Raw genomic sequence first — 57671 nt, 5'->3', positions numbered from 1 at the left:
AATTGCTGATAATGGAAGTAGGCAAATTACCCAATCTCAAGTTTTGCCGTCTTTAACTTTTATCCTACTTGAAGAAGCTTTACGAAGGGGTCGTGAAACGGGTCGCAGTCAGTTGTATGCTTGGCTAATCAACCAAATTCAGTCTCTATCGTAGTTAGCAAGAGTAGCAAGAGGTACAATAAAACGGTTGTACTCTGTGGCGGACTGTGATCGAGCGTTATACGTTGCCTGAAATGGGCAATCTGTGGACTGATACCTATAAACTGAAGACGTGGCTCCAGGTTGAAATTGCAGTCTGTGAAGCCCAAGCTGAACTGGGTTATATTCCAACTCAGGCGGTGGAGGAAATTAAGGCTAAGGCTGATTTTGACCCGAAGCGGGTACTGGAAATTGAGGCTGAAGTCCGCCACGATATGATCGCATTCTTGACAAATGTCAATGAATATGTAGGGGATGCGGGACGCTACATTCACCTGGGATTAACCAGTTCCGATGTGCTGGATACGGCATTGGCGCTGCAAATGGTAGCGAGTTTGGATGTGCTGCTGCAACGAACCGAGGATTTGATTGCAGCAATTCGCCAGCAGGCGCAGCAGCATAAAAATACGGTGATGATTGGACGTTCTCACGGCATTCATGCGGAACCGATTACGTTTGGCTTTAAGCTGGCGGGATGGTTGGCGGAAGTAATGCGATCGCGCGATCGCCTCCTCCGGCTTCGCAAAGAAGTTGCAGTTGGGAAGATTTCCGGTGCGGTGGGAACTTATGCCAATATTGAGCCGAGAGTAGAAGCGATCGCTTGTCAGAAACTCGGACTCGAACCCGATACCGCATCAACTCAGGTAATTTCACGCGATCGCCACGCCGACTTTGTGCAAACCTTAGCGTTAGTGGCTGCAACAATTGAACGCTTCGCTGTCGAAATTCGCAACCTGCAACGCACAGACGTTCTGGAAGTTGAAGAATTCTTCTCCAAAGGACAAAAAGGCTCCTCAGCAATGCCTCACAAACGCAACCCAATTCGCTCAGAACGCCTGACCGGAATGGCGCGAGTTGTCCGGGGTCATGCTGTCGCCGCTTTGGAAAATGTTGCACTCTGGCACGAACGGGATATTTCTCACAGTTCCGTTGAACGGATGATTTTGCCAGATTCCTGCACCATAACTCACTTCATGTTAGTGGAAATCACCGACTTGGTGAAAAACCTGTTGGTTTATCCCGAAAACATGGAGCGAAATATGAATGTTTACGGCGGCGTTGTCTTCAGTCAACGGGTGATGCTAACTCTGGTAGAAAAAGGCATCACTCGCGAGGACGCTTATACAATTGTGCAGTCTTGCGCTCATCAAGCTTGGAATAAACCGGAAGGTAATTTTCACGATTTGATTGCTAACGATAGTCGCGTTACACAGCATCTTTCGGCTGAAGAAGTTGAGGCGTGTTTTGCTCCGCAGCACCATTTACAGCATTTAGAGGAGATTTATCAACGTTTAGAGATTTAATAAACCGCGTTGGCGGAGCCTGCGCGTTAGCGCTTAGGCGCGTTGGCGTAGCCTGCACGTTAGCGCTTAGGACACGAAGTAAGAAACAGAAGAAGAAAACCCTTCTCTTTCTTCCTTCGCGCTATGCAGCGTATTCGTGGTTCATTCCTGTTCTACTTTGTACCCCAACTCTAATAGATGTAGTCGAGATTGCCTCCATTTCGGCTGCACTTTGACAAACAACTCCAAATAAACTTTACCAGCAATTAATTTTTGGATTTGTTGACGAGCATCGCTGCCAATGGCTTTGAGCATAGTACCTCCTTTGCCAATCAAAATCCCCTTTTGGGAGGGACGTTCAACGTAGATAGTGGCGAGAAGGCGGGTAATGGTAGGTTCTTCTTCTACTCTGTCAATTGTGACTGCTACTGAGTGGGGAACTTCTTCGCGAGTTAAGAGCAAAATTTGTTCGCGGATCAGTTCCCCCATGATGAAGCGTTCTGGCTGATCGGTGACTAAATCTGGAGGATAGTAATAAGGGCCAGTTTCTAAGCGATCGCATAATACTTGCTGCAACCCCTCCATTCCCTCGCCAGTCAGCGCCGAAAATTTCACAATCTGCCAGTTGTGAGGTTCCGCCAGTTTAGTGTAACTATCATCCAACCATTCAGAATCGCTCTGTTGTTGGTCAATTTTGTTCAATCCCAGGATAACAGGCGTTTCGGTTCGCTCTAGAAGATCGACAATGTAGCGATCGCCTCCTCCAGCTTCTTGGGAACCATCCACCACAAACAGCACCACATCAACTGAATTTATCGCAATTTGGGCATTTTTCACCAACACTTCCCCTAATTGGTGATGCGGTTTGTGAATCCCTGGCGTATCTACAAAGATTATCTGCGCTTCCGGTGTTGTCAGAATTCCCCGCAGTCGATTTCGCGTCGTCTGCGCCACTGGCGAGGTTATAGCAATTTTTTGTCCCACCAACTGATTCATCAGTGTCGATTTACCGACGTTGGGACGTCCGATAATGCCAATAAATCCTGACTTAAACCCGTCTGGTGCTTGGGGAATGCTAAATCCGGCAACCTCGCCTAGAATTTCACCCTGATTGGTATCGAATGTCGTTTCTGTCGTCGTGCCATCTTCCATGATGCGTGCGTTTCTTGAGAACACCTACATCACTGATAATACATATTCTCCTTCGTTAACCGCATGATTCGTCGAGACATCAAACACTAAACCAGCTTTTTCAGCACAGATATCAATCACTATCGGGAACTCGTCTTGTTTGTTAAAATTTATAACCTGGTAAAGTTTATCTCCAGCCTTTACTGAAGTACCCAGCGCAACTCTTGCTTGAATCATGCCCCCTACTGGAGCATAGTATTTGATAATCCTACTTTTGGACACAAAAGTTATTTTCTCAGATGCAGTTTCAGACAACGGAAAGCCGGAAATTGCTAATATACCTTTTTGTGCCAAGTAATTTTTGATTCCTCGAACTCCTTTCGTTACCGACTCTGGATTCATTTGCATTCCCGAACCCAGTTCCAGCGTCCAAGAGTCTATATCAAATCTGATTTTGTTTCCCAGCTTTTCCAGCTGATCTTCCAGCGCTAACCACGGCTTGATAAATGCTTCATCAAAAGCATCTCCATCATATTCATCAAGTAAAATTCCATAATCTAGAATAAAATATTTAGCACTTTCTTCTCTACGCCAGAAGCCATACAAATAATCTATAGCTTGATTAGAGGAACTGTGGATATCAATTACATAATCTGCATCGATACATAAAGATTGTAGTTGATAGCGGTATCGTTCATTAAATGGTACTCCACTGGGAGAGTTTATTTTTTCTAAAAGCTTGTCAAAACTTGTTTTAATACGTTTAAAATATTCCTTCCGTATAGCATCAATCCCAAGATGGATGTGAGATTTGGCAAATTCTTCTAAATCATCACATTCTTTTTCAAAGTCCCAAAAGATGCGATTCCAATCTTTGCCATCGCTAGGATTGTACCGACCAGTAGAAAAATAATGAGTCCGCTGATTGGTGCTGATTGGGTTGCAGACGGGAACTAACCAAATTTCACCGTGCAACTGAGTGCTATCTATTGTTAGTAAATACTCAATTAGTTGCTGAATAACGGCATTTCCAACAATTTCCGCACCGTGCAGATTAGCTTGTAAGTATGCCTTTTTACCAGGGTTAGCACCGATGAATTTATAAACTTGAATCGATAAGCGATCGCCTGAAGCAAGTTGCTGAATTGGAATTGTAAAAATTGTCGGATTCATGGAGAAAATATCTTACACTAATATGCCTTGGCGAATAGAAATCGCGGCTACACAGAGGAAATTTGCTTGACAAAGATTTTAATGCTACAAACGCTTATTTAAGCCTTGGCGAATGAACGCGGCTACACAGACGAAACCTGCCTACGCAGGTTTTAATGCTAAAATCTGCGTAGGCGTAGCGTGCGCGTAAGCACATAGACAAACTTTGTTTGTATAGCCGCGATTACGAACATTGCTAGGTAATTTACAAACAAATCATGTACCGGGTAAGGTACGCAAACGTTCATCTAAATGAATGCGATCGCTTAAAGCATGAAGTAATGGCCCATGAGCGCCAAACTCTACTATACTGACCGAACCCACCGGACATCCCAAGCGAAAGCGAAAGCGTCCCACATCAATTCCTAGCAAGCTACATAGCATAATCCGGATAGTAGCTTTGTGTGCAACAATCAAAACATTGCCGTTGCTAAATTGCTGCTTGATTTCTTCAATCACTTGTAACGAACGGTGAGCGATCGCTACCGCTAATTCTCCTTCAGTCGGTGGATACCAAGCCGGATCGGCAGTCCAGCGAATATAATCATCGTGATACTCGCGGTCAACTGTTGCTACAGTTTTTCCTTCCCACTTGCCATAGTTAATCTCTTTCAAACCGTCCCGCAATTGCATCTGCATCCCCACAGCTTCACACAGCGGTTTTGCAGTTGCTACGGTACGCCGCATCGGACTACAAAAAATAGCACTCCAGGGTAGGGAACAATAAGCAGCAGCAAAAGCTTTTGCCATCTCTACACCATCTGGTGTCAAATCTGGATCTATGGAACCGCAGAAAACATTATCTCGGCTGCGGTCTGTCTGTCCGTGGCGGAGGAAATAAAGCTTTAGACTCAAGGTAGTTTTCTCCGATTATCTGAGTTAAGGATACAACCACCTTTGGGATAATGATGTTTTTACGCGCACCCTTATCTAGCCTCAAAGAGTTTAGCGTCAACTATCAGAATCATAGGGAAACGGCTTACTTGTATCAAAAAGATCAGCTAATTCGTCCTCAGTCATGCCAGTTTGAGCCAGTATCCGATTTATTGACTCACTGCTACTTGCTTTATATTCCACCTTTTTGGTTGCGATCGCGCAGTAGTCACATTCTAGGCTAGTCTTCACCGAGGTGAGTTGAGATCGCTCGTCCCAATACAATTAGATTTTCTCTATAGATTATGTTAGTTCTAACGCTTCTTTATGCAATCACTAATAAACTGCTTAGCTATTTCTTGGTCTATCAAGGCCACATACTAAATGAATAGTTATTGTGTGTGCAGGAAAAAGTGTAAAATTCTCATTAACTTCTAGTATATCCGAAAGTCCTTCCTCTTGTAAAACACTCTGGTTGCCTCTGACTAGCTTATTAATTTTTTCATTATTTTGATTAGCATCATGTGAACCCAAATCCCAATGTTCCTTCCCATGTTGATTAGGAAAAAAGTGCTGTAGTATGAACCAAGAAAATGGTGTTGAACCCTGAAAAAGTTTACGATGAACATCCTTGAGATTAGATGGAGACTTATCAAGTAGAGAAACGAATACGCCAGCCGCTACAGTAGGTTTTTCTGATATCAAATCATCTCGTAGTTGCAATCCAAGGGCATAATCAAAAATATCTTTGGCTAATGCTAATGTTCGTTGATAGGATAACAATTCTCGTACTTGCTTATCAAGAGTCAAAGGTCGCGGACAATAGAGCAAATAGCGAATAAATTCACATTTCGCCCAATCATTCAGTGTTTTCATACGTTCATGCTGTGCTGAATTGCGAGAGGAAAAGAGAGACTTCTCATCATATTTTTTATCCCGTCCGTGTGGAAATAACCTTTTAGCCTGTAAAAGCCACGAGCGAGAGAACGAAAGATTAGGAACAAATTGATTCTCATAGGTAATAATTAAACCAATATCTGATTGAGTAACGCGGTGTTCAACTGACTTTGAATATTGATGCGTTTCTATAGTTGTAGATAAGTAAAGAGGTTCATCTATTTGTAACAAATCAGACATAAGAGATGACAATGGATAATCAATTTTTTCTTCCTCTTGAGTATCCTTATCAAGGAGATCGCAAAATAGACTTGTTAAAGCTTCTTCTGACCAAGGTCGCTTTCGCATTAATTTTCTTGAAATTGTCTCATCAATAGAATCAAAATGGCGAAGCAACAATTGAACAGCACGTAAAGAGATCATTATTTTCCACTCTGCCTCTTATTTAAGTTTTAAGCCTTTTCAAAGAGTGCTTCAACTAAACACTAGCTCACTGCACAAATGGACTGTGATAAATTTTTTCAAAAACTTTAAATTGCACTTGTATTACTCTTTTTTCATGACATTTGTACACCAAAAATAATATTTACTCAAGAATAAATTAACTTGACAACTATTCACCACTTCAAAAATGCGGCATCACTTCCCTGTTCTTGCCTAATTTTTGCATCCTTCTCAAACCAAGTGATAATTTGCTCAGGTGTTAAATCTTCAATAGCAACGCCGTACTCCTCGGCGATGTGCTTCAACACTCTTAAGGATGAAATTGTTAATCTTGTCAAAAACTTTTCATGGGTTTGAAGCAGTGCTGCGTCTACTTTAACCGCTTCTTCATATGTCAAAAATTGTTCTGATGGTTGCTGTGATTGAGTCATAAGTATTATTAGTTACTGTTCCTTAATTAAATAACCGCACCGATGTTCTCCATTAACAATCCAGTGCGTTCGTTCTACTTTACAATTTTGCAGGGCAGCGGCAAACATTTCTAATTCGTGACCGCAAACGCTGGGGAAAGATGAGGCGACGTGGGAAATCGCGCAGTTATGTTCTGTCAGGATAAATTGACAATCGCTTTCCGGTACGGGATACCACTCTGCCATATAACCTTCAGCTTTGCGGAGTTCGACCAATTTGGCAACGCGATCGCGCAAATTTCCCTTACCCAGTCTGACTCGATATTCCATCGCCTTGCGTTCCCAGTGCTTTCGCAACACGGTACTTGCTTGCTCATAACCGAGCGTTTCTGTCAAGGTGTCTAGAAAATCAACCGCAAACTCTCCGTAACGACTGGGAAAGCGATCGCGTCCCTCTTGACTCAGCTCATAAACGTGCTGTGGTCGTCCCATCCCCACTTGCACCTGTTGATGTATAATCAACCCTTCCGTCTCCAAATCCTTGAGATGGCGGCGGATCGCCTGTGGGCTGATTTCCAAAGCATCCGCTAACTCCTGCGCTGAGGCTTGACCTGTTTTGAGCAAATGTTGCAAGATGTCCTGCTTAGTGGAAGGCTGCTTAGCGATCGCCATCGTCATTGTCAGAAAATCTCCTTAGGACTTTGACAACATCCTAGTTGCTAAAGTACCCTAAAATAGAAATAAAGCAACACAGATGTTGTTTTACTATTGTAAATGCAGTTTGACTGGGCGATCTACTCTGGACGCCCATGCCCCCCGCCTGCCAGCCACCAGAGTTTGTCCACAACACGAGAGAACACTTAATCAATGACTGCTAGCGTTAAAACCTTAGTCAATCAGCCCTATAAATACGGCTTTGTCACAGACATTGAAACAGATAGCATTCCTCGCGGACTTAGTGAGGACGTTGTTCGCCTGATCTCCGCCAAGAAAGAAGAACCGGAGTTCATGCTAGAGTTTCGCCTCAAAGCCTATCGGCAATGGCTGAAAATGACAGAGCCAACTTGGCCTCATGTCAAGTATCCGGCTATTGACTACCAGGACATCATCTACTACTCCGCGCCGAAGCAAAAGCCCAAAAAGCTAGGTAGCCTCGATGAAGTCGATCCAACTTTGTTAGAAGCCTACGAGAAGCTAGGGATTTCGCTTTCAGAGCAAAAGCGGTTGTCTAACGTTGCCGTAGATGCCATCTTTGATAGCGTTTCAGTTGCCACAACATTTAAAGAGAAGCTAGCCAAAGACGGCGTGATCTTCTGTTCCATCTCCGAAGCTTTGCGGGAACACCCAGAACTGGTGCAGAAGTACCTCGGCAGCGTTGTGCCAGTAGCCGATAATTACTTCGCCGCCCTCAACTCAGCCGTATTCAGCGATGGTTCCTTCGTCTACATCCCCAAAGGCACCAAATGCCCGATGGAACTCTCCACCTACTTCCGCATCAACAGCGGAGATACGGGGCAGTTTGAGCGCACGCTGATTATTGCCGAAGAAGGCAGCTCTGTGTCATATCTGGAAGGCTGCACAGCACCGATGTTTGACACCAACCAGCTGCACGCGGCTGTGGTGGAACTGGTTGCCCTCGACAACGCTGAAATTAAATACTCCACGGTACAGAACTGGTACCCCGGAGACGAAAACGGCAAAGGTGGTATTTACAACTTTGTCACCAAGCGCGGGCTGTGTCAGGGAGTCAATTCTAAGATTTCTTGGACACAGGTAGAAACGGGTTCCGCGATTACCTGGAAATACCCAAGCTGTGTGTTAGTTGGCGATAATTCCGTGGGTGAATTTTACTCCGTTGCGCTGACGAATCATATGCAGCAAGCCGACACCGGAACCAAGATGGTGCATATCGGCAAAAATACTCGCAGCACGATTATTTCCAAGGGAATTTCGGCGGGTAAGTCCGCAAATAGCTATCGCGGTTTGGTGAAAATTGGCCCCAAGGCAAAGGGTGCGAGAAATTATTCTCAGTGCGACTCGATGCTGATTGGCGATAATGCCCAAGCGAATACTTTCCCCTATATTCAGGTGCAAAATAACACCGGAAAAGTGGAGCATGAAGCTTCTACCTCGAAAATTGGGGAAGAACAGCTATTCTTTTTCTCGCAGCGGGGCATTTCCGCAGAAGATGCTATTTCGATGATGATTAGCGGCTTCTGTAAGGATGTGTTTAATCAGCTACCGATGGAATTTGCTGTAGAAGCTGATAGGTTGTTGAGCATGAAGTTAGAAGGTAGTGTGGGATAAATGAAACTACAGATAAACACAGATAAACGCCGATAAATTATCCGTGTTTATCTGTGTTTATCTACGGTTGATTTTTTTACTCAAAAAGGTAAGGCGGGCATTGCCTACCCTTAGGCTGAAATAGAATAAAAAACCGCGAAGACGCTAAGGGCATAGAGGAAGAAGAGAGGAAACATGATTATTGAAAATAGTGAGGTGATCCTATCAGTTCGGGATCTCACGGCAAATGTTGATGAAACTCCGATTCTTAAGGGTTTGAATCTGGAAGTAAAGGCGGGAGAAATCCATGCCATTATGGGGCCAAATGGTTCTGGCAAAAGCACCTTTTCTAAGGTTTTGGCTGGACATCCGGCGTATGAAGTGACTGGCGGCGAGGTAATTTTCCGGGGGCAAAATCTTCTGGAAATGGAAGCAGAAGAACGTGCTAGGGCTGGGATATTTTTGGCGTTTCAATATCCTTTGGAAATTCCTGGTGTTAGTAATGTAGATTTTCTCAGAGTTGCCTATAATTCCCGTCGCAAGGCTGAGGGATTAGAGGAATTGGATGCTTTTGATTTTGATGAATTGGTGCATGAAAAGCTGGATGTGGTAAAGATGAATCCTGCTTTCCTTAGCCGCAGCGTGAATGAAGGGTTTTCAGGTGGCGAGAAGAAGCGGAACGAGATTCTGCAAATGGCACTGCTAGAACCGAAGTTAGCAATTTTGGATGAAACGGATTCAGGGCTAGATATTGACGCGCTGAAGATTGTGGCGGATGGTGTGAATCAGCTGGCAAATGCAGAGAATGCGATGCTGGTGATTACTCACTATCAGCGGCTACTGAATTACATCGTGCCAGATTTCGTTCACGTCATGGAAGCCGGACGAATTATTACCAGTGGTGGTAAAGAATTGGCGTTGGAATTGGAATCTCGCGGTTATGAGTGGGTAAGGGAAGAAGAAGCAGCTGAGGTGGGTGCAAAATGACAATTCAAGTAACTTCTATTCCCAATCCAGAAGAAGTTGGGTTAAAGTCTGCTGCGACTAATCGAGATGCCAAGCTGGTTGAGTTGTTAAACTTGTCTCGCAGTCAAGAACTACAGGTACTCGATCCAGAGATGGTTGGCTGGTTGCAAGAACTACGCGATCGCGCTGCTTCCTGGCTACCTCATCTCAAGTTTCCCACCACCCGCGATGAAGAGTGGCGTGTCACAGACATTTCGCCTCTATTAAAGTTGTCTTTCCAAGCTGCGAAATCTGCGGATGTACCCCAGTCAGCAATTGAAGGGTTAACTTTAGCAGAAGCAGCCGAAAGCCGTCTAGTTTTCGTTAATGGTGTTTATGCACCTGCGCTGTCATCTGTTGCCAATTTGCCAGATGGGATATTTGCCGGGAATTTAGCCCAACTGCCAATCACTTATCGCACTCGCATCGATAATTATTTCGCCCAACAAAAGGGGTTTGATGAGGTATTTACTGCCCTGAATACGGCAGGATTAACAGATGCTGCTGTAGTGTGGGTAGCGAAGAATGTGGTAGTTGAAACACCGATTCATTTGCTGTTTCTATCTACTTTTAGCGATCACCCTACCCTCTCTCAGCCACGCTGTTTAGTAGTCGCGGAACCAAACTCTCAAGTAACTCTGATAGAAGATTATCTGCCCGTAGGCGACTGGTGTGCGGATAAAACTCATCCGTACTTAATCAATACGGTTACAGAAATTTGGGTAGAAGACAATGCTGAAGTTCGCCACAACCGGATTCAACGAGATAGTGGCGCAGCGTTTCATATTGGCAAGAGTGCGATCGCGCAATCCCGCAACAGCCGCTACACTTGCAATTCAGTGAGTTTGGGTGGCAAAATATCCCGCCACAACTTAGAAATTTATCAGTTGGGCGAACAAACTGAAACTACCCTCAATGGTTTAACTATGATTTCTGGGGAACAGATTGGCGATACTCACAGCGCGATTATTCTCAACCATCCTCACAGCATAACTCGTCAATTACAAAAGTGTATTGTGGCTGATAAAGCTCATTCCGTATTTAACGGGAAAGTCTTTGTTGCCAAAGCAGCACAATTGACGGATGCTGGACAATTAAATCGTAACTTGCTGTTGTCACCAAAAGCGAGAGTCGATACTAAACCCCAACTGGAAATCATTGCCGATAACGTGAAATGTACTCACGGTGCAACAGTAAGTCAGTTGGATGATGAGGAAGTTTTTTACCTGCAAAGTCGCGGTTTAGACAAAGCGAGTGCTAACAACTTGTTAGTTGACGCTTTTGCTATTGAAATAATCAACCAGATTCCCATCGCTTCTTTGCAAACAAGCCTCTCTCAATGTGTTGCTTGTAGAACAGTCGAATAGTGTGGAATAGGTAAGAGGTAATGGGTAATGGAATTTTGAAGAAATAACTTTTACCAGTTACCAATTACCAATCATAAATTACCAACTACCAATTACCAATGACTCTCACCAAAGACAGAACACTAGCCGATAAAGTCCGTGCAGATTTCCCAATTCTGCACCAAGAAGTCAATGGCAAACCCCTAGTTTATCTAGACAACGCCGCCACATCCCAAAAACCTCTGGCGGTGCTAAACGCCATTCGGGATTACTATGAGCAGTACAATTCAAACGTACACCGGGGCGTTCACACCCTCAGCGCCAAAGCCACAGATGCCTACGAAGGTGCTAGAGACAAAGTTGCTGCTTTTGTAAATGCTGCTTCGCGCCAAGAAATTGTTTACACTCGGAACGCCAGCGAAGCGATTAACTTAATCGCTTACAGTTGGGGAATGAACAATTTGCAGCGAGAGGATGAAATCATCCTCTCTGTAATGGAACACCATAGCAATCTAATTCCTTGGCAGTTCGTGGCGCAAAGAACAGGCGCGGTGCTGAAGTTTGTAGAACTAACACCAGACGGAATTTTTGATTTAGAACAATTCAAATCTCTGATTTCCGACAAAACCAAACTGGTTAGCACAGTTCACGTTTCTAACACTTTGGGATGTATAAATCCAGTGGAAGAAATTATTGAAATTGCTCACCAATACGGTGCCAAAGTCTTAATTGACGCTTGCCAAAGCGCACCACATATGGTTCTTGACGTGCAAGCGATGGATTGCGATTGGCTAGTCGCCTCCGGTCACAAGATGTGCGCCCCGACTGGGATTGGCTTCCTCTATGGCAAACTAAACTTACTGCGTTCCATGCCTCCCTTCTTAGGGGGTGGCGAGATGATTGCCGATGTGTTCCTCGACCATGCTACTTATGCAGATTTACCGCATAAGTTTGAAGCCGGAACGCCATCAATTGGGGAAGCGATCGCGCTCGGTGCTGCTGTAGATTATCTTAGCGGTATTGGTATGCACAATATCCATACCTATGAAGCCGAATTAACAGCTTATCTCTTCCAACAGTTGCAGCAAATTCCAGAAATTAAAACTTATGGGCCACAACCCACCAGCACCGGAGAAGGTAGAGCCGCACTCGCTGCGTTCACGGCTGGAGATGTCCACCCTCACGACTTATCCACCATCTTAGATCAAGCTGGCATCGCCATCCGCGCCGGACACCACTGCACCCAACCCTTACACCGTTACTTAAAAGTGCAATCTACTGCACGGGCGAGTTTGTATTTCTACAACACCCGCGAAGAGATTGATCTTTTCATCGCATCTTTGAAAGAAGCTGTCGAATTTTTTGGCAGTATCTTCGGCTAAGTCAACTTAAGCCCTGGCGAATGTAATTCGCGGCTACACAAACTAAGTCCGCCTGCGCGGACTTACAAAAACTCAAAGTTTTGAAACCTGCGTAGGCAGGTTTTGTCTGTGTAGCTGCGGTTTCAACCGCCCCTTCAAGTGTAATGCTAGAAAATGGAGTATTTCAAAGTATGATTATCACCTCAACTCCAGCAGAACAAAGAACCGTGCTACCCAACATTAGCTGGGAAACTTTAGAAGCCTTGCTGAGAGAAACAGGTGAAGATAGAGGCTGGCGGTTTGCTTATGACGGAAGCACTCTAGAACTTATGACCCCGCTTTTTGAACATGAAAACCCCAAAAGTAATTTTGGTAATTTAATCATCTTCTTAGCTTTAGAACTAGACATTGAAATAAAAAGTGCTGGTTCTACTACTTTAAAGAGAAAAATAGCAAATCGAGGTATAGAACCAGATAATTGTTACTATATCCAAAACGAACTAGCAGTCAGAGGTAAGCAAAAACTCGATTTAGAAACCGATCCGCCGCCAGATTTAGCAATTGAAATCGATATTACCAGCAGTTCTGTTAACAAGTTTGAGATTTACTCAGCGCTGGGTGTCACTGAACTCTGGAGATATGACGGACGAGATTTAAAATTCTATCAGCTAACAGAAGGGAAATATAGTGAGTGCGAATTCAGTATTGCCTTTCCCATAGTATCGGTAACTAAAATTAGCGAATTCATTGAGCAGAGTAAAACCATTGGAGAAATTGCGCTGTTAAAATCATTTCGCTCTTGGGTGAGAGATAAAATAGTAATCATGGAAACGAGTCATTCAAATGGCATACAGTGACTTTACTTTAGACAGGGTGAAGAAAACCTTTGACTTAAGCATTTCCGACAAAATTGATATATTCTCCTCTGTCCCAGAGTTAGAATGCCCCCCATTTTTAGCAGAAACACTTCGAGAAAATGTACCTTTAGCCCTTGCAAGTAATACGGAAAAATCTCGTTCAGAAATGATTATCGCACCGATTTTAATTTCGGTGAGGAAACATTTGAATGCTCAAATTAGTTTATTTTCCGGCATCGATTTTACAGTCGATGCACAAAAGGGATTAAACGGAAGTTGCGATTTTATTATTAGTCGTTCGCCAGAACTATTAATCCTGACTGCGCCAGTGGTGACAATTGTAGAAGCTAAAAAAGAAAATATTAATGCGGGATTAGGTCAATGCGTAGCAGAAATGGTTGCAGCTAAATTGTTTAATGAACGTGAGGGAAATAACATTCAAACAATTTATGGAACTGTCACCACTGGAACTAATTGGAAATTCCTAAAGCTTGTTGGGCAAGTAATCGAGATTGATTTAATTGAATACTATATTAGTAATATTGGTAAAATCTTGGGAATTTTATCTAGCATATTTGTTAAGTAAGTAGCTTAACGTGCTATATATTATTTGCCAAGTTAATTAATAGGTAGGGTAGGAAATACTCACTCTACTGACTGATCTAGATTTAGTAATCGCTAGAATCCCTTTGTTAAATTTAGTAGAGTTTTCCTACAAATAACTCTATCTCTTGTAACGCTTTTGTGTAATTAGTAATAGGGAGTTTAACATCACTTCCATCTGGCATTGTATATTTAGACTGGTTCGGAAGCCTAGACATAGGTATTCCTAGAGACGACGATACTTTACCAGATGTGTGAAAATCTTTTATGTCTGAAACATAATAGTTTTCCCATTCAGTAAGAGAAGTGGGCTTATTATCACAACGTGCAAATAATGAAGGAAATAGTTCAAATTGCTCATAGCAGAAATCAATTAGCTCTGTTCTTATGGAATCAAATGCTGTCGCAACTCCATCTTTAATGGTATAGTTATTAAAAACAAACTCATAAATAACTGGCAATTTGAGATTAAATGAATCTACTTGTTTATTAAAAGTAATGACATCATCAGCGTACCTCTTTAAAGCAGCTGAAGGATATTTACCAAAAAGCAACATGAAAAGAGCTTTTATCCCTTCAAGTGAACTAAAATCCGCCATCATTGGAATTACGACTTTATCTGAAGATACTAAAGCCATTTGTGTATATATAGAAAAACTAGGGTTGCAATCTATAAAAACAACCATGTCTTTATATTTCTCTTTATTAAATTCATACTCACACAATCTTTTGATTGCCGTCATATATTCCAACCATGCTTTTGTATTGGCGGGATTTATGACAGCGTAGTTTAATGCTAATGAAAAAGACTCTAAAAAAGAGTCTCCCGCTATCAAATATAAATTAGTTGAAATATTAGGATTAAAAGGAGCAATTGAAACTTTATAAGAAGTATTAGGTGTTCTGAAATTTGAGTTCCCCTTTAGAAGCCAATCTATGAATCCGACGATATTTCTTCGAGTTTTTAAAGATTGTAATTTTTGATTTGTTTCATATCCCAGTTTTCCTCCACCAAGCAAAAATTGAGATATATTTGCTTGAGGGCACATATCAATAACTAACACTTGTGTGTTTGGGTGCTTCTCGGCATAAAGCGTTGCCGCATTAGAACAAAGCGTAGTTTTACCAACACCACCTTTATTATTGTAAAAAGCATAGATATTAATGCTCATAAGTGAATTTTTCAAATGCAGATAAATAGGATAAAATAAATTATACCAAAAAGTTTCATCTATGGCATAGGCGATCGCCCTCCCAACTCACCACAACATAAGTTAAGCGCCATCGCATTCTCCACCACAACACCAGCAAGAGCGATCGCATTCCCCAACCACAACATAAGTTAAGTGCGATCGCACTAATCCCGTCCTCGTCCGAGTTCTTCAATCAAATCACGAATAGCATTTTGATTATTTTGAGCCACAATCGCCGCCGCCTCAGCAGCTTGAGCCGCACGCTGTGAAGCCAAGACAGCTTCCCTAGCAGTTTGGCTAAGTTCTGTAATTGCTCTGGCTTGTTCAGCCAAAACATTGACAAACTGCTGAATGGTCTGCTGTTGACGTTCAGCTGTCTGAGCTTGACGTTCAGCTGTCTGAGCTTGTTGCTCAATGACTGTTACCAGTCGTTCTAAGCGAATTTCAATCCGGTCTAGTTGGACGGTCATAGTGTTTTTTGTAGCTACTTTGACTGTAGCACCCAAAGGCTTGTGTCAAAAGTAGTTCTAGCGCTTTAGGATAGCGGCGCGGATGCACTAGAGCCGTAGCGTTGGAACTATGCTCCCTAACCTTGCAAAAACAGCAGATTGGGCTTGAGTAGCTGCGACAACAGTCATCAGCAAGCTTAGATTCTGACTAGCGAGTGATTACAATTAGCCCCTCAACTTGACAAAATCGCTACAGATGGCTAGCAGGTTTGGTGTTGCGAAAGGTAAGGGCATGATTAAATCTTGGATGGTGATTGGAGGCGTAACTTTTTTAGTGGCTGGCTTGAGCAACTTAATTACGCCAAATGATGTTAAGTGGTTCAAACGCCTGCAAAGACCGAGATGGTTAACTTTTGAAGCGGCTATTCCTTTGATTTGGATAGTAGTTTTTATTTGTGGTGCTTGGTCAGCTTATGTTGTCTGGGAACGCACCAAAAATTGGTGGCTGATGGGCTTCTATGTGTTACTAGAATTAGTTACAGTTGCCTACAACCCGCTGATGTTGAGGCTCCGCAGTCTCAAAGTCGGCACCATCGTAGGCGGAATTGGTTTCATATTAAGTTTGATTTTGGCACTGACTGTATTACCAATCTCGGCTGTTGCATCTGTGTTGTTAATTCCCTATTTACTCTGGAGTCCAATAGGGACTTACACTACTTGGGTATTGGCTCGCCTTAATCCTGGTGATGCTTAGAAACTTTTACAACGCCTCCTGACTTCTTCTTGACAAAGTGAGATGAATTGTCTCGGCGCAGCCATTTAAAACTAGGTGAACTAAGTGGTTCCATTGGTTCCTTGACTGCCTCTTGCAAGATTTTTGAGTATTGCTGGGCAATAATCTCAGGGGTAAAGTTTGACTCCAGATATTGACGCCCAGCCTGTCCCATCCGAGTCTGCAATTGCGGGGAAGTTGCTAAACAACGAATAAATTTAGCTAGACCACTAGCATCCCCATTGTTGAAGGCAGCACCACAATTAGCTTCAGTCATCAACTGGCGGAGATAGGAGTGTTGTTCGCTAATTACAGCAATGGGACGCCCAGCTGCTAAAGCAGCGTAGAACTTACTGGGTACTACTAATCCTTCCATGCCTGGGCTAATGCTAACTAAGGATAAGTCGCAAGCTGTGAGGGAGTAGGGTAAATTCTGCTTGCTTTGGTATGGCAAGAAGCGACAATTGCTTAAGCCGAGAGTGCTGATTTTATTGATGCAAGTTTGGCGCTTGGCACCGTTGCCAATGAAAACAAACTGAATGGGTTCATTTTCCAGCAGGCTGGCTGCTTCTAAAATTGTCTCCATGTCGTGACAGCGCCCCATGTTACCGGAGTAGAGGACGGTGAAAGTGTCAACTAGATTAAATTCTTGGGCGAACCAATTATCTTGCTTGGCAATGGGTACAATCCAGCCTGGATCTGCCCAGTTATGAATTACGGAAATCTTATTAGTAACTTCTGGGCATTTGGCGACTACTCGCTCTTTCATTGAAGGGCTGAGGACGATAATTCTTTTAGCATTTTTCCAAACACAACAGTTGAGAAAATTCCAAAATCGAACTAATAGGTTTTGGGCAGGAACGACATTGAGTTCGACAGCAACATCGGGATATAGGTCGTAGAGGAGACAAACGTAGGGTAAACCAAAGCATAAGTTAGCTAAATAGCCGAGAATTGGCAAGAAAGGGGGGGCTGTGGTGAGGAGCAAAATATCGCCGCGACTGCCAGTTTTTATCAGGTGGAGTCCGGATCGCAGGCAGAATAAGAGTCCATTGACGGCTTTGCCGCGAATTCGCTGGGGCCATATCTGAGCAGTGCGCGATCGCTTAACTAAAAGTCGCTCCGATCGCTCAATTGGTGGTGCCGTTTGCTTTCGGAAGGCGTACCCCGGCTGTCCGGTAAAGATTTGCACTGGCAAACCTAAGGAACCCAAGTTAACTGCTAACTCTTCAATCAGCTGCCCTGTCGCTGCGTAGTCTGGCGGATAATATTGGGTAATGATAGACAGTCTTACGGGCAGGTTAGAAGGAATTAGCGCTTCTGGCTTCAAAGACCGGGTTTCTGGTAAACCGCCCCTACTAATATGCTGTTTTGGAATCTTCCCGTTGCTCATGCAGCCTCGCTGACTTCATAGGGATAATGTGTAATTTATGTTACTACCGTGTAGAGTTTAGCGATAAATTCGGTAGCTGGACAAACAGGTGAACCCACTCATAACAAGGAATTTTCTAATTTTTGAAATTTACCAACCGTGTAGGGACTAAAAAAACTACAGATTTGCCTATAATTATCCGGATCACATCCAGAAGAATCTGGTAAAGACTGATTAGAGACTTCCTGGGTGAGCAGTGTCGCCCATCTAAGGGAGTAACTTCGTCACTTTTTTACAGCTGATCCCTAAAATATAATCGCAGCAATCTAGTCATGGATTTTATCCTGATAGGCTAGCACAGTCCTGTATCTAGAATTCAGGAGCCACAAGGGAGCCACAATTGGGGAATTGGGCTGACATTAGGCACTCCTGACTCCTGAATTCTTTACTCGGCATTTTTAAGCTATGGGTTCCGATGGAGATTTTCAGCCGTTGCTGCCACAAAGTACAGGGAACCACAGGAGCGCCATAAAACCGCCCTACGGCGGCGGCCTTCCCCGTTCTACTGGGTTTAACGAGGCTGACGAAGATAAACTGGATCTTCGTCAGCTATTGGCTGTTGTCAGGCGTCGGGCGATCGTGATTACGGGGGTAGCGATCGCTGTAACTTCTGGAGCTGTATCTTGGGTGTTAAGCCGCGCTCCCAAGTACGAAGGCAGGTTTCAGCTGTTAGTAGGCTCTGTCACTGGTGAAGATAAGTTTGATGAATTCAACCAAAGTCTAGGTAAAAATGCCAGCATTCAAACTCCCAGCATAGATTACGCTACTCAAATTCAGGTTTTATGGAGTCCCCAAGTAATTTCTCCAATCGTTGAGAAAATCAAAGAGCGATATCCAGAGATTGATTACAGTACGCTGGTGCAAAAACTGGCGATTAATCGGCTGTCTGAAACCAAAATCTTAGAAGTTAGCTACCAGGATTCAGACCCTCAAAAAATTCAATTTATTCTAGAAAAAGTTGCTGATGGCTATGTTGACTACAGTCTCTCTCAGCAGCAAAATAGCCTGCAACAAGGCATTAAATTTGTTGAAAAGCAGTTAGAAAAACAATATGAGCGAGTAGACAAACTTCAGGAAAAACTCCAGGAGTTTCGCCAAAAATACAACCTCATCGATCCGGAAACTCAGGGACAACTGCTAACTAATCGCGTTAGCGGCATTGTGCAGCAGCGACAGGAAACCCAAAGCAGACTCGGCGAAACGCGATCGCTTTACTCAACTTTGCAAAAACAATTAGGGTTAGAACCGAATCAGGCGTTGGCGATGGCGGCGCTTTCGGAAGCACCCCGCTATCAGCAGTTACTCAATCAACTTTCTGAGGTAGAAAGTAAAATTGCTGCTGAGTCAGCGCGGTTCACGCAAGAAAGCCCTAACATTCAGAAACTGCTAGAACAACGGGAAAATTTGCTGCCTTTGTTACGACAAGAAGCGGTAGGGGTATTGGGAAGCAATTCTTCTGGTGTGGTTTTAGATGCCGAGAGTGCATCCCCAAATTCGATTCGCCTGTCTCTAACTAAGGAGATGGTGGAGGCGGCTAATCAGATTCGAGTGTTGGAAAGGCGTCAGCAAGCGATCGCTCTTGCCGAAAATCAGATGAGTCAACAGCTAAAACAACTAGCTGTCACTGCTCGTTATTACACAGATTTACAGCGAGAGCTACAGGTCGCAACAGAAAGCTTGAACCGCTTTCTCGGTGTCCGGGAAACCCTACAGATTGAGGCGGCGCGAAAAAATCTCCCTTGGCAAAAGCTTTCTGAACCTAAACAGCCTCAAGAGCCGATTTCACCTAATGCGCCACGCAGTATTTTGCTAGGTGCGGTTGCGGGGTTACTAGCAGGAATGGGAGCGGCGTTGTTAATCGAAAAGTTGGACAACGTGTTTCACTCTCCCGATGAGTTGAAAGATAGCACTGGATTACCGATTTTGGGACTAATTCCTTTCAATAAACAACTCGCTAATAGTCAGGAGTCAGTTGTTAGTAGTCAGTCGTCAGTCGTGAAGGGACAAGCACACTACAATGCTTCTGCGTTTTTGGAAGCGTTTCGCTCTCTTCATGCGAATATTTATTTTCTCAGTCCGGATAAGCCACTGCGATCGCTTGTTATTAGTTCCTCGGTTCCGTCAGAAGGAAAATCAACTCTTTCAACCCACCTGGCGCAAGCCGCAGCTGCTATGGGTCAGCGAGTTTTACTGGTGGATGCGGATCTCAGGTTACCGCAAGTTCATAAATTGACGGATTTGCCTAATGTGTGGGGACTCAGCCATGTCATTTCCACAGACATGAATGTGGATGATATTATCCAGCGATCGCCCTTAGAAGACAATCTCTTTGTGTTAACTGCTGGTCAAATTCCTCCAGACCCCACCAGGCTACTTTCATCCAAAAAAATGCAGAATTTAATCCAGCGTTTTGAAGAAGCTTTTGACCTGGTTATTTACGACACACCACCACTTTTAGGACTTGCAGACACCAAACTTTTATCTCCTCATACAGATGGTATTGTCCTGGTTGTGGGATTGGGCCGCACAGACCGAGCGGTGCTAAGGCAAGTTTTAGATGGATTAAAAACTTCTCATGCTCCTGTCTTGGGTTTGGTGGCGAATGGAGTTAAAGGGTATACCACTAGCTCCTATGATTACTATCACCGTTACTACACTAAAGTTCCTGGGAAACAGCAGCCTGTGAACAATAGCTGATACTAATTCATTGTGTTTATTTTTGGTTTTCAGTCTCTGACTGGGAATGTTTTTTTGTTAGCTTCGCTAACATATACCCTTTGAAATTTCTATCCTATGGGGGAGGCTCTGCCTCCCAAACAGCGTTCCTAGTTTTAGGCTGAGAACCAGGATATACTAATTTTCCCGTTCCATCTGTAGGTTGGGTGAGGTTCCAAGGGCCCAACCTACACAAGTTTTGGACTTTTAACTCTAACTAATTCCATTTTTTACAATTTATTGCTGAAACGGTATGATATAGGCGCACTCTACCTGCATTGGGGCGGTACTTCGCCCACTATCAAGACCTGTAGGCTTTTAAAATATGAACTTAGTAATTTTCATACTTACTAGCTTTATTGTCATTTCCATACCTTTTGGATTATGGATTTTCAAACGATTATCCAATTGGAAATTGCTAGATAGATGTGTTGCGGCTTTTACTCCAATATTATTCACCATACTTGGGGGCTTAATTCTCAACTCCATACTGTCACAGCCTTTTTGGGATTGGAATGCTAGCCGTCTCACCCCAAGCTTTGCAATAATTCACGGATACAAATTATATTATGAAGCCGACAATGGCCCTGTACTAAGTACGGTATATAATCCTTTAACAGCCTTTGCCTACTTACCTGCTACCCTAGCAAATTCTCCAACTTGGGCAGTTATTTCAGCAGTATTTATTAGTAGTTGTTTTTTCTTCTTGCCTATACTTTGGCTACACCTGGGCGAAAATATTAAAAATCCTAAAAGTTTAGTTTACTCGCTTTCCTGTTTTATTATTTTTTGTTTCTTTACCTTCGCGTTGCCATCCTTGAGTTACTCAGCTTTCACAGTCCATGCAGATGCGCCTGCACTAGGTCTTAGCGCTGCGGCTTGTGCCGTTCTCTACTATCGCCAGCCCAAAAATAGTAATCTAAGTTTGCTGCTATCTTCTCTATTGGCAGTTTTAGCAGTTGGCACAAAACAGACTGTTGTCCCGCTTCCATTTGCCTTGGCAACTTATATTTTGCTTGTTGATGGTCGCCATAATTTCAAACGTTATGTTATTTATCTAGGTGTTTTTGGGGCATTGTTAGCAACAATATTCTTGGTTATTTTTCAACCAGAGCCTTTATTATTTAATATAATTACAATCCCTAAGAAATATCCTTGGAAAGAAAATATTATAGTTGCTATATCAAGATCAGGGTTTGGACTAATAAAGGAGTGGATATTACCGGGAGCTGTAATATTATTTTTAGCTTACAAACAAAAATTATTTCAAATAAACAATTTTAGTGATATTAAACGTTACTTAAATGATAATCGCTGGTCAATGTTACTGATTGTCAGCTTATATATGATGCCGCTTTCGGTGCTAAATAGAGCAAAGTTGGGGGGAGATGTTAATGCTTATAGCCTTATAACTTACTTTCTCTGTGCTGCTAGTAGTTTGATGTTACTCAAGTCGGTTGTAAATGCAGATACTAAAAAGTTGCAACAATTTTCAAAATTATTAGTTGCAGCACTATGCGTAGCATTTATTTTCACTAAATCTTTCAATATTAAAAATCTTGATTATCAATTTAGTAATTTATTAAATAATCCTCAAGAAGTAGCATATAATTATTCAAAAAAACACCCAGGAGAAGGTTATTTTCCCTGGAACCCATTATCAACTCTGATGGCAGAGGGCAAGCTTTATCATTTCGCGTTTGGATTATTGGATAGAGAACGAGCTGGATTTAAAGTAAACGAGGAACATTTTCGGCGTTATATTCCTGCTCAAATTAAGTTAATAGCTTTTCCAAAAACCGCACAGGATAAAGATACGTTGAAGTATTTACCTGAATTTTCGCAGCAAATTATTGTTGACGAATTACCTGGATGGAATGTTTATACTAGAGAGCGATCGCTTGCCAATAAATGAATCAAAGTTCTCGCGCTAGCACCAGTGCGACCTGTAAACAGCCAAAGAATAGCACGACCAAAATCCCGGAGGATGTGCAACCAAGTTTCGGGGGGATTTTTGGTGGGAATGGAGACAGGGGTGAACGCAATACCTTGACTACCAAAAACGATGGTAGCGATCGCAATGGCGCGACGCATATGAAAATCGGAAGTAACCAGATAAACGTGTTGAATATTTCGACTTTTGAAGTCAGCAACTAAAGAGGTAAAGTTAGTCACAGTATCAACTGCACGGCGGTCGAGATTTACCCGCTCATCGGAAATTCCGGCTTCTCGAAAAATCTTGCTAGCTATATCTGGACGAGTGCCGGAACTCACCCAAATTTCCAGTGTAGGATGGTTTTGGGCAAATTGAGCAGTGAATTTTTCTCGATTTGGCCCGCCGCCGAGGGTGAAGATAGCTTGAGGTATGGGTGTTTGAGAGAAAGCGATCGCTATTCGCACCGGAATAATTCCAATTAGCAGTACGATAAAAGCAGAAATTGCTAAACACAAAAAACGGTATTTTTTGCGCTTGTGATGAAAAATATTCATCAATATACTCAAGAATTAGGCACTGGACACTTCTTTTTTTTGTAACTCATAAATTTTGGCATCGACTAGGAAGCGATACCAAAAACCTTGTAAAAAATGAAAGATTAAACCTTCCAAACCATCTAGAAAGCCTAAGCCAATAATGTAGCGCATTAGAAAGTAGAGAAAGGCACGCAAGAAAAGTGGCGATCGCGTGTAGAGGTTTTTCTTGATCCAGCGCCGCCCAATAGCTTGAGAATATTGACTGCTTTTTAACAAATCGTCTTCTTTTTCTGTTACTAAGCTCACCATATCTTTCACTTCCCGATCTGCATAGCGGTTGTGCTTGTCTATCCAGAAGCTCAAGCCTTTTTTGTTCTCGTCAATGATATCGTGCTGAAATTTGGCAATTTTTCCCTGTTTAAGAACAATATGTTCATCCATCCATCGCTGTTCGCAAACGCCAAAATCTGTGCGCCAAATTCGCAGCAACCAAGTCGGATAATAACCCCCATGACGTATCCAACGCCCCATAAAAAACACGCGGCGTTTCACTTGATATCCGGTTATTTTGTCATCTGTATAAGGTAAGATATGTTTTAATTCTTCAACTAATTCTGGTGTTAAGCGCTCATCAGCATCAAGGCGCATAATCCAGGGAGTTTTGATGGGTAGATTCTGTAAAGCCCAGTTGATTTGAGCTGCATGATTCTCGAAAGGATGCTCGAAGACTTGACAACCGGATTGTTTAGCGATTTCCAGTGTGCGATCGCTACTTCCCGAATCAACCACAAAAACTTCTGCATCCAGCTTTTCTAAACTAGCTAAACAATGTGGTAGATTTGCCTGTTCATTTTTCGTGAGAACAATTAACGAAAGCAACATTACCCTGGTTACTGAATTGGTAGATGAAAGCAGAAAAAAATAGAACTTTATTATCTTTCCAGGCCTTCTCTGGGCTTACGCCAGGAAACGAGAAAGTGGAGAGAATTTAATTCATTTGTAAGCAACCAGATGAGAATAATCTAACCAAAATGTGCGAGTGAACCCACATTCTTGAAGATAACGTTCTATTCTAGCGGGAGCTTCAGGCATTCCCCGTGATTCCAGCACAGAAAAATGGATTTCACAAACTACAGTTTTACAATCTGGATGCCGTAAAGTTTCATTTAATCCCGCTAAAACTTCCTCTTCTGCACCCTCCACATCTATTTTAATAGCTGTGGGTACATCAATTTGTTCTTGTTTGCGAAGTTCGTCGCCAGGAATTACATCTACATCTACGGTTGTAATTGCGCTAACCTCATTTTGAGGGATTACAAGACTATGGGTACCGGCACTGGCGTGCTGAGAAACGCTTAATTTTAGACGAGCGCGATCGCGTCCTAATGCTATCGGAAAAATTCGCACATTTGATAGATTATTAGCAGCTACATTTTGCTGCAATCTATTGCCAGCTCTCTCCTCTGGTTCAAAGGCAAAAACTCTCCCACTTTCACCCACCGCTTTTGCTAAAAGTACGCTGTACAAACCGATATTAGCGCCAATATCCCAGTAAGAATCGCCACTCGTAACTCGGTTTAACAGGGTTTCGATAATGCGATAATCCTCCTGAAATGAGAGGACGCGAGAATATTCTACGATATCAGCAACTAGCAAATTTGCTGTATATTTTCCTACTTTAACTTCTACTTTTTCTGGCTGTTTTCGTTTATATTCAGCATTACGCAACTGGCTTTTGATAGTTCGCGGCAAAACGAGCAACTTTGTTAAACCTAGATGACGCAGCCAAGAACGAATTGGACTTAGATAAAGTATTTTCAAAACCCTAATCTCCCTAGAACTGTAATCAATAATGAAGACGTTCGTGATAACTAGAGTCAATTTTTTCTCCTTTGACTCTGGCTTCATTTTCAGAACCAAATCGTCTTCCTTTGGAACTTCGGTAAAAATCTAAATTTCGGTAAGCTGTGCAAGCAGAACAGGTGGGATTAAGATTGCCGCCTTTTTCAAACTGGGCAATTAACTTCTGGCGTTGGTATCCTGTCCAAATTTCTCCCAAAGATTCATTCATAATGTTACCAATACTTAAATCTTCAATAGCATCCATCGCCGCTGCACAGTAGCAAGCCATCACCACGCCTTCAGGCAAAACTATAGGGCCGTCATATAAATTTTTGCACGGTTGTGTCTTTTTGTCGGCGGCAACTTGTCGCATTTTCATAGTGCCGAGCAAGTCGGATTCTTTGATTTTGCCGCCAAAATCGTAGAAAGACCAGGTAAAGTCAATTTCCGGTTTATACTTTAAGATGGGTTGAAAGTCGGGATCTTTCATCACTTCTACTAAAGGGCGATCGCTTCTGAGTCCAATGGTAATATCTAGTGATATCCCTAGTCTTTCACGAGTCTCCAGCAAAGCTAGAACGTTGTCTCGCATTCGCTGATAACTATTATTACGATATACCCGTTGATACATTTCCTCTTGAAAGCCAGCGGTACTAATAAAAATTCCATTGATGCCGCTTCGCACTACTTCTTCTATGCCAAATCTATCTAGTAAAATTCCGTTGGTAATTAGGCGAATATCCCTGATTTTCGGTTCTTTTCTAAATGTATATACTCGGTTGAGGAAGTTGGGATCTAGTAGGGAATCTCCCACAATAGGTGTGAGGAAAATATCACCACCTCCTAGCTCGATATAATCGGCAAGTGCTTTATTAAAGACTTGCTCTGACATAATTGATTTAGCTCTTTCTTGGTACTGATACCCACAAAAAACGCATTTAGCATTACAAATATTTGTGAGTTCAAAGTTTAATGACGGAGGACGGGTGTCAAGTTGTGACAGAGTTTTTTCTAAATCATAGAAATGACCGATAAATTCATCAATTTTATAATTGATAATTTTTGATATTTTTTTTAAGTGAATTGGATTAAAGGGATTTATTTTCATAAATTTAGCTATTATTTAGGTAGAAGAATGTCAGTATAAATTTCAACCATTTTCGTAGCGATACGCTCCCAAGTATACTGCTCGGCAATCAATTTACGAGCGCGATCGCCCATTTCTTTAGCTTGTTGAGGGCAATTGAGAAAATCTTGCACAAACTGCGCGATCGCTTCGACATCCAGTTCTGCTACATAACCAAGTTGATACTGTTTTACTACAGAAGCGAGAGCAACGCCAGAGGTGGCGAGAACGGGCTTCCCCGCCGCCATTGCTTCTAAAACCGCAATGCCAAAGTTTTCCGAGTAGGAAGTCAGGGCAAATAAATCCGCGCCTTGCAGCAACAAGTCTTTCATTTCACCAGAAACAAATCCAGCGAGATAAGTGCGATCGCGAATTCCCGCCGAAACTAAGAGGGTATCAATTGTATCTTCGTACTCAGCAGAACCACTCCCCGCTACGACAAAAGTAAAGCGACGATTTGCCACTTTTCCCAATGCAGGAATTAGATAATCTAAACCTTTTTTCGGATGCAAGCGAGATAAAAATAAGATTACTGGTTCATCTTCCGGAACCTTCAGCAGTTGCCGCAATTTATAACCAGCTTCCGGTATTGGAGGAGGTGTAAATAAGCCATTTCGTAAAACAAAATTGGCTGACTTAAGATTTAGTTTAGAGGTTTCTTGTTGCTCTTGTTCAGATGTGAAGTGAACAGCTCGACTACAGTTTAAATTAGCACGTTGAATTAATGTTATATAAATTTGTTTTTTGAACGTCCTTTGTTGCAAAGCCCATTCACCGAGTTGTCCCTGCGGTCGGATAATATAAGGAATATGTTTGATGCGCGCGATCGCCATCGCCAACGTAGACACATAAGAAAACATTCCATAGACGTGTATAATATCGTACTCAGCTATATGTCGCCACAACCAAGTTGTTAGCTGACTGGAAAAAACAAAGCCTCGCACTGAAGCAATGGGTGGCGAAAAGCGAGGAAAAAACCAAACAGGAACTTGCTCGTATTCTATACACTTCTGCAATGGGACATCCAGCAAATCGGAGCCATTGTCGTTAGTCGTAACAATCTCAGCCTTTACACCTTGCTCTTGTAAGGCTTTTGCCATTTCTAAGATTGCCCGACTTGCTCCACCATGCACTGGAGCAATTGAAGGTATAACGTGGAGAACTTTCACTGTGTTTTTTTCTGCCCAAGGGAAAGTAGAAAGTAAAACGAAGTGCCTATAATTGTATACCGAATCCCGTTGGCTAAACTGTTAGATAAAGGTAAATCTACGAAAAGAAATTGAATAGCAATGGGAAGATAAATCGCCCACCCATAGAAGAATAAATTCGTCCCGATTCTTTTCTGGGGAGATTCATAGATTATTCCCAGCAACACTCCTACTGCTAAGGCAAAAATTCCACAGGCGATTAATCCACCAATATATTCAAAATTATAATACCATTCAGCAGCTTGGCTAATAGCAATCCCAGTTCTAGACTCTAAAGTTCTATTAAAAAATATTGATGCAAAAAACACTACTTTTCTAGTTATTTCGCCTTTTTCTGGCAAAATAAACGAAGGTACTAAACTATACAAAGCAGCTATTATCGTGGCTCCTTTTGCAGGTTCTAATTGATTAATAATAATATCAAGTGAACGGGCGGCGGTGCGAAATCCATCTGTTCGGCTAGATAAAAAACCTACAGAGCTTGTAAGATATTCTCCTAAAGTTAAATAATTCTTTGACAGATATTCAGGAATAGTTTCGACAACAAATGGCAAAGCATCCCATAAGCTCAAAGAACGCAGATAAAAAGCATCTAAAGAACGAATAGCGCGTGTTAGTGGAGCAATAACTAGAGCTGTTGCCATAGTAAATAAAAAGATTTGTAAGAAGGATATCGCTCTGCTCACCCATAAAACTAACAAGAGGTTGGTTGTAACTGAAAGTAATGCCAGCTTAGAGCCAGAAATTAAGGCAAATAAATACTGTTCGCCAAACATTATGGCAGCTATAGTCAGCCGGGAGAAAGTACGGTGTTGAGGCGAGCAAGCCAGAATTAAGCAGTACATCTGGGCCGCAAAAGTTGTGGTAATTGCCAAGTAATTAATCAATGTTCCCCAAACAGAGAGCTTTACATATGCGACCGTACTAAAACTGATATAGGCTCCCGTGGCTATCTGAAAGAGACGGATAGGAATGGTAAATCCTAGATATAAAGCTAATGCTCGATTTATATTGGTAGTAGAAATCGGTAAAGGAAGACCTTTTTTTGGGGAAGTTTTTTCGCTAATTTTTAATCCCAAATCAAAGGCAAGCAGGGTGACTAAGGTAAATAAAAATAGATAAGTAGCTGTGTGGTTAGCAATCTCTGGATTCCTCACATACATGATGTCAAATCTATCTTTTTGACCGTAATAACCACCAAAAGCAAATAAAAGTGTGGGAATTCCGTAGTAAACTAAGATAATCGCTCTGTAAAGTAATCGAGGTTGGAAAAGGTCAAGGGTCGGAAGAGGCTGACGCACAAAAGGCCAAAGGCAGAGAATAAATATTCCTATTCCGTTGGCAAAAACCATTAAGCGATCGCCACTAGGAATAGAGCCTGAGAAAAACACTGCCGCAAGTATTGCCACTGCTAACAATACCAGTGGCGCAATAATTAAATAAGTTTGTCCGAGTTGACGAGATTTAAGTTGCGATCGCGAGTGTTGAGATGACATAAAAAATTAGTTTAATTGCTACTGGTTAATAGCTTCAGGTAAAGCCAAACGCAAATAAGCTTCGGCAATCTTGTCTACAGCAAAATCAGCGGCTCGTTGTTGACGCATAACTTTGTTTTCAGATCCATCTGCTTCCAAAACTCGTTGGATAGCAGCAGCCATACCATCTACATCTCCTAATTTTACTAATTCCCCTACTTTACCTTGCTGCAAAATTTCTTCTGGCCCAAAAGGGCAATTCATAGATACTACGGGAACGCCTACAGCTAAAGCTTCTGCAACTACAATTCCAAAACCTTCGTAGCGAGAAGATAGTACAAAACACCGAGAGCGTTTCATCCAGCGAAACGGGTTAGTATCAAACCCAACTAAATGCACTCGATCTTGCAAGTTAAGAGTTTTGGCTAATTGAGTTAAAGATTCGCGTTCTGGCCCATCGCCTACTAATACTAAATGTATGTCTAGGGGTAGTTGAACTAAAGCTTGAATTAGCCAATCAAAACCTTTTTGATTGTGATACCTTCCTACGCCAACAATATAGTCAAATTTTACCCAATCTGGTAAAGGAATTTGACTTTGAGCATCAATAGTTTTTAAATCTAGCGGGTTGTAAATGGTTTGCACTTTTAGGTTTTTTGAGAGGACGCGCAACTCCTCTGCTACACCCTCCGACGCAGCTACTACAGCAGTAGCTTGGGGATAAAACCAGCGCCGCAACCAGCTTACCCTAAGATAATTTTTTCGAGAAAAAGGTAGTGCATTTCCTATGGTAGTTTGTTCGCTGACAATTAGGCGGGTTGTAGTCTGAGGCTGTAGAGTTTTTGCTGCCAGTAAAACAGTATTGCTATTAAACAAAATCGAGATAATCGCATCCATCCGCATCTCACTATTTCTCAAATAGGGAGCAAGTCGGGCTGCTTTATTGATAAATGAACCAGTCCTACGCAGGAAGTTTGGGTGATAAACGGTTATTCCTAGCGATTGAACTTTTACGGCTGGATGGATATAGTAATTTGTGGCTTCTTTTTGAAAGAGAAACAGAACAACTTCTATATGCGGATATGCTTGAGCAATTTGGTTGGCAAGTAAAACAGCAACTTGCTGTCCTCCACCAATATCCAAAGTAGGGATGTAGATGCCTAAACGATATTTCATTTGCTACGACTCCCCCAAAGCCGCGATTTTTCTTCTGCACTAACGATTGACAAAATACCTAAAACAGCGATCGCTATCAAGAGGAACAACGTTACCAACCAACTAATCAAAGTTGGCAGATGTAACTGTTCCACTCCATATGCTAAGCTCACGCTGGCAATACTCCACAAACACAAGATACCAATTTGCCGCTGCAAAAGTGTTTCGAGTCCTTGCCAGATAGTAGCAAGCATTATTGATAGCTGAAGTCCACTAGCTATCAATAAACCAGAGACGAAAGCCATACCTTGCCACTGCGGGATCAACCCAAATGTAAAGCCGATAAAAACAACTTTTTGAGTTACTGCTGCTACAGCGATCGCTTTCGTATTACCAGCAGTTAAACTGTAAAGATTAACACTCTCTACCACCACAGTCAGCGCCGCCCACCAACTCAAACCCATCACCAGGGGTAATGCTCCTAGATACTCTTTGCCAAACAGCACTCCGATCAAACTTTGTGCTGTAAGATTCAACAGCATCGCCAGTGTGAGTGCAAGTATCCAATTACTCCGCAAATGTAGCGATCGCAACCGCTGAAAATCTTCGCTTTGAGTACCGTGCGCTTCCGATAAAATAGATACAGCCACAGGCGCGATCGCTCCCGGCAAAAAACCTACAATTTGACTTAGAGACTGCCCGATCCTCAGTTCCCCTAGCGTTTCCACTCCCGCCACACGCCCAATTTCTCCCATCATTGGCAAAGACACCAAACCAATTAAAGCGCTCCCAGCGTAAAATGGCACGCCAAATCGCAAAATCTGATAACTTTCTTGCCTGAAATTTTCTAGATTCAGCAAAATGTGATGTTGCTGGATGCTGCGGCGGAAGTAAAAAAATGCGACACTTGCTTGCAACCAAGAACCTACCATCAAACCGACAAAAGCACCAGCCAAACCATAACGCCACGCCAAAACAGGAGATAATAGCAATCGTGACAAAGCGCCAGCGGTTGTGGAGAGAGAGTGAGCCTTAAAATTGTGGAGACTCAACAGCCCCGTCATCATAATAGAACTGATGCCCTCTGCAAACAGCGTCAGCGCCGCATAACCAAACCATGCTGCTGCGTCTTTGTTAGATAGCCAATACCCCGCCAAAGGGAGGCGCAACAGCCATACAGCCGCCGTTAAAATCGTAAAACTCAGCCCCATCAAAACGCTACCCACACCTAGCAAACGCCCAGCAGCCACTGGATCGGTGCGGTATATTTGCGCCCCATTGCGGTGCATGGCGATATCAACTCCCAATCGCCCTAAAATACTGCCGCTTTGCACCAGGAAAAACACCAGACTGTAAATTCCCAGTTGATTAGCACCCAGCAGCCGCGCTAAGGGAACCAGCACCAAGACACCAGATAGGCGCACTACGACGCTAGCAATGCTTAACAGCAGACTTCCTTTGACGAACTTTGCAACAATTGACAATAACTTTACCCAATGCGGTTCATTTTCTCGTTCCCTAGCGTAAGCTTGGAGAACGAGAAAGTGCTACTTCGCAGCCAAAGCATGAGCGTAAGCAGCAATCATTTTTTCGCCGTAGTCATCCCAAGATAAAGTTTGCTTAGCTTGTTTTAAGGCATTATCGCCCATATGCGATCGCTGTTGAGGATTCTCATAGAAAAACAAGATTTTCTCTTTGAGTGCTTCCACATCTCGAATTGGTATACAAAAACCATCTATCCCATCTCTGACAATATCCTCACCTCCCGTATTAGTAGTATGAATTACAGGCAAGCCACAAGCCATCGCCTGCGCCATCACCATACCAAATCCATCTTCAACGGAAACCAAACAAAACACCGAGCATTGAGAATAAAACCAGCGTAGTTGATTTTGAGGTTGCTTGCCTTTGAGAAGAATGCGATCGCTTTGATATTTCTGCAAAAAAGGCTGTATTTCTTGCTCCAGCGAACCCACCAGCCACAACTCGGCATCTGGTAACTTCAACTCATAGAAAGCTTGTAATAAATACTGTATCCCCTTCCGCAGGTTAATCCCACCGCAGTATATTACTCGGAAGACATTATCCTCCTTTGAAACTGGATAAAACTCCTTCAAAGAAGTCCCGTAGGGAACATGAATCAGCTTACTTTCAGGTATGCCTCGCTCTAAAAATGTACGTTTGGCAAATACGCTTGGAACCGCAATCAAATCGGTTTCCGCATATTCTTGTAACTCCCGCTCGTACACCCCCATATCAGTGTTAGTAAATTTTAATCCCCAGCGTTCATATTCCTCTTGCAAAAGTTGAGTTTGGGATTCTACATGACAGCTACCCTCATCAACTACCGTCACAGCTCCCAACTCCTTCGCTTTCTGTAAAGAGTGCAGGCACAAACTCGACAAACCGACAAACAAATCCGAGCTAGATGATAGATAATTCAGAACATTTTTATCAAAATTATCCCGAAACCAGAAAGGTAAATTATTGCCATTTCTTAACTGCGTTGGTATTTTCCGCCAAGCACGAGACAAAATTTCTAAATGCCAAATCGAGCGAATTAATGACGGTTCAATCCCATATTTAGTGATGGCAAAAGTCGGATATGTAGATATGAGGCTATCAAGATAACCTCTCTGCTGTAATTGCTGCGCTAGGTAAAACGACCAGAAACGTCCAAATACTGATACAGTAACTTTCATTAGTCAAAATATCCGACGACTAAAGCCGTAGCTATACAAACAAAGCCTGCGGGCATTGATCTTTTACTCTATTTATTCTCAGTCTCCTATTTTTTGACACAAAATTTGTAAATCGCTGCACAGTAAACCTGGTAAAAGTTGTTTCACTAGCCCTAATCTACCACTTCCTTGCACCTGCAATATTTTATATCCACCAAACTTACTTAACAACCAATTAAGTCGCTCTAAAGTGAAATAGTGTATGTGTCCCCCATCCCATTCGCGCATTTCCCAACACATAGTTGTAGAGGTAACGGGTAAATTTCCTCCCAGCAATGCCAAACGATGTTTAATATAAGCAATATTAGGTACATTAATTACTAAATATCCTTTCGGCTTAGTGACTCTAGCAATTTCCTCAATAACGGCGAACGGGTCGAATAAATGCTCCAAAACCATTAGCATAGTGATAGCATCAAACATCCCATTGTCAAAAGGTAGACAATTAGAATCGATATTATGCTGATTGGTGCTAAATTTATCTTTTAAAAGCTCCCAGCTTGGATATGTTACTATATCTAACCCAAAGCCTTTGTTAAATAGGTTTTGCAAAGTAATTAAATTACTGAGATTTCCACAGCCCACATCTAATAAATTCTCGAAGGCTGCGTAGGGAGCCAGCATTTCATAAGCTATCTGAATCCGGCTTTTTCTCCCCCATCTTCCTACAAAATTAATATGTTCGGGGATATTAGAAGTATTGCTGTAATTGAGGGCGTGGTTCTCATAAAATTTTTTCGTATCCATAGTATTTTATAATTTTTCTAAAATAATAAAATGGCTTCTTAGAACAAAATCTTCAATTGTTAAATGAGTAAATTTTGCCAGTACCTGTTTAAATATTGGTGCTGTTCTTAAGGATTCAGCCTCTTTACTGAAATCTACCACGACTGATTTTGGTTGAAAACCTATTTCCTGGTAAAGTTCAAAATACTCGCTTGCGGAAAGTTTACTAAATAAATCTAACTCGATATAACGCCCGCCATTTTGCAGTTCATAAGCAGGATCTCGTAAATGGGCATGATAATAATTTTGGTAATCTGTAGGCTCCATCATCAAATGATTGTAGCCATTTTCCAGTCCGCCTCGCCCAGAAAAGTGATCGCCACCCAAACAATACCAGATAGGGCCATAGCTTGCATACATAATGCCGCCAGGACGTAGAAGGCTATAGAGATTTTTTAATACACTTTTTAAATCTCGGCAGTGTTCAAATACGGCATCGCTGCAAATAATATCAAATTCTCCCAGTAATGTCTTATCAATTTCCGCAATATCTGCCTGATGAAATGTTAATTTGGTCGGTAAATTAGCTTGGTTAACATATTCTTGAACTTTTTGCCAGCAGCCTGCAAAATTATATAAATCTATACCAACAATTTCTTTAGGTTTAAAACGCAAATATGAACCGAAATCCCAAGCACTACCACAACCGATCACCAGTACCCGCGAGTTACTTAGAGGAACATATCGGTTAACCCAACGCCGCCTTGCTAGAGTGGATAATCCTTTGCCTGGAAGTACCAGGTTAATTGGATAAGGTTGATGAACAAATTTCTTGCCGTATAGTATTTTGTAAAGGGGTCGTCTAATTAAAGTGTCGGCAATATCTCTGAGGCGATCGCGTACTCCCAACCCAATATCCGGATCGAAGTGAAAATCTGGTGGCGACAAGTCAGTGGTATCAAGCATAATTACTCATGAACAGGCGCAGTAGCAATGAGTTGAGATGGTCTTTTGAAGATAATATCAACTACACTAAAACCCTTCTGCCTATATAGTTTGAAGAACATTGCCAAGTCTAACCATTCTTGACGCGATCGCAACCACTTCTCATACAAAACATATTTGGCATAATTGGCTAAATCTTGCCATCCATGATTAAAATGTACCCATAACCAAAAAACTTGACAAAAAACCGGAATTACTGTTCCGACAACAACTATTCGCCGCAGATGCTTAAACAAGCAACGCAGCAACAGCGCCACCCAAGACTTGTCATAAACAAAGTATAAAGTTCGCAGAGAGGCACGTCCCCGCAGTTGACTTGCAATTTCTGCTGCATCTTCAGGTGTCACTGTGGTGACTTTCAAATTATAGTCAAAACAGATTCTTGCTCCCGTTCGTTCTAAATCGCGGACAAACTTAACATCTTCACCCGCCAAAATTGGCAAAAGATATCCATCCGGAAAGCCATTAGTTTTCAAAAAAGCTTCGCGACGTACAGAAAAACCTTCTGTCCAACCACCTTTTCCGGTGTAGTAAGTTAAGTGCATTGCGTAACGATAGCGTGGGTATGGATGCTGAATATTAGTAACAACTAATTCCACTCCCAAAGCATCGCAATTTTCCTGAGTGTATTTTTGTTTTACCTGTTCACAAAAATTATGTGGCAAGCTGACATCAGCATTTAGAATTACCACTACATCAGATGTGGCACGCTGTACGCCTACATTACGGGCAGAAGAGCGCCCTAAAGCGCGATCGCGATGAATTAATTTTACCTGCTTCCCAAAAGTATCAGCAACTAAGCGATCAGTTCCATCGGATGAGTCATCTACAACGATAACTTCCGCAAACGGAGAACTTTGATTAAAAATGGTTTTGAGCGTATTGACCAAATCTTGTCCCTCATTATAGGAGGGAATTACTATGCCAATACTTAGCTCTTGCGACATGATTAATTACGTGTCCAAGATGGGCTGAAAACTAATTAAGTTAATAGTTAAGAGTTACTAACTCCCAACTATTAACTCACTTGTTAGGTACCTGAAGCATTAACTAAAGCTTCTAAAACTGCTCGGATAGTCAGCAATTCGTCTGGACGACTGTTCAAAAACTCGCCCCCGCTGCCATTTATCAAAGCATTATAAGAGGCAATTGCTGCCCTGAGTTCACCTGCATTGACCGTCCCATTTGATGTTAGTCCTTGCAAGCTGGCGAGCAGATTTCTCACCAGCGCTGGATTGCTGCCTCCGGAAGCATTAGATAGAGTGGTTATAAGCTGGCTAGCGTTAGTTGAAACATCTCCGCTACCAGCCAATACACTACCTAAGCTGCTATTTGCTAGCTGAGAATTTATTGAGTCAGCTGCTCGATTAACAGCATCGGAATTTCTAAATGATATTCTGCCAGATGCTCCGCCTCCGCTGGGGATGAAAGCGCCGTTAACAATGTCGCTAGTCGTGGGAATTGGCCCAGTAATATCGGAAGCGTTGCCCACTTGAGCATGAGCTTTTGTGTTTGCCAGCACAAGAGACAAGCCCACAGCCAAACTCAGACCAAGATGTAAAGAAAAACGTTTGAGAACCATACAATTTTTCCCAATTCTATAAATGAAATACCTACTACACATTGGCTAAGGAAAAACTTTTTTTGCCTTTTGCCTTTTAGAAGGTGATGCCATAACCTACACCCAGAATAAACCTTCCTCCACCACTACCAGCATTACCCGTCACATCGGCAACACCTGGGGTGATGATTAAGGGTATATTCGGGAATGGAGCGATAGAAGCACCCAAATTCAAATCTTGACCACTCCATTCTGCAATAAGGGAGATGGGTTGAGCCACCCGCACGCCGACGCTACCAAACGGATTCACCGAATCTCTGCCAGCCCTGATATCAGCGAGGGAACGGAAGCGACCGCCGCCCAAGCCCACAGAAGCGGTGACAGAAGGGGTAAAGCCTGATGTTGTCCGAGATGCTAGTGGGAAGACTTTACTGACGACACCATAAACGGTGCTGTAGCCGGGGTCGGGATTTCCAAAGGTATCGAAATTTTCAACTCCTACAGCAACTGCTAAGTCCTCGCCAAACAGACGGTGAACTTTGAAGCTAATGCCGCCATCCTCGAAGCTATCATCGCCGAACAGGTCATAAATTGAGACTGTGCCTTCTACACCAACGGCTTTTCTGGCATCACCAAGACCAATACCAGCTGCAATCACCCCGTCATCCTGATTGGTGCCACGGGTTCTTTCTTGGTAGCCTGCGCCGATATATGCCTGTCCCCGGTCAGCGCCAAAACCTGTGGGTGTACCAATACTGGAGTTACCGCCAATTAAGCGCCGTAGTTCTTCTACTATCGATGGTTCGGGAAGTCGATACTGCTGTCTGAGGGCTGCAACTTGTTCGGCGGTGAGTGGTGGGGGTGTTGATGCTACTGGTGGTTCGTAGCCGACAATGTAACGAGTAGCTACGTTGGTTGCGGGTAGCGGCTGCAATTGCCCCGCGTTAACTAATGCCTGGTAGATAAACGCTGCTACGTCGGCACGAGTTGCTACCTGATTAGGATTAAGCAGAGCAACGTTGGGAAAATTGACAACAAGTTGATTTTCTGTGGCGGCTGCGATCGCAATCCGTGCATAGTCAGGTATGCTGGCAGCATCCTGATAAAAGGTGTTTAAAGCTACGTTTTCCGTCGGTTGAAGGTTAAGCCCGCTCACCAATGAAACTAAAACTTGGACGCGAGGGATACTTTGATTGGGAAGGAAAACTCGATTAGGATACCCTTCCAAAAATCCAGTCCGGTATGCTTCCTGAATTGCCGTATAAGCCCAGAAATTCGGAGGTACATCTACAAAATCCACTGCTTGGCGAGTGGCAGCTGTTTGGAACGCCTTCCGGATCATGGCGGCGAACTGAGCGCGGGTAACAGGTTCATTCGGGCGGAAGGTGCCATCGGGAAAGCCGACGATAACTTCTCTGGCTGCCAGTTCTTCAATGAAAGCTTGCGCCCAGTTTCCCTGAACATCGGGGAAGCTGCTTACTGCTTGAGCCACTCTCGCTGGCGCTTTAATCACCGGGCGTTGCTGTACGCTCTTTCTCTGTCGCGCCGAATTGGATCTCGTGGCGGTTCCTCCAGCAGGGGGGTTCGTTGGTGGACGCAGAGCATCAGCCCCCATAATGGTTTCCATGAGTGCTTCCCCAGTGGCTCCGCTCCCTCTGGGGTTTGATGCCACTATCCTAGAATTTGCTGCCGGGGAAGCCCAACTGTTTACCGCGTAGATTCCCCCACTGCCCACAAACAAACTCATTAAGATGGGTACTCTGTACCACAGCTTCCTGTTTATTCGATTTAAACGACCCCTACCCTTTGCTGGTGTCATGACCTTACCACTCCTCTACTTGCCGCAATTTCTATTGTCACCTCAAAGTTACACGACTTTGAGAAAATTACGGTTGTGATTCAAATATATATTGCAACTTTTTTGGGATTCTATCCGTCATAGGCGTGACTTTGTGTAACGAAACTCAATAGTTTTTGAATACATAGTGCTAACGTAAGCGCAAAAAAACAATCTGACACAAGCGGGAATTTTTCTATGACTGGTGCTAGTTTTCGTCGATTTCTGCTTCGGCCCATTGCGGGTTTCTCTGTGGTCGCGATCGCTTCCACGAACGCTTCCCTTCCGGTAGTGGCTCAACTTCCTAATATCCAGCCGCCTCCTGCTCCGCCGACACAAAACGTTCCAAATGTCAATCAAGCGCCGACAGAAACAGCTTACACATTGGGAGGAGGCGATCGCATTCGTCTTGATATTTTTGACGTTCCCGAATACAGTGGCGAATATCAGGTTTTAGTCGATGGCACCCTCAACCTGCCAATCGTCGGCAGCGTAGAAGTTGAGGGACTGACAATCAGACAAGCAAGCGATAGAATTTCTAACCTTTATGCTCGCTTTGTCAAACGCCCTGTACTCACCGTGAGTCTGCTCTTGCCCCGTCCCGTCAAACTCAGCGTCGCCGGAGAAGTCACTCGTCCCGGTGCCTACACCGTTCCCCTAACTGAAGGTAGAACATTTCCCACAGTTACTCAGGCACTTCAGCTGGCTGGAGGCATTACCCAAGTAGCAAACGTCCGTTCTGTACAGATTCGCCGCCGGGGCGCCCCTGGAAGGCAGCAACAGTTCAGCGTCGATCTTTTTGATTTACTCAGGAACGGCGACCTGAGTCAAGACATCTCTCTGCGAGATGGAGATACAATTTTTATCCCCACAACCACAACTCTCAATAGCACCGAAAACCGTCTACTAGCTGATGCCACCTTTGCATCCCAGCCAAACGTACCGCTGAAAATTATTGTTGTCGGTGAAGTATTGCGTCCCGGCCCCTATACGGTTACGTCAGGAAACGTCGTTCAGAACCCCGCCGGAGTCACTGGCCCCAGCGCCCTTCCCGGTGGAGCCGGAAATGTTGTAGGCGACCGCCCCACAGTCACGCGGGCAATTCAACTCGCTGGCGGTATTACACCCACAGCTGACATTCGCCGCGTCGAAATCCGCCGCCCCACCAGAACAGGTGCCGAACAGTTGATCGCCGTAGATCTCTGGCAACTATTACAAGGCGGGGATCTGGCTCAAGATGCAATTTTGCAAGAGGGGGATACTATTGCAATTCCCACAGCCAGTAACATAGACCCAGCGGAAGCACCCCAAATAGCAGCAGCTAGTTTTTCTCCTAATCTCATTAGAGTGAATGTGGTCGGGGAAGTCGCCAGGCCTGGGTCTGTGGAAGTGCCACCCAACACCCCTTTAAATCAAGCGCTGTTGGCAGCTGGTGGGTTCAACAATCGCGCCCGCAAGAGCCGGGTCGATCTGATTCGCCTTAACCCCAACGGCACCGTCTCTAAACGAACGATAGATATAAATTTGGCTCAGGGTATCAACGATCAAAGCAATCCCATCCTGCGGAATAACGATGTAGTTGTTATAAACCGCTCCGGTCTTGCTAGTGTCTCAGATACTCTAGGCACGATTTTAAGTCCGGTTGGGAGTATTTTCACTTTCTTTAACTTTTTCAGGATCTTTCAGTAAAAAAGTGAATTTACCCGAATTCACTTTTTTGATGCTATAGATTTGATCCCCAATCCTCCTTAAAAAGCGCAGGGTGGTTTCATACAATCGAAGAAAATATTGGAGCGAGATTTTGTAGGGGCATGGCATTGCCATGCCCCTACCACCAAACAAAATCAAGGTTACAGAATTTTCTTTTAATCAATGAAACCACCCTGCAATCCCTCTTTTTAAGTGGGAGTTTGCAGGTTAACAGCACTAACCGAAAAGTATTGCCGTGAGGAGTGTCAATTTACCACCTCGACTTCGCCAATAACCGCCTGGGTTCCTTGGGAATTTCCTGCCGCATCGCGTACTGGCAAGGCTTGTTTGTTGCTATCCGAGAACCACCCTACCTCAAGGCGGTAACGCTGGGGTGGCGTACCGGGCGGTAGTGTTAGCTTGTGGACATCGCGCAATAATGACCCTGACGGTGTTTGAGCTTTGGAAAGATAGCCGTCCAGTGGTTTTCCCTCGCGAGTAGCGATTGGGGCAACGCGATCGCGCAAACTAATATTAATCGTCAAATCTGGCGGCAATGGTGTCAGAAATTCCCAATAAAATGTTACTAAAACCTCTTGACTGAAAGAAGATTTTGATGTTTTAAAGTCATAACCGCGCAGGCGTACTTGTTCCCCGAAATACAAGTCGAGAGGAAACTGGATACGTTTTAAATCTTCAGCTAAGGGAACCGCACCAGGATAGATTTTTGCATAGTCAATATCGTGCAGCCGCACAGTGTGTAAAGGTTGCTGCGCCCCAAAGTAAGCCAGCATCTTTGGATCTGGCAACTGACGCTGGAATTGGTTGTAGTACAAGACGACGCGATTAGCCTTTGTCCAAGGCTGTTCAGGTTCGACGAATTTGTATATTGAGATAGTTTGACCTTGAAAATATGCCCCAAAAGCCCTCCCAGACCAACTAGCTGCTACCATTTGTTTAGCATTAGGTGACTGGTTCAACCATTTAGCGGCAAGGTCAAGACCCTCGCCTTGACCAATCATAAATATATCTTTGGCAACCCGCGAACCACCGAATAACGGGTTATAGTAGCTCAAGTAATAAGGGCAGTAGGGTACAAGGAAGATTAGTTGCAATAAAAACAGCGCGATCGCAGTCGTTACGCCTCGATTAATCTTACCCGCCCCAAACCGCACCCAACGGGCGATTTCTAACCAGCCAACCGCAGCTAAGATAGCTAGCACTGGCAAGAAAAGATTAATGTAACGGTCGATCTTACTATCGCTAGCCGAGAGGATAAGTAGGACAGACAAGGGTACTAATGCAAGTGCAATAACTTCCTGCTGGCAAAACTTTTCCGCGAACCTCTGCACGCCAGTCGTCACAAATGGGTTTCCCCTCGCAAGGCGCTGGTCTAACCTCTCCCCCAAATCTGGTTCCCCCAAGGGGCTTAGTGCCTTATCTCTGGCACGTCGCAGCCTGGGTATCACCAACACTGCACCCACAGCCAATAACCCCACTTGCAGCACTGGGGAGAGACGATAAGCCAGCACTAGCGGATAAAAAATAACTCCCGGCGAATCAGTAATCTGCCCTAAAAAGAAAAGAAGACCTCTAGCGGACTCATTCAACACACCTTTGTAAATCTGACTCACAACATAGGAGGGTGACACCCACATTGCAGGCCAAATCGCAATAATTGTAACTAAGATGCTGCCTCCCCACCACCGGAGATCCGCAAATCGCCGCTTCCAACCTTTTTGAGGAAAATTGGTTTGCCAAACTCCGAACTCACTCAGCACTACCCAGATACTAATAGCAGGCAAGAGAAACAGCGCAGTTACTTTTGTAACCGTCGCCAACCCCATGAACGCACCGGAGAGGATGAGTAATTTGCGATCGCGCCGGACATCCCCCCGCAGATAAAGTAGAAACAACAGCAACGCCAAAACGCTAAAGTCAGCCATCAGCGCATCCGTGGTGAGGTAGCGCTGATAAGCTAAAAAGAACGGTTCTAGTAGCAGTAAACTTAGGGTACACAGCGCTACAGATCGCCCCAAAAGCCGTTTGGTGAGTACATATAGGTACACCATACAACCGGAAGCGATCGCTGCCTGTAGCAGGCGAGGCAGCACGTAAAAGGCTATGGGAAACTGGACGGTATCCAAACAAGCATCTAAATTTGCTGGCTGATCTAAACCTGGAAGCAGCTTGTGCAGCTGACAATTGAACAACATACTGATGCCAATCAGCCACATATTGGTTACGCCCGGATGATGGCGAAGATATGTGCCAGTTAAGTCTCCCTCCAACAAGTGCTTGATAAAAGTGCTGCCGCGAGTCATCCACAACACTTCGTCCGAATTAATGGGGACAGTAATTGCCACAACACGCAGCGCTAGCGACACGATAAATATGCCGAGCCAAAGTGGGGGAAATTTCATTTTTGTCAAGTGTATGTAAAAAACTAATGAATAATGACTAGCTCTGTGTTTCCCGGCGCGAAAGAATCTGTGGGACTTGCGGAACAGCTTAATAATCGATATGGTCAAGGAGCTTTATCAGTTTGACATTGTACAAGAACGTGCAAGAGCGCGATCGCGTATGATTAGGCAGTTCAAAGTAACTATGGCATCCACTGGGGTTTTTGGGATAGATTAATTAGCTTGGACATCCTCGTGTTGGTGATCTATTCCCAATACCAGGAAATAAACCCGCAGAGATTGTTACTCTCCTAACAGCTAGTAAAGACAAAATATGAGCAAAATTCTTGTTACTGGTGCCGCTGGTTTTATTGGCTTTTTTTTGTGCAAACAGTTGCTAGATCAAGGAGAAGAAGTCATTGGTCTCGACAATCTCAATGATTATTATGATGTCACTTTAAAAAAGGCTCGCTTGGCTCAATTGACAGACAAAAATAATTTTCATTTTTACCAACTGGATTTAGCTGATCGTCAGGGAATGGCTCAATTATTTGCCGATATTAAACCAGATCGAGTGTTGCACATGGCAGCTCAGGCGGGTGTACGTTACTCGCTCAAAAATCCCCATGCCTATGTTGATTGTAACCTGGTGGGGTTTATGAATATCTTAGAGGGTTGTCGGTATTCGGGAGTAAAACATTTAGTATATGCCTCTTCTAGCTCTGTGTATGGTTCTAATAAGAAAATGCCTTTTTCGGTGCATGACAATGTAGACCATCCAGTGAGTTTATATGCAGCAACTAAAAAGGCAAATGAATTGATGGCTCACACTTACAGTCATTTGTATAATTTACCTACTACTGGACTGCGTTTTTTTACGGTCTATGGGCCTTGGGTCCGTCCAGATATGGCGCTGTTTTTGTTTACTAAAGCGATTTTAGAAGGTCGCGCGATTGAAGTTTTCAATTATGGTAAAATGCGACGCGATTTCACCTATATTGATGATATTACCGAAGGAGTTTTGCGGGTATCTGATAATATTCCCTCCCCAAATCCTGACTGGTCGGGATACGATCCAGATCCGGGAATGAGTGCCGCTCCTTACAAAATTTACAATATTGGCAACAACAAGCCTGTTGAATTAGGATATTTTATTGAGGTTTTGGAAGATTGTCTTGGTACTAAGGCTGTAAAAAATTTGCGGCCAATGCAACCGGGTGATGTTCCAGAAACTTATGCCAATATTGATGATTTGCAAAAAGATGTTGGCTTTAAACCCTCAACTTCTATTGAGGTGGGAATTCCCCGTTTTGTTGAGTGGTATCGTTCTTTTTACGGTGTTTAGTCATTAGTCGTTTTCTCGTTCCCAGGCTAAAAGTCTGGGAGCGACTGGATAGGTTGCTGCTTCCTGTTTATTGAAAATGGTGCAAAATGTGAGTTATTACGAACGTTTGGCGTCTCGTAAAATTAAGTGATAGATAGCAGTTTTAAATATATAATGGCGAGTAAAGATGTTCTATAGAACGTCTTGGAAGAAGAAATTTTGACGATTAATAAAGGAATTTCTATACCTATAGATTAACAACAAATCAGGCAGAATTCTTACCCATGAGTCAACTCATGTACAAGCATGAAGGTAGTTCAACACCAGGGGCGCGAGGCTGACAGACTGATAGAGCCACGCACCTACAATGGTGGGCAACTGGCACACAAACTTGAGCGCTACACCAATTATTAGGGTGGGAAATGCCCACCCTAATAACTAATAACTAATGACTAATTACTGCGGACGTTAAATCGTTTCTGCAAGAGCTTTTTGGCATTTTCTACTTCCGAGTTTTCAGAAGTGTAGTAGCGGGTGTAGTAATAGTAAGAACCGCTGGTTCCTCTCCTGACACCGTTAGCTACCATACCCAACACAGGGGCGCTGGAAATTTTCAACGCATCTATGGCTTGCAGCAGCACGGAACGGTCTGTTTTACCCAGTCTGGCAACCATGATCACCCCATTGGTATGTACAGCCAAAAGTCTGCCATCTGCCAAACCCAGAATAGGCGGCGTGTCATAGATAACCAGGTCAAAAACGGCGTTTAACTGCTCCATTAAATACTGCATTCGCTTGGAGGAAAGCAGCCTGGTGGGATCTGGGGGGATTTGTCCTGCTGTGAGTACGTACAGGTTATCCCAAGAAGGTAATCGCTGAATGGCTTCTCTGGGGGTTAAACCAGTGGCTATGACGTTGCTGAGTCCCTGGTTATTTTCTAAACCCAGAACGTGATGAACTTGGGGACGGCGCAAATCTGCATCCACTAGCAGGACTCGCTGACCCATTGCGGCGGCGGCTTGCGCTAGGTGGACGGAAACGGTAGATTTCCCGTCTGCGGGGGAGGCTGAGCTAACGACTAGGGAGTGAATGGGGGTATCAGAACCGAGAAAGCGAACATTAGTATGCAGGGAGCGGAAGGCTTCTAAGAAGGGTGAAGCGTTGTACCAGCTAGCTTTGCGGTTGTTGGCTCGCTCTCTTGAGGTGGTTTCCCTAGCTTGGTTCTCCGCTTTGGTGCGGCTACTTTCACCTTGCGTTAAGTTGACTAACTCGACTATTGGCTTGAATAGCTTAAGTTCTTTTTGATGGGGAATGAGTCCGAGAAGTGGCAACCGGGTGCTTTCTTTGAGTTCTTCAGGGGAGTGGAATACGTTGTCTAGTCGTTCTGCGAGGATGGCGGCTGCTAGTCCTAACATTAAACCAGCGATCGCTCCCATAATTATATTCCGCTTCGGCTTGGGAAAGATTGGTTGTTCTGGCTTCTGGGGTTTGGAGATCAGCTGCCAAGGTAGAGATTTTTGCGCTGCTTCAATCTGGAGGGTTTCTTTGACACCGAGAAAGCGGTTTAAACTCTCGGTGGCTACGGTGAGTTCTCGCTGTAAATCCGTGTATTGACGGGCAATTACAGGCAATAATCTTACTTGTTGATTTAAGATATTTTCGGCTCGCGCGATCGCTTGATAGCGCAGCTGCAAAACCTGCATTTGGTTAGCCGCATCAACATATTGCTGAGTTAGTTCTAGGCGAATTGAATTTGGAGAAGCAAGGGAAGGTTCATTAGTAACAGCGGTAGTTCCCAGCACCGCCGCCGCCTCTTTTCGCAACAAAGGCAGCAAATTTTGCCGTTGGTTTTGTAGTGCCTGAATATTTGGGCTTTCTGGCAAAAACCGCGCTGATTCGGTAGCGAGTTTGGTTTCTACTTCCTGTAACTTTTTGAGTAGCTCTTGGTAGCGCGGTGCTTCGGAGAGTGCAGCAGTTGCGATCGCTTGTTGTGGCGGTATGCCTAACTGTTTTTGTAGCGCTGCATACAGCGAACTTGCTTCATTTTGTTTTACACGAGTATCTAATTTCTGTTCCTCTATCTCAGTTACTTGCTGAGCCAGTTGTTTTGCTTGTTCTTCCGGATCGAGGATATTGTAACGTTGGCGAAATGTTTGCAGTTGTCCCTGGAGTTTGTCCACTCTTTCCCGCAAAGCAGGCAATTGACCTTCTACAAACTTAATTCCCTGGTTGAGGTTGCTTTGTCTCTCTTGCAGCGAGTACCTGAGATAAACTTTTGCTAGTTCAAATAAGACATACTTAATTTTATCTGGATCGGTATCGCGGTAACGAACTTCTAAAATTTTCGTTTTTTCCAGCTGGATAATATTGAGTCGGTTCTCCACAACCAGCGACTCATAGCTGACGTCGGGATAGCGTTTTTTTAGAAATTCGACAATCCCCGCCATTCGTTCCGAACTAAGTAAAACTTTAATTTGGGTTTCGTAATCTAAACTAGACTCTTGTAAATCTTGAGCGACACCAGGCACTTGAGTTAATTTACTTAGCTTATTTTCAGCTGTAACTGGTTCTACCAGTAGCTGGAAGCTGCCTTCATACTTGGGTGTCTGGCTGTATGTCCACGCCCCGACACCGGATGTCACTGCGATCGCCACCCCCAAAATCACCAATGCGCGGCGACGCACCACCATCAATAGTTGACGCACATTCAATTCGTCGCGATCGCCTTGCGGAAACTGAGTTTCCTCGTTTAGCGACAAACGCGATAAATCCGTGTCTTTACGTTGCTTGCCATTCCCGTTAGACGATGACGGTTGAGAATATTGACCCGCTTCCATCTAGACCCCTGCCCTATCAGTATGCTTTTTTGACCCGACCACCAGGTAAATTTCTGGTTCTTGCCTAATTTTGCACCATGAAAGCCCAATATGCTACACGTCAGCAGTCATATTGTTATACGATGTTGCATTCCTACAGATAATCCTCACCTCCGCCACCTACCCCTAATATGTAGGTTCGGCGATCGGTAACTCAACCCAGCGAAGCAGTAAACTTGATGAATTGTTTGGTTTCTAAGAACGTCTCTGTTTTGCTAAACTAAGTTTCATTACCACCCTACTGTCTTATCTTTTCCAGCTCGTTTCCTGATAAACGATAAATTTTTGCTACTATCCTTCCATTATTTGAGAAAGTTTTCACTGGTTCATATTGCTCCCAATAACTCGGTTCTTTTCCTAGTATCTTTTCATTTCTAGTTTGGGGATTTTTGATGTGTATTAGATATGTGTATTCCAACAAATCATTAGCTTCTGCTTCTAATTCTAAATTTTTAAATTCTGTTGGTACATAATATCTGGCAATACTTTTCTTCTCATTCGTTAAGTAATATCCCCGCTCATCTACTGTTTTAATATACGTCCCAATCTCTTCCCAATGCCTATAATAGGGAAAGGCAAATGCACTTTGTTTATGCTTTTTCGGAAGTTCTATCATTAAGAAGTTTTTATCTTCCCAAGCATACTCTTTACTATGATCTACAAACATTACATGAGCAAGTAAAAAAAGCAACAAACACATTACCGCTTTTATGGACAAAAATTTAAAATTTACTTTGGATTTTCTGTAAACTAAAAATTCTAATCTCTCCAATCCATAGGCGATTAAAATACAAAAAGGTAATATATATGTATAAATATGTGTTCCCGGCTGGCTAACTAATACTTCCATAGCAACAAAAGGGAACAAAAACCAAACTATAATTGAAAATGTCTTTTTTATGTTAGACAGAGACAAAGCGCCTAATATGGCATATAAATATATGACAAAGATTGGATTGTAAATCTTGAATGTACTTATTGAATCTTCTGGTCTGGTGCTTATTCTGCTCGCCCAATACTCTTTAGTAGATTCCGATACAGATAGGAAAAAAGGCACATAAAAAATAGCTATCATTCCTACCAATATAACTAGAGCAAAACTTAAATGTTTAACTTTAACTTCTTTTGACAATATACTTTTATTTGTATACCAGCTATAGAGAACGTAACAAACAAATGGCGCTATAAAAATTCCATCAAAATGTGCAAGAATAGAAAATCCCCAAAAAGTTATTCCCCAATATAAACCCGAAACTCTCCACTTCTCATTCTCTATATACAAAGATAAAAAATATAAAGCTAAAATTGAAAATAAAATTACTAAAGATTGGTATTGAACTATCCTGGCAAAAGCAACGAACAAACCGTTAGTCGCCATAAAGAACGCCGAGTATAAAGCGATTTTTTCTCCAAAATGAAGTTTAACGAACTTATAAAAAAAATATATAGCGAGTATTCCTGCTACAGCAAAAGGTAGTCTAACAAAAAACTCATTATTATAGTTAGGATTAAATATTTTAATAATATAGGTAACGAAAAATTGAATTGGGCCCTTCCTTTGGCTGAACAAAAATTCAGATATTCCTTGCCCTGCTTCCGGTCGGTAAAATGCCTTAATCTCGTCGCCTTGATAATCAGAATATCCTAAATTGATTAGTCTTAACCAGAGGGTAACAAAGATTAGATAAATTAAAGGAAAAGCCTTTATAAGCTTTTTCATCTCACCTATACCGCTTAAATTTTTAACTTGATTCATGTAATGATAATGTGTTTTTTTATTTGTGACAAGCTAATAACGTCGTTCTTCATCCCGCATTAATCTGAAAACCCTCGAATCGCAACTCTGGGTTCTGGTAAGTTATTCCTGGAGGATTGCTCTTCTCACTCGTGCTGTATGTCCCGTTCTGGGAATTTGTCTGCGGCTCAAATTCTTTAACAAATGAAGTTTACAACCGTAGATTTAAACAGTCAAGATGCCAAACAACGCCTGAGCGAGTATAGTAACAATCAAGTGTATCTTTTCCTTAAGTATGCCCAAGCTTAAAACAGTCTTTCTTAACGTCTTCATAATGTCTCTTTATGTTTGCTTTGTTCTTGCCATCAGACCAGTGAGACAAACCTTTGAATTTGACTATGATGAGGGACTAAACTTAATTAAAGCGCTTTTATACTCGAAAGGGTTTTCTCTTTATACGCAAATTTGGAGCGATCAACCGCCTCTTTTAACGGTTATTTTATCACATTGGTTCAGTTTATTTGGATATTCAGTTTTTGCGGCCCGCTTGCTAATTTTGCTTTTTTCGGCATTATTAGTTTGGTCATTTTATCAAATTATCCGCTACTCTCTGGGGATGATCCCAGCTCTCTTAGCCACGCTTTTATTATTGACTTCCTGGCTATTTGTTAGGCTCAGTATTGCCGTGATGATTGGCATCCCCACTTTGTCCCTGGCTATGTTTTCTATTTATTTCCTGACCCTCTATAAACGCCACCGTCGTAACATATTTATTATTTTATCAGGAGGCTTGTTCGCTTTATCTTTACAAACAAAACTGTTTACTGTCTTTCTTATCCCTCTGATACTGCTCTATTTGTGGGATTTTAAAATTATAGATCGTAAGGCAAATAATAATCCAGAGGGTAAGGTTTCTCCCAACCCCTTCCCGACAAAGAGAAGGGCGTTCAATTTCTCTCTATCTCCTATAAGCGACGGGGGTTTGGGGCTTAAATCTGTCTTATCCAAATATAACGTCTGGTACTCGTGTTTGCTTTGGCTAGGTACTTTTTTAGGAGTTTACGTTACTGTTGGCCTTTTGTGTCATTCATTAAATTATGAGCAGCTATTTCAAGCTCATTTAGGAGAAGGCGTAAAATCGGGATTTAAAGAGTTCAATAATATAGATTATTTGCGATATTTAATGATTCAAGACTTAGATTATATATTTTTAGCCTTAATCGGCACCTGGGCAATTTTTTTAAACAAACAAAGAGAAGGATTTTTGCCTTTAGCGTGGCTGGCGACAGCTATCCTACTTCTTTTAAACCATAAACCAGTTTGGGATCACCACTACACTTTGCTGGCAATTCCCATTACCTGGCTCGCTGCCTATGGAGTTGCTTTCATTGTTGATTTTTTCCCCAAGGGCTGGAACTCTAATTTCAAGTCACTGAAAATAAAAAAGCTGATCTTACCAGGAATTGCAACAGCAATTCTAATTTTCTCAATGATTGCAATTCCTGTTAAGCCTAAAGGCAAACCACCCAAAAATATGGAAGTTATGAATTTGGTGTTAAAATATAAAGATTCTACTCAATGGCTATTCACAGATCGTCCAATATACGCATTTTATGCAGGGTTGTCTGTGCCGCCAGAAATTGCGGTAATATCAGAAAAACGATTTAATTCAGGAAATTTGACCAACGACGATTTACTGACGATATTAGAGAAATATCGTCCAGAGCAGATTGTGTTTGCCAGGTGGACAGAGAAATTCAAAAGTGACGAAAAAATCAGCGCTTATATTAAAGAAAATTACTCAAAAACATATGAAAATGAGAAAGACACTGTGGAACACTATGTATTAAAAGAATTTTCCAGGTAAGATGGGCGCGATCGCTTGCATCTGGCTTCGCGTTTTGGTAGCCTGCACTACATCATAAAAATTTACCGAATTAACGCTTGTGGCGATCGTTGCCCACCCTACCAATAAACTGAAACTACCTAAATTAGAAGATTGTGACTACATTGCGTTCAATCCAAAATCATGCGCTGTTTTGGGAAGAACCAATCTCCCCAAAAATCGCTTCAAAATCCAAAATCCAAAATTGTTATGGCTAATGCTGAAACATATTTTCAGCGAGCAAGTCTGTTTGATTATGCACTGAGTGTAAGATTTTAATGTCAGCTACTAAAGTGCAGGCACATCAGTAAACTGAATTAAGATCAGCACTCAAAGTTGTTAGGGCCTAGTGTAAACAAGAGTAAAACTTGACTCTCACACACGACAAGCCGATAAAATTCATCTCGATAAGTCTGTAAATCAGCCCTAAAGATACGATCCTTGCCAACTAAGCAAGACTTCTATGACTAACTCCCCAAATCCGGGTAATGAACCAGCTACCGCGTCCAATCGACGTGTATGGCTGCTACTGTTAAGCCGTACTGGCATTGCCCTTGGCCTTTTTTTGCTTGTTGGAATTGCCGGCGGCGTTTGGTGGGCGTGGGTTTTTGTCCATCAGCGACTAGCACCGATAGTACAAGAAAATCTCAGTCAGACGCTGAACCGACCCGTACAACTAGGGCAAGTCGAAGGCTTTTCCCCCAACAGTCTGCGGTTCGGTTCCTCCTCAATACCAGCGACACCTACAGACCCGGATCGCGCCTCGGTAGAGGGGGTAAAAGTAATATTTGACCCATTAGCGTTGCTCTTTAACCGCACTTTAAAGCTAGACATCACCCTCGTCAAGCCAGATGTCTATATTGAACAAGACGAAAAAGGGCGTTGGGTATCAACGCAACTGGAGTCAAAAGACGCCAGTGGGCCGATTACAACAGAATTACAAAGCATTCAGGTGCAAAACGCGGACGTATTGCTGTTGCCAAGACCAAAAAAACGGCAGGTAAAGCAGGGGACAAATGCCCAATCGGCAACCCAAAACCGTAAACCTCAAAACACACTCCCCGATGTCGGAAAGCTGGTTCCCACGGGAAAGAAGGGGGCAGAAGCGATCGCATTTACCCAAGTCAACGGCGGTGCTAATTTTCTTGACCAAAACCAGCGAATTCGCTTTAATGCCAACGGTCTACCCGTTGTACCAGTTGCACCACAACAGCAGCCCAATACAACTGCCACCCCCGTACTCGGCAACTTCAAAATTTCCGGCGAATACCGCCCCTCAATTGGACAAACAAACCTGCTAGTTCAAGGGCAGAACCTAAGCGCAGTTGATGTAGATCGCTTAGTCAAACTACCCTTAGATTTACAGGCAGGGCTTCTTGATGGCAACCTTGAAATCCAACTGCGGGATGAACAGCGGCCAACATTTAAAGGAACCGCTGGATTAAAGAACGTAACAGCACAAGTTGGCACCGTCCCCCGACCATTTAACAACGCCAACGGCATCCTGAGATTTAACGGGTATCAGATTGGACTGGAGAATGTAATTACACTTTACGGTCAGGTTCCCGGTGTTGCCAATGGAATTATCGATACCAAAACTGACGGTGGTTACAACATCGCAGCCCAAACAAAACCAGTCACTTTAACCAAAGCCCTAGATACCTTAAAAGTAAACTCCCCAGTACCAGTAAGCGGAGAAGTACGCGCCGACTTACAACTCAAAGGGTCACTGGAAAAGCCAATCCTGTCGGGAACCGCTGTCACCACAAAACCAACCGAACAGTTACCCCTAAAAATAGACAAAGTAAACTTTCAAGGGTTAAGCGGTCAGTTTCAACTAGCGGGTTCAACTCTCTCTATTACAGACATCCGGGCATTGCCAAGTGTTGGCGGTAAGCTGACTGGTAACGGTCGCATCCAGCTGGGTGAAAAAGGCGGACTCGTGTTTGATGTCCTCGCCCAGCAAGTTCCAGGGGATGCCGTTGCCCAAATTTACGGAGTTAAACCAACAAACATCCAAATTGGCACCGTAACTGCCAAGTCACAAGTTTTTGGCACCCCCGGCAACCTGCAAACAGTGGTGCAATTTCAAGCACCACAAGCCACCTACCCAGGAAGCGGAGAAGTCATCGTTACCGAAGACACCACCTTCTTCCGCAACACCACACTTAACGTGGGAGGAGGCATAGTCAAAGCAAAAGGTCAGCTTAACAACGGTCGCTGGCAAGCTTCCGGCATTGCTAATGATGTCCAACTAGCGCGTCTTTCCGAAGTACCGCCGCAATTGCAGTCTGCACAGATAGATGGCACGTTTAATTTATCGGGAAATTTAGGTTCCTCCGCAACCAATACCATTGACGGCACCGCGCAGGGTAGAGTAAATATTGCTGGTGGCACGGTCACAGCATCAAACGTGAAGGTAAACAACGGTCGTTGGCAAGCTTCCGGGCAAGCTTCCGGCGTACAGTTAGCAAAGCTATTTCCCCAACTCCCCCCGCAATTCCAAGGGCAGTTAAATAACGGTTCCTTCAACCTCGCCGGAAATTTAGAAAATGTTAGCGCCGAAACTATACGCGGCAAAGCTTCTGGACGTTTAAATGTGGGTGGTGGCACCGTCAACGCTGCCAATGTGCAGCTAAACAACGGTCGCTGGCAAGCTTCCGGGCAAGCTTCTGGCGTACAGTTAGCAAAGCTATTTCCTCAACTCCCCCCACAATTCCAAGGGCAGTTAAATAACGGTTCCTTCAACCTCGCCGGAAGTTTAGAAAATGTCAGCGCCGAAACTATACGCGGCACAGCTTCTGGACGTTTGAATTTGGGCGCGGGAAGTGTCACCGCCACCAATGTGCAACTAAATAATGGTCGCTGGCAAGCATCTGGACAAGCAACTGATGTGCAGTTAGCAAGACTATTTCCCCAAATTCCGCCGCAATTTCAAGGTCGCCTAAGAAATGGTTCTTTTAATCTGTCAGGGAATTTAGAAAATGTCAGCCCCGAAACCATCAGCGGTACAGCTTCTGGACGTTTAAATTTAGGTGGTGGCACCGTCAACGCCGCCAATGTGCAACTAAATAACGGTCGCTGGCAAGCGTCGGGTGAAGCGTCTGGCGTACAACTTGCAAGAGTCTTTCCCCAACTTCCATCCCAATTCCGAGGGCAGCTAAATAACGGTTCCTTTAATCTGTCAGGAAGTCTGGCAAATGCCAGCCCAGAAACCATCAGCGGTACAGCTTCTGGACGTTTAAATTTAGGTGGTGGCACCGTCAACGCCGCCAATGTGCAACTAAATAACGGTCGCTGGCAAGCGTCGGGCGAAGCGTCTAATGTGCAGTTGGCAAGACTGTTTCCCCAATTCCAAGGCAAGTTAAATAACGGTTCCTTTAACTTGTCGGGCAGTTTGGCGGCTTCGGGCGCGGAAAGTATTACAGGCACAGGTTCTGGAAGCTTGAATTTGGGCGGTGGCACGGTTAATGCTGCCAATGTGCAACTAAATAACGGTCGCTGGCAAGCGTCGGGTGAAGCATCTAATGTCCAACTGGCAGAGGTGTTTCCTCAACTGCCGTCGCAATTCCAAGGCAGGTTAAATAACGGTTCCTTCAACTTGTCGGGCAGTCTGGCGGCTTCGGGTGCGGAAAGTATCAGCGGTACGGCTTCTGGAAGCTTGAATTTGGGCGGTGGCACGGTTAATGCTGCCAATGTGCAACTAAATAACGGTCGCTGGCAAGCTTCTGGACAGGCGGATGGTGTCCAGTTAGCGAGGGTGTTTCCCCAACTGCCGTCGCAATTCCAAGGGCAGTTAAATAATGGTTCCTTCAATTTGTCGGGCAGTCTGGCGGCTTTCACTCCCGCAAGCCTTACGGGGACAGCTTCTGGAAGCCTCAACCTTGGCGGTGGCACTATCACCGCTTCTAATATCCAACTGCAAGACGGTCGCTGGCAGGGGACAATTGCTGCTAATGATGTGGCGCTGGAGGAACTTGCAGAAGCCTTACCAGCTTCGTCACCGATACCGGATGTGCGGGGACGTATAAGCGGGACTTTAAATGCTTCTGGGTCGCTCTTGGACTCCAATCCGGCGGCTATACAAGCAACCGGGCAGGTGCGCGTGGAGGATTTGGTTGCTAATGAGCTGGATTTTGATCCAGTTCTCACCGGGCAAGTTAATTTGGTGCCGGGACAGCGTAGTAGTTTTGAGTTCACAGGCAATCAAAATGACCAAATTTCCTTGGTGCTGTCGCCAAACTATCAACCTTTATCGTTTTTGCTGAAGCGGGACAATGTGGTGGCGCAAGGCGACAGGCGGGGCGATTTGTTTGTGCTGGACGTGGAGAATGTACCCCTGGAGTTGCTGAAGGATTTGGCTCCTAAGAATGTTTTGGCACGGTTGCCAGCTGCGATCGCATCTCAACCCATCGAAGGCAAACTATCGGGAGATATTACCATCAATCTCGAAAACTCTAGCGTAGTCGGGAATGATATCGCGATCGCGCAACCAGTCTTCGGCACCTTTAAAGGCACAGAACTAACCATAGACAGTTTCAGTTATGCCAACGGCAGTGGTACCGTCACCGGAGCCAACTTTACCCAAGGCGAAAGTGAATACTCGCTTGGCGCTAACTTTAACCAAACCCCCAGAGGGCCAGAATTTAAACTTGCCCTCAATGTCGAGCAAGGCAAAATCCAAGATGTACTCCCTTTCCTCCAAATCTTTGATTTACAAGACCTCGCTAGGGGAGGGCAACCACCCACCTATGCCAGAGCCGCCGCCGTCCAACCCCAGTCCGTCGGTTTACCAAATGCCACCCTGCAAAACCAACTGCGCCTATTTTCTGAGATAGAAGCCATACTTGCCGCACAGCAGGAGGAAAGAGACTCTTCTGGAATGCCAGAGCTAGCAGACCTCACAGGCAACTTCTTCACCGCCGAACCAATCATCATCACAGCTTCCCCCCAAGAAGGGATAGAGGCACGCTTTAACTTGGTCGGGAGTGACTGGAAGTGGGGTAAAGAAGAGGAACCAAATCGTCTCTACAAGGCAGATCAAATCTTTGCCAAAGGCAGTTTCCAAGACGGCGTTCTCACCCTCCTGCCCCTGCGAGTAGAATCTGACGAAACTCTGCTGGCCTTCAACGGCATAATTGGGGGAGACGAACAAAGTGGTCTGTTGCGCGTCGCGAATCTACCGATATCACCTTTGCGGCGTTTTGTCAACGTGCCAGTAGATATCGAGGGCGAACTGAATGGAACAGCAGCCATAGCAGGCACCATCACCAATCCCCAAGCTAAAGGCGAACTTAGACTAGCGGATGCAAGACTCAACCAAACCGAAGTCGAAACCGCACGAGGTAGTTTCCAATACAGCAATGCCCGCCTTACCTTCAGCAGCACTATTGACACTGCCCAAGCAGCTGCCGGGACGACCTTGACCGACAATATAACAAGTCCGCAGGCATCCGTAGTAACCCCGCCCCCTTCGGGTTTCCAGTGCTATCGCCAATCAACTGCGATCGCTAATTCCCAATCCCCAACCGCAACCCAAATTAGCGGCAGCATTCCCTTTTACAACGTGCCATTCTCTTCCGTCACCCCAGACAACAACTGCATCAGCCTGGATGTGAACGTAAGAAACGAGGGACTTTCCCTGCTGAACCTGCTTAGCCGTTCTGCCGTTTCTTGGAAAGATGGAACTGGGCAGGTACAACTCAGAGTTGACGGTGCAGTTGACCCTACCACAGGCAGAATCAACCAACGCCAACTTGTAGCAGCTGGAAGCGCGACAGTCAAGAATGCAACTATCGAAGCGCAAGCTTTACCTGAACCGCTTACTGATGTCAACGGCACAGTCCGGTTTAACTTTGACCGCCTCAACGTAGTGGAACTGCGGGGTAATTTTAGCGGCGGTCAAGTGGTAGTCTCCGGTTCCATCCCCCTCTCAGACGCAGCACAAGGAACAAATGGGGAACAAATCAACGTTAGCCTCGAAAAACTAGCCTTGAATTTGAAGGGACTATACAATGGCGGTGTCAACGGCAACGTCCAGATTTCCGGCTCGGCGTTGAGTCCACAAATTGGCGGTCAAGTGCTGCTTGCTGATGGTCGAGTGCTGTTAGGAGAAACAAGAGGCGGAGGCGGAAACGGGGCGGCTTCTGCACCCAACGGAGGCGCTGCAACTGAAGCCGCCCAACCTCTCAACCCAGGATTCAATAATCTGCTGATAAATCTGGGCGAAAGTGTGGAAATCTCCCGCCCACCGCTTTTGGCCTTTTTGGCAGAGGGTGACTTGAGACTCAATGGGACGCTGGATGACATTGAGCCGAGTGGAAAAATTCGACTAAAGCGGGGTCAGGTAAATCTGTTTACCACTCAGTTTAGGTTGGCTTCCGGTTACGAACATACGGCTGTGTTTGTTCCCAGTCAGGGACTAGATCCCAATTTAGATATTCGTCTGGTGGCATCGGTTCCAGAAGTGACGCGCAGCCGAATTGCTACTATCAGCAACACGGGTATTACTAGCAACGAGATTAGCGATGTTCCGGCTACCAATCTGGGCGCTTTGGGGACTGTTCGCATCGAAGCCAGAGTAACGGGAGCTGCGAGTGAATTGGCAGATAACCTCGATCCTACGAGTAATCAGCCGAGTAACCTAGAACTGACAAGTAATCCGTCCCGCAGCGAAACTGAAATTATTGCTTTATTGGGTGGCAGTTTTGTGGATACGCTGGGGGGAGACCCTACTCTGGGACTGGCGAATTTGGCTGGTTCGGCGCTTTTGACACCTTTCCAGAATGTGGTGGGCGATGCTTTGGGATTGAGTGAGTTTCGCTTGTTCCCGACGCAGGTTACTGATGATAAGTCGCGTACTTCTACACTGGGCTTGGCGGCAGAGGTGGGGGTTGATATCACGCCTAAGCTTTCTGGTTCTGTCTCGAAGGTTTTGACGAATAGTCAGGCTCCCCAGTTTAACGTCCGCTACCGGGTGAATGATGAGATTCTGCTGCGGGGCGGTACGGATTTGTCTGGCGACCACAGGGGAGTGGTGGAGTATGAGAAACGCTTCTAGAAGTTATTTCTCGTTCCCAGTCTCCGGCTGGGAAAGCATTCCGGGAGGCTCTGGACTCCCGGAATACGTCAATTTAAGATGAGGCAGAGCCTCTAAATAGGCATTCTCAGGCTGCTGGCTGGGAACGAGAATGTCTTCCTTAATCCTCACAGGGGGGCAACTACTGCTTAGTTCTTACGGTTGTTACCACTGCGATCGCATCCTTCGTAACGATACATTATGAATACGAAGTACATAAAAGTTTATGCCTGGGGAAACATCCATTTCCCTGAAGCAGAAAACAGCTCGGTAGAGGATTACCCGCCATGTTTGAACTCTTCACTACAGAAGCCGTTAGAGTAGTCATGTTAGCCCAGGAAGAAACACGTCGCCTGGGACACAGCCTCGTGGGAACCGAGCAAATCCTTCTTGGCTTGATTGCAGAAGGTACGGGAGTAGCTGCTAAAGTGTTGACTGACGCTGGTGTCACTCTCCCAAAAGCACGCAACGAGGTTGTAAAAATTATTGGTCGGGGATCTCGCTTTGTACCAGCTGAAATTCCCTTCACCCCCAAGGCAAACCGCGTTTTTGAGCAATCTCTGCAAGAATCTAAGTCTCTGGGACACAACTACATTGGCACAGAACACCTGTTGCTAGGACTGGTTCAAGAGGGTGAAGGCGTTGCTGCAAAGGTTTTGGCAAATCTAGGAGTAGATCCCTCGAACCTCCGCACCGCCGTAATTCAGATGCTGGGAGAAGTGGCAGCTGTTCCCGCTGGCGCACGACAAGAGCGCTCGTCTTCCCAGCGTTCCAACCAGACAGCCACATTAGACGAGTTTGGGACTAATCTTACCAAACTAGCAGCAGAAGGTAAACTCGATCCAGTCGTTGGTCGGGAAAAGGAAATTCAACGTGCTATCCAGATTTTAGGTCGCCGCACCAAGAATAATCCAGTATTGATCGGGGAGCCGGGAGTTGGTAAAACTGCGATCGCTGAAGGTTTAGCGCAGCGTATCGTTAATAAAGATATTCCCGATACCCTGGAAGATAAGCAAGTCATCAGCCTAGATATGGGGACGCTTGTCGCTGGAACCAAATTCCGGGGC

43 protein-coding genes (2 of these 43 running past the window's edge) are annotated in these 57671 nt (G+C 44.0%); 17 read left to right on the top strand and 26 right to left on the bottom strand.

What is annotated here, in order from left to right; genetic code table 11:
* Positions 1 to 154 carry the final stretch of a Uma2 family endonuclease gene (locus H6F74_RS10100; protein ID WP_190440020.1) on the top strand. Its footprint begins 494 nt before the window's first position, so the window shows 154 of its 648 coding nt (coding positions 495–648); its start codon lies beyond the left edge, outside the window; it ends in the stop codon at positions 152 to 154.
* Positions 155 to 206: 52 nt separating this feature from the next.
* A complete protein-coding gene (purB, locus tag H6F74_RS10095) occupies positions 207 to 1502 on the top strand; it encodes an adenylosuccinate lyase (protein ID WP_190440018.1) in 1296 nt (431 codons plus the stop codon).
* Positions 1503 to 1643: 141 nt separating this feature from the next.
* Here the strand turns inward: purB and era are convergent, their stop codons facing one another.
* The 3 genes from era to H6F74_RS10080 form a co-directional block, all read right to left on the bottom strand.
* Positions 1644 to 2633 (bottom strand): GTPase Era, encoded by a 990-nt coding sequence (era, locus tag H6F74_RS10090; RefSeq protein ID WP_190440051.1) that lies wholly within the window; start codon positions 2631 to 2633, stop codon positions 1644 to 1646.
* Positions 2634 to 2657: 24 nt separating this feature from the next.
* The gene (locus H6F74_RS10085; protein ID WP_190440016.1) at positions 2658 to 3785 is read right to left on the bottom strand and encodes a succinylglutamate desuccinylase/aspartoacylase family protein; all 1128 of its coding nucleotides are present in this window, start codon (positions 3783 to 3785) and stop codon (positions 2658 to 2660) included.
* A 255-nt stretch (positions 3786 to 4040) separates the two neighbouring features.
* Positions 4041 to 4679, bottom strand: a complete 639-nt coding sequence (locus H6F74_RS10080; RefSeq protein ID WP_190440014.1) for a histidine phosphatase family protein — start codon at positions 4677 to 4679, stop codon at positions 4041 to 4043.
* Between the two features lie 50 nt (positions 4680 to 4729).
* Here H6F74_RS10080 and H6F74_RS10075 point away from each other — a divergent pair, with 50 nt between their 5' ends.
* A complete protein-coding gene (locus H6F74_RS10075; protein ID WP_190440012.1) occupies positions 4730 to 4942 on the top strand; it encodes a hypothetical protein in 213 nt (70 codons plus the stop codon).
* 103 nt (positions 4943 to 5045) lie between these two features.
* On the opposite strand, the gene H6F74_RS10070 is transcribed toward H6F74_RS10075, so the two are convergent.
* The 3 genes from H6F74_RS10070 to sufR form a co-directional block, all read right to left on the bottom strand.
* Positions 5046 to 6017, bottom strand: a complete 972-nt coding sequence (locus H6F74_RS10070; RefSeq protein ID WP_190440010.1) for a hypothetical protein — start codon at positions 6015 to 6017, stop codon at positions 5046 to 5048.
* Between the two features lie 194 nt (positions 6018 to 6211).
* Positions 6212 to 6469: a hypothetical protein gene (locus H6F74_RS10065; RefSeq protein WP_190440008.1), complete on the bottom strand. Its 258-nt coding sequence runs from the start codon at positions 6467 to 6469 to the stop codon at positions 6212 to 6214.
* 12 nt (positions 6470 to 6481) lie between these two features.
* Positions 6482 to 7120: an iron-sulfur cluster biosynthesis transcriptional regulator SufR gene (gene sufR, locus H6F74_RS10060; RefSeq protein ID WP_190440048.1), complete on the bottom strand. Its 639-nt coding sequence runs from the start codon at positions 7118 to 7120 to the stop codon at positions 6482 to 6484.
* 195 nt (positions 7121 to 7315) lie between these two features.
* On the opposite strand from sufR, the gene sufB reads away from it, so the two are divergent.
* The 6 genes from sufB to H6F74_RS10030 all read left to right on the top strand — a co-directional run bounded on the left by sufB (position 7316) and on the right by H6F74_RS10030 (position 13889).
* On the top strand, positions 7316 to 8755 hold the full coding sequence (gene sufB, locus H6F74_RS10055) for a Fe-S cluster assembly protein SufB (RefSeq protein ID WP_190412101.1): 1440 nt from the start codon (positions 7316 to 7318) through the stop codon (positions 8753 to 8755).
* 174 nt (positions 8756 to 8929) lie between these two features.
* Positions 8930 to 9721 (top strand): Fe-S cluster assembly ATPase SufC, encoded by a 792-nt coding sequence (gene sufC, locus H6F74_RS10050; RefSeq protein WP_190412100.1) that lies wholly within the window; start codon positions 8930 to 8932, stop codon positions 9719 to 9721.
* Positions 9718 to 11106, top strand: coding sequence for a Fe-S cluster assembly protein SufD (gene sufD, locus H6F74_RS10045; protein ID WP_190440005.1), 1389 nt, complete (start codon positions 9718 to 9720; stop codon positions 11104 to 11106). Before sufC ends, sufD begins: the two co-directional genes overlap by 4 nt.
* A gap of 98 nt (positions 11107 to 11204) precedes the next feature.
* Complete coding sequence (locus tag H6F74_RS10040) at positions 11205 to 12467, top strand: SufS family cysteine desulfurase (protein WP_190440002.1); 1263 nt, start codon at positions 11205 to 11207, stop codon at positions 12465 to 12467.
* A 170-nt stretch (positions 12468 to 12637) separates the two neighbouring features.
* On the top strand, positions 12638 to 13303 hold the full coding sequence (locus H6F74_RS10035; RefSeq protein WP_190439999.1) for a Uma2 family endonuclease: 666 nt from the start codon (positions 12638 to 12640) through the stop codon (positions 13301 to 13303).
* Entirely contained in the window at positions 13290 to 13889 is a 600-nt protein-coding gene (locus H6F74_RS10030; protein ID WP_190439998.1) for a hypothetical protein, read from the top strand. Before H6F74_RS10035 ends, H6F74_RS10030 begins: the two co-directional genes overlap by 14 nt.
* Before the next feature lie 112 nt (positions 13890 to 14001).
* Here H6F74_RS10030 and H6F74_RS10025 read toward each other — a convergent pair whose 3' ends face one another.
* Complete coding sequence (locus H6F74_RS10025) at positions 14002 to 15078, bottom strand: ParA family protein (protein WP_190439995.1); 1077 nt, start codon at positions 15076 to 15078, stop codon at positions 14002 to 14004.
* A gap of 185 nt (positions 15079 to 15263) precedes the next feature.
* The gene (locus tag H6F74_RS10020) at positions 15264 to 15569 is read right to left on the bottom strand and encodes a hypothetical protein (protein ID WP_190419353.1); all 306 of its coding nucleotides are present in this window, start codon (positions 15567 to 15569) and stop codon (positions 15264 to 15266) included.
* Positions 15570 to 15840: 271 nt separating this feature from the next.
* Between H6F74_RS10020 and H6F74_RS10015 the strand changes: the two genes are divergently transcribed.
* On the top strand, positions 15841 to 16302 hold the full coding sequence (locus H6F74_RS10015; RefSeq protein ID WP_190439993.1) for a TspO/MBR family protein: 462 nt from the start codon (positions 15841 to 15843) through the stop codon (positions 16300 to 16302).
* Here H6F74_RS10015 and H6F74_RS10010 read toward each other — a convergent pair.
* Positions 16283 to 17713 (bottom strand): glycosyltransferase family 4 protein, encoded by a 1431-nt coding sequence (locus H6F74_RS10010; RefSeq protein ID WP_190439991.1) that lies wholly within the window; start codon positions 17711 to 17713, stop codon positions 16283 to 16285. The two genes, H6F74_RS10015 and H6F74_RS10010, sit on opposite strands and share 20 nt — an antisense overlap.
* 444 nt (positions 17714 to 18157) lie before the next feature.
* Between H6F74_RS10010 and H6F74_RS10005 the strand changes: the two genes are divergently transcribed.
* Both H6F74_RS10005 and H6F74_RS10000 read left to right on the top strand, forming a co-directional pair.
* Positions 18158 to 20449, top strand: coding sequence for a polysaccharide biosynthesis tyrosine autokinase (locus H6F74_RS10005; protein ID WP_190439988.1), 2292 nt, complete (start codon positions 18158 to 18160; stop codon positions 20447 to 20449).
* A gap of 343 nt (positions 20450 to 20792) precedes the next feature.
* On the top strand, positions 20793 to 22382 hold the full coding sequence (locus H6F74_RS10000) for a hypothetical protein (protein ID WP_190439975.1): 1590 nt from the start codon (positions 20793 to 20795) through the stop codon (positions 22380 to 22382).
* On the opposite strand, the gene H6F74_RS09995 is transcribed toward H6F74_RS10000, so the two are convergent.
* The 14 genes from H6F74_RS09995 to H6F74_RS09930 all read right to left on the bottom strand — a co-directional run bounded on the left by H6F74_RS09995 (position 22349) and on the right by H6F74_RS09930 (position 37597).
* Positions 22349 to 22957 carry a YdcF family protein gene (locus H6F74_RS09995; protein ID WP_190439972.1) on the bottom strand — a complete coding sequence of 203 codons (609 nt, stop codon included), beginning with the start codon at positions 22955 to 22957 and terminating at the stop codon, positions 22349 to 22351. The genes H6F74_RS10000 and H6F74_RS09995 overlap by 34 nt on opposite strands.
* A gap of 15 nt (positions 22958 to 22972) precedes the next feature.
* On the bottom strand, positions 22973 to 23821 hold the full coding sequence (locus H6F74_RS09990) for a glycosyltransferase family 2 protein (RefSeq protein ID WP_190439968.1): 849 nt from the start codon (positions 23819 to 23821) through the stop codon (positions 22973 to 22975).
* Positions 23822 to 23932: 111 nt separating this feature from the next.
* Positions 23933 to 24820, bottom strand: coding sequence for an FkbM family methyltransferase (locus H6F74_RS09985; RefSeq protein ID WP_190439965.1), 888 nt, complete (start codon positions 24818 to 24820; stop codon positions 23933 to 23935).
* Positions 24786 to 25889 carry a radical SAM protein gene (locus tag H6F74_RS09980; protein WP_190439962.1) on the bottom strand — a complete coding sequence of 368 codons (1104 nt, stop codon included), beginning with the start codon at positions 25887 to 25889 and terminating at the stop codon, positions 24786 to 24788. The genes H6F74_RS09985 and H6F74_RS09980 overlap by 35 nt, the downstream gene beginning before the upstream one ends.
* A gap of 11 nt (positions 25890 to 25900) precedes the next feature.
* Entirely contained in the window at positions 25901 to 27076 is a 1176-nt protein-coding gene (locus H6F74_RS30955) for a glycosyltransferase (protein ID WP_190439947.1), read from the bottom strand.
* Positions 27073 to 28533, bottom strand: a complete 1461-nt coding sequence (locus tag H6F74_RS09970; protein WP_190439944.1) for a hypothetical protein — start codon at positions 28531 to 28533, stop codon at positions 27073 to 27075. Before H6F74_RS09970 ends, H6F74_RS30955 begins: the two co-directional genes overlap by 4 nt.
* 96 nt (positions 28534 to 28629) lie before the next feature.
* Positions 28630 to 29766 (bottom strand): glycosyltransferase, encoded by a 1137-nt coding sequence (locus H6F74_RS09965; protein ID WP_190439942.1) that lies wholly within the window; start codon positions 29764 to 29766, stop codon positions 28630 to 28632.
* Positions 29763 to 31229 carry an oligosaccharide flippase family protein gene (locus H6F74_RS09960; RefSeq protein WP_190439939.1) on the bottom strand — a complete coding sequence of 489 codons (1467 nt, stop codon included), beginning with the start codon at positions 31227 to 31229 and terminating at the stop codon, positions 29763 to 29765. The genes H6F74_RS09965 and H6F74_RS09960 overlap by 4 nt, the downstream gene beginning before the upstream one ends.
* A 63-nt stretch (positions 31230 to 31292) precedes the next feature.
* Entirely contained in the window at positions 31293 to 32447 is a 1155-nt protein-coding gene (locus tag H6F74_RS09955; protein ID WP_190439925.1) for a glycosyltransferase family 4 protein, read from the bottom strand.
* A gap of 78 nt (positions 32448 to 32525) precedes the next feature.
* Positions 32526 to 33233: a class I SAM-dependent methyltransferase gene (locus H6F74_RS09950; RefSeq protein ID WP_190439923.1), complete on the bottom strand. Its 708-nt coding sequence runs from the start codon at positions 33231 to 33233 to the stop codon at positions 32526 to 32528.
* Between the two features lie 6 nt (positions 33234 to 33239).
* Entirely contained in the window at positions 33240 to 34178 is a 939-nt protein-coding gene (locus tag H6F74_RS09945; RefSeq protein ID WP_190439920.1) for a class I SAM-dependent methyltransferase, read from the bottom strand.
* 2 nt (positions 34179 to 34180) lie between these two features.
* On the bottom strand, positions 34181 to 35164 hold the full coding sequence (locus tag H6F74_RS09940) for a glycosyltransferase family 2 protein (RefSeq protein ID WP_190439918.1): 984 nt from the start codon (positions 35162 to 35164) through the stop codon (positions 34181 to 34183).
* 83 nt (positions 35165 to 35247) lie between these two features.
* Positions 35248 to 35799, bottom strand: coding sequence for a hypothetical protein (locus tag H6F74_RS09935; protein WP_190439915.1), 552 nt, complete (start codon positions 35797 to 35799; stop codon positions 35248 to 35250).
* A gap of 76 nt (positions 35800 to 35875) precedes the next feature.
* Positions 35876 to 37597 (bottom strand): S-layer homology domain-containing protein, encoded by a 1722-nt coding sequence (locus H6F74_RS09930; protein ID WP_190439912.1) that lies wholly within the window; start codon positions 37595 to 37597, stop codon positions 35876 to 35878.
* 216 nt (positions 37598 to 37813) lie between these two features.
* Between H6F74_RS09930 and H6F74_RS09925 the strand changes: the two genes are divergently transcribed.
* Positions 37814 to 39304: an SLBB domain-containing protein gene (locus H6F74_RS09925; protein WP_190439909.1), complete on the top strand. Its 1491-nt coding sequence runs from the start codon at positions 37814 to 37816 to the stop codon at positions 39302 to 39304.
* 266 nt (positions 39305 to 39570) lie between these two features.
* Here the strand turns inward: H6F74_RS09925 and H6F74_RS09920 are convergent, their stop codons facing one another.
* Positions 39571 to 41727: a glycosyltransferase family 39 protein gene (locus tag H6F74_RS09920; RefSeq protein ID WP_190439906.1), complete on the bottom strand. Its 2157-nt coding sequence runs from the start codon at positions 41725 to 41727 to the stop codon at positions 39571 to 39573.
* 313 nt (positions 41728 to 42040) lie between these two features.
* On the opposite strand from H6F74_RS09920, the gene H6F74_RS09915 reads away from it, so the two are divergent.
* Positions 42041 to 43051 carry an NAD-dependent epimerase gene (locus H6F74_RS09915; RefSeq protein ID WP_190439904.1) on the top strand — a complete coding sequence of 337 codons (1011 nt, stop codon included), beginning with the start codon at positions 42041 to 42043 and terminating at the stop codon, positions 43049 to 43051.
* A 431-nt stretch (positions 43052 to 43482) separates the two neighbouring features.
* Here the strand turns inward: H6F74_RS09915 and H6F74_RS09910 are convergent, their stop codons facing one another.
* Entirely contained in the window at positions 43483 to 45867 is a 2385-nt protein-coding gene (locus H6F74_RS09910) for a polysaccharide biosynthesis tyrosine autokinase (protein ID WP_190439901.1), read from the bottom strand.
* Positions 45868 to 46144: 277 nt separating this feature from the next.
* Entirely contained in the window at positions 46145 to 47662 is a 1518-nt protein-coding gene (locus tag H6F74_RS09905; RefSeq protein ID WP_199301042.1) for a glycosyltransferase family 39 protein, read from the bottom strand.
* A 313-nt stretch (positions 47663 to 47975) separates the two neighbouring features.
* Here H6F74_RS09905 and H6F74_RS09900 point away from each other — a divergent pair, with 313 nt between their 5' ends.
* From H6F74_RS09900 to H6F74_RS09890, 3 genes are all read left to right on the top strand, one after another.
* Positions 47976 to 49508, top strand: a complete 1533-nt coding sequence (locus H6F74_RS09900; RefSeq protein ID WP_199301041.1) for a glycosyltransferase family 39 protein — start codon at positions 47976 to 47978, stop codon at positions 49506 to 49508.
* A gap of 481 nt (positions 49509 to 49989) precedes the next feature.
* Positions 49990 to 56586: a translocation/assembly module TamB gene (locus H6F74_RS09895; protein ID WP_190439895.1), complete on the top strand. Its 6597-nt coding sequence runs from the start codon at positions 49990 to 49992 to the stop codon at positions 56584 to 56586.
* Positions 56587 to 56891: 305 nt separating this feature from the next.
* Positions 56892 to 57671, top strand: the 5' portion of a protein-coding gene (locus H6F74_RS09890; protein ID WP_190439882.1) for an ATP-dependent Clp protease ATP-binding subunit. 1695 nt of this gene lie beyond the right edge of the window; 780 of the gene's 2475 nt are visible here — the first part of the coding sequence; the start codon lies at positions 56892 to 56894; its stop codon lies beyond the right edge, outside the window.

Origin of the sequence: Trichocoleus sp. FACHB-90 (genome assembly GCF_014695505.1) — a bacterium.
GTDB classification, from domain to species: Bacteria; Cyanobacteriota; Cyanobacteriia; order Cyanobacteriales; family FACHB-T130; genus Funiculus; species Funiculus sociatus.
Note: the sequence above shows the minus strand (reverse complement) of the source record. Positions and strands in the feature narration are given on the sequence as shown.

Excerpts from the sequence above, each read along its gene's own strand:
- H6F74_RS10040 (WP_190440002.1), top strand. The coding sequence starts at position 11,205 with ATGACTCTCACCAAAGACAGAACACTAGCCGATAAAGTCCGTGCAGAT.
- H6F74_RS10070 (WP_190440010.1), bottom strand. The coding sequence starts at position 6,017 with ATGATCTCTTTACGTGCTGTTCAATTGTTGCTTCGCCATTTTGATTCT.
- H6F74_RS09935 (WP_190439915.1), bottom strand. The coding sequence starts at position 35,799 with ATGGTTCTCAAACGTTTTTCTTTACATCTTGGTCTGAGTTTGGCTGTG.
- H6F74_RS09990 (WP_190439968.1), bottom strand. The coding sequence starts at position 23,821 with ATGTTGCTTTCGTTAATTGTTCTCACGAAAAATGAACAGGCAAATCTA.
- H6F74_RS09905 (WP_199301042.1), bottom strand. The coding sequence starts at position 47,662 with ATGAATCAAGTTAAAAATTTAAGCGGTATAGGTGAGATGAAAAAGCTT.
- H6F74_RS09920 (WP_190439906.1), bottom strand. The coding sequence starts at position 41,727 with ATGAAATTTCCCCCACTTTGGCTCGGCATATTTATCGTGTCGCTAGCG.
- sufD (WP_190440005.1), top strand. The coding sequence starts at position 9,718 with ATGACAATTCAAGTAACTTCTATTCCCAATCCAGAAGAAGTTGGGTTA.
- sufR (WP_190440048.1), bottom strand. The coding sequence starts at position 7,120 with ATGGCGATCGCTAAGCAGCCTTCCACTAAGCAGGACATCTTGCAACAT.
- H6F74_RS10025 (WP_190439995.1), bottom strand. The coding sequence starts at position 15,078 with ATGAGCATTAATATCTATGCTTTTTACAATAATAAAGGTGGTGTTGGT.
- era (WP_190440051.1), bottom strand. The coding sequence starts at position 2,633 with ATGGAAGATGGCACGACGACAGAAACGACATTCGATACCAATCAGGGT.
- H6F74_RS09955 (WP_190439925.1), bottom strand. The coding sequence starts at position 32,447 with ATGAAAGTTACTGTATCAGTATTTGGACGTTTCTGGTCGTTTTACCTA.
- sufB (WP_190412101.1), top strand. The coding sequence starts at position 7,316 with ATGACTGCTAGCGTTAAAACCTTAGTCAATCAGCCCTATAAATACGGC.
- H6F74_RS09980 (WP_190439962.1), bottom strand. The coding sequence starts at position 25,889 with ATGAAAATAAATCCCTTTAATCCAATTCACTTAAAAAAAATATCAAAA.
- H6F74_RS09895 (WP_190439895.1), top strand. The coding sequence starts at position 49,990 with ATGACTAACTCCCCAAATCCGGGTAATGAACCAGCTACCGCGTCCAAT.
- H6F74_RS10085 (WP_190440016.1), bottom strand. The coding sequence starts at position 3,785 with ATGAATCCGACAATTTTTACAATTCCAATTCAGCAACTTGCTTCAGGC.
- H6F74_RS10075 (WP_190440012.1), top strand. The coding sequence starts at position 4,730 with ATGATGTTTTTACGCGCACCCTTATCTAGCCTCAAAGAGTTTAGCGTC.
- H6F74_RS10035 (WP_190439999.1), top strand. The coding sequence starts at position 12,638 with ATGATTATCACCTCAACTCCAGCAGAACAAAGAACCGTGCTACCCAAC.
- H6F74_RS10015 (WP_190439993.1), top strand. The coding sequence starts at position 15,841 with ATGATTAAATCTTGGATGGTGATTGGAGGCGTAACTTTTTTAGTGGCT.
- H6F74_RS09995 (WP_190439972.1), bottom strand. The coding sequence starts at position 22,957 with ATGAATATTTTTCATCACAAGCGCAAAAAATACCGTTTTTTGTGTTTA.
- H6F74_RS10010 (WP_190439991.1), bottom strand. The coding sequence starts at position 17,713 with ATGAGCAACGGGAAGATTCCAAAACAGCATATTAGTAGGGGCGGTTTA.
- H6F74_RS09940 (WP_190439918.1), bottom strand. The coding sequence starts at position 35,164 with ATGTCGCAAGAGCTAAGTATTGGCATAGTAATTCCCTCCTATAATGAG.
- H6F74_RS10020 (WP_190419353.1), bottom strand. The coding sequence starts at position 15,569 with ATGACCGTCCAACTAGACCGGATTGAAATTCGCTTAGAACGACTGGTA.
- H6F74_RS10030 (WP_190439998.1), top strand. The coding sequence starts at position 13,290 with ATGGCATACAGTGACTTTACTTTAGACAGGGTGAAGAAAACCTTTGAC.
- H6F74_RS09945 (WP_190439920.1), bottom strand. The coding sequence starts at position 34,178 with ATGCTTGATACCACTGACTTGTCGCCACCAGATTTTCACTTCGATCCG.
- H6F74_RS09965 (WP_190439942.1), bottom strand. The coding sequence starts at position 29,766 with ATGAAATATCGTTTAGGCATCTACATCCCTACTTTGGATATTGGTGGA.
- H6F74_RS10000 (WP_190439975.1), top strand. The coding sequence starts at position 20,793 with ATGAACTTAGTAATTTTCATACTTACTAGCTTTATTGTCATTTCCATA.
- H6F74_RS09910 (WP_190439901.1), bottom strand. The coding sequence starts at position 45,867 with ATGGAAGCGGGTCAATATTCTCAACCGTCATCGTCTAACGGGAATGGC.
- H6F74_RS09915 (WP_190439904.1), top strand. The coding sequence starts at position 42,041 with ATGAGCAAAATTCTTGTTACTGGTGCCGCTGGTTTTATTGGCTTTTTT.
- H6F74_RS09900 (WP_199301041.1), top strand. The coding sequence starts at position 47,976 with ATGTCTCTTTATGTTTGCTTTGTTCTTGCCATCAGACCAGTGAGACAA.
- H6F74_RS09925 (WP_190439909.1), top strand. The coding sequence starts at position 37,814 with ATGACTGGTGCTAGTTTTCGTCGATTTCTGCTTCGGCCCATTGCGGGT.
- H6F74_RS10065 (WP_190440008.1), bottom strand. The coding sequence starts at position 6,469 with ATGACTCAATCACAGCAACCATCAGAACAATTTTTGACATATGAAGAA.
- H6F74_RS09950 (WP_190439923.1), bottom strand. The coding sequence starts at position 33,233 with ATGGATACGAAAAAATTTTATGAGAACCACGCCCTCAATTACAGCAAT.
- H6F74_RS09930 (WP_190439912.1), bottom strand. The coding sequence starts at position 37,597 with ATGACACCAGCAAAGGGTAGGGGTCGTTTAAATCGAATAAACAGGAAG.
- H6F74_RS10005 (WP_190439988.1), top strand. The coding sequence starts at position 18,158 with ATGGGTTCCGATGGAGATTTTCAGCCGTTGCTGCCACAAAGTACAGGG.
- sufC (WP_190412100.1), top strand. The coding sequence starts at position 8,930 with ATGATTATTGAAAATAGTGAGGTGATCCTATCAGTTCGGGATCTCACG.